The 57,671-nt window shown below is 60.0% G+C and carries 52 protein-coding genes and 1 pseudogene (1 of these 53 running past the window's edge); 26 read left to right on the forward strand and 27 right to left on the reverse strand.

Annotation, left to right across the window (positions count from 1 at the left end; all coding sequences use genetic code 11):
• Positions 1–627: 627 nt before the first annotated feature.
• The 11 genes from O9X62_RS15035 (at position 628) to lpxM (ending at position 8,252) form a co-directional block, all read left to right on the forward strand.
• Positions 628–891, forward strand: coding sequence for a hypothetical protein (locus tag O9X62_RS15035; protein ID WP_269533755.1), 264 nt, complete (start codon positions 628–630; stop codon positions 889–891).
• 772 nt (positions 892–1,663) lie between these two features.
• Positions 1,664–2,149 (forward strand): YegJ family protein, encoded by a 486-nt coding sequence (locus O9X62_RS15040; RefSeq protein ID WP_269533756.1) that lies wholly within the window; start codon positions 1,664–1,666, stop codon positions 2,147–2,149.
• A gap of 95 nt (positions 2,150–2,244) precedes the next feature.
• Positions 2,245–2,619 (forward strand): hypothetical protein, encoded by a 375-nt coding sequence (locus O9X62_RS15045; protein ID WP_269533757.1) that lies wholly within the window; start codon positions 2,245–2,247, stop codon positions 2,617–2,619.
• 101 nt (positions 2,620–2,720) lie between these two features.
• Positions 2,721–3,158 (forward strand): hypothetical protein, encoded by a 438-nt coding sequence (locus tag O9X62_RS15050; RefSeq protein ID WP_269533758.1) that lies wholly within the window; start codon positions 2,721–2,723, stop codon positions 3,156–3,158.
• Positions 3,159–3,293: 135 nt separating this feature from the next.
• On the forward strand, positions 3,294–3,827 hold the full coding sequence (locus O9X62_RS15055) for a hypothetical protein (protein WP_269533759.1): 534 nt from the start codon (positions 3,294–3,296) through the stop codon (positions 3,825–3,827).
• A gap of 108 nt (positions 3,828–3,935) precedes the next feature.
• Positions 3,936–4,406 (forward strand): hypothetical protein, encoded by a 471-nt coding sequence (locus tag O9X62_RS15060; protein ID WP_269533760.1) that lies wholly within the window; start codon positions 3,936–3,938, stop codon positions 4,404–4,406.
• Between the two features lie 130 nt (positions 4,407–4,536).
• Positions 4,537–4,845 carry a hypothetical protein gene (locus tag O9X62_RS15065; RefSeq protein ID WP_269533762.1) on the forward strand — a complete coding sequence of 103 codons (309 nt, stop codon included), beginning with the start codon at positions 4,537–4,539 and terminating at the stop codon, positions 4,843–4,845.
• A 641-nt stretch (positions 4,846–5,486) separates the two neighbouring features.
• Positions 5,487–6,011, forward strand: coding sequence for a demethoxyubiquinone hydroxylase family protein (locus O9X62_RS15070; protein WP_269533763.1), 525 nt, complete (start codon positions 5,487–5,489; stop codon positions 6,009–6,011).
• Between the two features lie 99 nt (positions 6,012–6,110).
• Entirely contained in the window at positions 6,111–6,602 is a 492-nt protein-coding gene (locus O9X62_RS15075) for a GNAT family N-acetyltransferase (protein ID WP_269533764.1), read from the forward strand.
• Between the two features lie 85 nt (positions 6,603–6,687).
• The gene (locus O9X62_RS15080) at positions 6,688–7,137 is read left to right on the forward strand and encodes a hypothetical protein (protein ID WP_269533765.1); all 450 of its coding nucleotides are present in this window, start codon (positions 6,688–6,690) and stop codon (positions 7,135–7,137) included.
• A gap of 131 nt (positions 7,138–7,268) precedes the next feature.
• Positions 7,269–8,252, forward strand: coding sequence for a lauroyl-Kdo(2)-lipid IV(A) myristoyltransferase (gene lpxM / locus O9X62_RS15085; RefSeq protein ID WP_269533767.1), 984 nt, complete (start codon positions 7,269–7,271; stop codon positions 8,250–8,252).
• 401 nt (positions 8,253–8,653) lie between these two features.
• Here the strand turns inward: lpxM and O9X62_RS15090 are convergent, their stop codons facing one another.
• From O9X62_RS15090 to O9X62_RS15100, 3 genes are all read right to left on the reverse strand, one after another.
• Positions 8,654–9,316 (reverse strand): 3-oxoacid CoA-transferase subunit B, encoded by a 663-nt coding sequence (locus tag O9X62_RS15090; protein WP_269533769.1) that lies wholly within the window; start codon positions 9,314–9,316, stop codon positions 8,654–8,656.
• 107 nt (positions 9,317–9,423) lie between these two features.
• On the reverse strand, positions 9,424–10,131 hold the full coding sequence (locus tag O9X62_RS15095; protein ID WP_269533771.1) for a CoA transferase subunit A: 708 nt from the start codon (positions 10,129–10,131) through the stop codon (positions 9,424–9,426).
• Positions 10,132–10,272: 141 nt separating this feature from the next.
• The gene (locus O9X62_RS15100; protein WP_269533773.1) at positions 10,273–11,049 is read right to left on the reverse strand and encodes a 3-hydroxybutyrate dehydrogenase; all 777 of its coding nucleotides are present in this window, start codon (positions 11,047–11,049) and stop codon (positions 10,273–10,275) included.
• A 203-nt stretch (positions 11,050–11,252) separates the two neighbouring features.
• Between O9X62_RS15100 and O9X62_RS15105 the strand changes: the two genes are divergently transcribed.
• The 4 genes from O9X62_RS15105 (at position 11,253) to O9X62_RS15120 (ending at position 17,109) form a co-directional block, all read left to right on the forward strand.
• Positions 11,253–12,320 (forward strand): MBL fold metallo-hydrolase, encoded by a 1,068-nt coding sequence (locus tag O9X62_RS15105; RefSeq protein ID WP_269533774.1) that lies wholly within the window; start codon positions 11,253–11,255, stop codon positions 12,318–12,320.
• 112 nt (positions 12,321–12,432) lie between these two features.
• The gene (locus O9X62_RS15110) at positions 12,433–14,481 is read left to right on the forward strand and encodes a S9 family peptidase (RefSeq protein WP_269533775.1); all 2,049 of its coding nucleotides are present in this window, start codon (positions 12,433–12,435) and stop codon (positions 14,479–14,481) included.
• Between the two features lie 106 nt (positions 14,482–14,587).
• Positions 14,588–15,661 (forward strand): type II secretion system protein, encoded by a 1,074-nt coding sequence (locus O9X62_RS15115; protein WP_269533776.1) that lies wholly within the window; start codon positions 14,588–14,590, stop codon positions 15,659–15,661.
• A gap of 2 nt (positions 15,662–15,663) precedes the next feature.
• Positions 15,664–17,109, forward strand: a complete 1,446-nt coding sequence (locus O9X62_RS15120) for a hypothetical protein (protein ID WP_269533778.1) — start codon at positions 15,664–15,666, stop codon at positions 17,107–17,109.
• A gap of 96 nt (positions 17,110–17,205) precedes the next feature.
• Here O9X62_RS15120 and O9X62_RS15125 read toward each other — a convergent pair whose 3' ends face one another.
• From O9X62_RS15125 to O9X62_RS15135, 3 genes are all read right to left on the reverse strand, one after another.
• Positions 17,206–17,841 (reverse strand): redoxin domain-containing protein, encoded by a 636-nt coding sequence (locus O9X62_RS15125; protein WP_269533779.1) that lies wholly within the window; start codon positions 17,839–17,841, stop codon positions 17,206–17,208.
• An 83-nt stretch (positions 17,842–17,924) separates the two neighbouring features.
• Positions 17,925–20,090, reverse strand: a complete 2,166-nt coding sequence (locus tag O9X62_RS15130) for a protein-disulfide reductase DsbD (protein WP_269533781.1) — start codon at positions 20,088–20,090, stop codon at positions 17,925–17,927.
• Positions 20,091–20,216: 126 nt separating this feature from the next.
• Positions 20,217–21,029, reverse strand: coding sequence for an ABC transporter substrate-binding protein (locus O9X62_RS15135; RefSeq protein WP_269533782.1), 813 nt, complete (start codon positions 21,027–21,029; stop codon positions 20,217–20,219).
• Positions 21,030–21,191: 162 nt separating this feature from the next.
• On the opposite strand from O9X62_RS15135, the gene O9X62_RS15140 reads away from it, so the two are divergent.
• Positions 21,192–22,397 carry an MFS transporter gene (locus tag O9X62_RS15140; protein WP_269533783.1) on the forward strand — a complete coding sequence of 402 codons (1,206 nt, stop codon included), beginning with the start codon at positions 21,192–21,194 and terminating at the stop codon, positions 22,395–22,397.
• Between the two features lie 49 nt (positions 22,398–22,446).
• On the opposite strand, the gene O9X62_RS15145 is transcribed toward O9X62_RS15140, so the two are convergent.
• From O9X62_RS15145 to bioB, 3 genes are all read right to left on the reverse strand, one after another.
• Positions 22,447–22,656: a hypothetical protein gene (locus O9X62_RS15145; protein WP_269533785.1), complete on the reverse strand. Its 210-nt coding sequence runs from the start codon at positions 22,654–22,656 to the stop codon at positions 22,447–22,449.
• Positions 22,657–22,782: 126 nt separating this feature from the next.
• Entirely contained in the window at positions 22,783–26,376 is a 3,594-nt protein-coding gene (locus O9X62_RS15150) for an alpha-1,6-glucosidase domain-containing protein (protein WP_269533787.1), read from the reverse strand.
• A gap of 331 nt (positions 26,377–26,707) precedes the next feature.
• Positions 26,708–27,703, reverse strand: a complete 996-nt coding sequence (gene bioB, locus O9X62_RS15155) for a biotin synthase BioB (RefSeq protein ID WP_269533789.1) — start codon at positions 27,701–27,703, stop codon at positions 26,708–26,710.
• A 386-nt stretch (positions 27,704–28,089) separates the two neighbouring features.
• Between bioB and O9X62_RS15160 the strand changes: the two genes are divergently transcribed.
• The 6 genes and pseudogenes from O9X62_RS15160 to O9X62_RS15180 all read left to right on the forward strand — a co-directional run bounded on the left by O9X62_RS15160 (position 28,090) and on the right by O9X62_RS15180 (position 33,723).
• Positions 28,090–29,190, forward strand: coding sequence for an AraC family transcriptional regulator (locus O9X62_RS15160; protein ID WP_269533790.1), 1,101 nt, complete (start codon positions 28,090–28,092; stop codon positions 29,188–29,190).
• Positions 29,191–29,357: 167 nt separating this feature from the next.
• Positions 29,358–30,530, forward strand: coding sequence for a nuclear transport factor 2 family protein (locus O9X62_RS15165; protein ID WP_269533791.1), 1,173 nt, complete (start codon positions 29,358–29,360; stop codon positions 30,528–30,530).
• 12 nt (positions 30,531–30,542) lie between these two features.
• Positions 30,543–32,252, forward strand: coding sequence for a serine hydrolase (locus O9X62_RS15170; RefSeq protein WP_269533792.1), 1,710 nt, complete (start codon positions 30,543–30,545; stop codon positions 32,250–32,252).
• Between the two features lie 135 nt (positions 32,253–32,387).
• A pseudogene (locus O9X62_RS16050) lies at positions 32,388–32,693 on the forward strand (double zinc ribbon domain-containing protein); the annotation flags it as partial.
• A 66-nt stretch (positions 32,694–32,759) separates the two neighbouring features.
• Positions 32,760–33,209, forward strand: a complete 450-nt coding sequence (locus tag O9X62_RS15175) for a ComF family protein (RefSeq protein ID WP_269533793.1) — start codon at positions 32,760–32,762, stop codon at positions 33,207–33,209.
• A gap of 43 nt (positions 33,210–33,252) precedes the next feature.
• A complete protein-coding gene (locus O9X62_RS15180) occupies positions 33,253–33,723 on the forward strand; it encodes a tRNA (cytidine(34)-2'-O)-methyltransferase (protein WP_269533794.1) in 471 nt (156 codons plus the stop codon).
• 12 nt (positions 33,724–33,735) lie between these two features.
• On the opposite strand, the gene O9X62_RS15185 is transcribed toward O9X62_RS15180, so the two are convergent.
• The 13 genes from O9X62_RS15185 to tmk all read right to left on the reverse strand — a co-directional run bounded on the left by O9X62_RS15185 (position 33,736) and on the right by tmk (position 46,041).
• Entirely contained in the window at positions 33,736–35,562 is a 1,827-nt protein-coding gene (locus O9X62_RS15185; protein ID WP_269533795.1) for a GGDEF domain-containing protein, read from the reverse strand.
• 143 nt (positions 35,563–35,705) lie between these two features.
• Positions 35,706–36,152: a 50S ribosomal protein L9 gene (gene rplI, locus O9X62_RS15190; RefSeq protein WP_269533796.1), complete on the reverse strand. Its 447-nt coding sequence runs from the start codon at positions 36,150–36,152 to the stop codon at positions 35,706–35,708.
• Between the two features lie 15 nt (positions 36,153–36,167).
• Positions 36,168–36,395: a 30S ribosomal protein S18 gene (gene rpsR, locus O9X62_RS15195; RefSeq protein ID WP_028447959.1), complete on the reverse strand. Its 228-nt coding sequence runs from the start codon at positions 36,393–36,395 to the stop codon at positions 36,168–36,170.
• Positions 36,396–36,439: 44 nt separating this feature from the next.
• A complete protein-coding gene (priB, locus tag O9X62_RS15200; protein ID WP_269533799.1) occupies positions 36,440–36,736 on the reverse strand; it encodes a primosomal replication protein N in 297 nt (98 codons plus the stop codon).
• Between the two features lie 16 nt (positions 36,737–36,752).
• Positions 36,753–37,124: a 30S ribosomal protein S6 gene (rpsF, locus tag O9X62_RS15205; protein ID WP_269533800.1), complete on the reverse strand. Its 372-nt coding sequence runs from the start codon at positions 37,122–37,124 to the stop codon at positions 36,753–36,755.
• 471 nt (positions 37,125–37,595) lie between these two features.
• Positions 37,596–38,915, reverse strand: coding sequence for an NAD(P)/FAD-dependent oxidoreductase (locus O9X62_RS15210; RefSeq protein ID WP_269533801.1), 1,320 nt, complete (start codon positions 38,913–38,915; stop codon positions 37,596–37,598).
• A 106-nt stretch (positions 38,916–39,021) separates the two neighbouring features.
• Entirely contained in the window at positions 39,022–39,897 is an 876-nt protein-coding gene (locus O9X62_RS15215; RefSeq protein WP_269533802.1) for an ABC transporter substrate-binding protein, read from the reverse strand.
• A 49-nt stretch (positions 39,898–39,946) separates the two neighbouring features.
• The gene (locus O9X62_RS15220) at positions 39,947–40,717 is read right to left on the reverse strand and encodes an MBL fold metallo-hydrolase (protein ID WP_269533803.1); all 771 of its coding nucleotides are present in this window, start codon (positions 40,715–40,717) and stop codon (positions 39,947–39,949) included.
• Positions 40,714–41,490, reverse strand: a complete 777-nt coding sequence (locus O9X62_RS15225; RefSeq protein WP_269533804.1) for a TatD family hydrolase — start codon at positions 41,488–41,490, stop codon at positions 40,714–40,716. The genes O9X62_RS15220 and O9X62_RS15225 overlap by 4 nt, the downstream gene beginning before the upstream one ends.
• A 58-nt stretch (positions 41,491–41,548) precedes the next feature.
• Positions 41,549–43,930, reverse strand: a complete 2,382-nt coding sequence (locus O9X62_RS15230) for a penicillin acylase family protein (RefSeq protein ID WP_269533805.1) — start codon at positions 43,928–43,930, stop codon at positions 41,549–41,551.
• Between the two features lie 88 nt (positions 43,931–44,018).
• A complete protein-coding gene (locus tag O9X62_RS15235) occupies positions 44,019–44,390 on the reverse strand; it encodes a PilZ domain-containing protein (RefSeq protein ID WP_269533806.1) in 372 nt (123 codons plus the stop codon).
• A gap of 8 nt (positions 44,391–44,398) precedes the next feature.
• Positions 44,399–45,403, reverse strand: coding sequence for a DNA polymerase III subunit delta' (locus O9X62_RS15240; RefSeq protein ID WP_269533807.1), 1,005 nt, complete (start codon positions 45,401–45,403; stop codon positions 44,399–44,401).
• Positions 45,403–46,041: a dTMP kinase gene (tmk, locus tag O9X62_RS15245; RefSeq protein ID WP_269533808.1), complete on the reverse strand. Its 639-nt coding sequence runs from the start codon at positions 46,039–46,041 to the stop codon at positions 45,403–45,405. Before tmk ends, O9X62_RS15240 begins: the two co-directional genes overlap by 1 nt.
• Positions 46,042–46,178: 137 nt before the next feature.
• Here tmk and O9X62_RS15250 point away from each other — a divergent pair, with 137 nt between their 5' ends.
• Positions 46,179–48,311: a C1 family peptidase gene (locus tag O9X62_RS15250; RefSeq protein ID WP_269533809.1), complete on the forward strand. Its 2,133-nt coding sequence runs from the start codon at positions 46,179–46,181 to the stop codon at positions 48,309–48,311.
• 10 nt (positions 48,312–48,321) lie between these two features.
• On the opposite strand, the gene O9X62_RS15255 is transcribed toward O9X62_RS15250, so the two are convergent.
• The 5 genes from O9X62_RS15255 to O9X62_RS15275 form a co-directional block, all read right to left on the reverse strand.
• Positions 48,322–48,723 (reverse strand): hypothetical protein, encoded by a 402-nt coding sequence (locus O9X62_RS15255; RefSeq protein ID WP_269533810.1) that lies wholly within the window; start codon positions 48,721–48,723, stop codon positions 48,322–48,324.
• Between the two features lie 11 nt (positions 48,724–48,734).
• Positions 48,735–49,784: an endolytic transglycosylase MltG gene (mltG, locus tag O9X62_RS15260; RefSeq protein ID WP_308446495.1), complete on the reverse strand. Its 1,050-nt coding sequence runs from the start codon at positions 49,782–49,784 to the stop codon at positions 48,735–48,737.
• Positions 49,785–49,786: 2 nt separating this feature from the next.
• Positions 49,787–51,847 carry an ATP-dependent DNA helicase gene (locus O9X62_RS15265; RefSeq protein ID WP_269533812.1) on the reverse strand — a complete coding sequence of 687 codons (2,061 nt, stop codon included), beginning with the start codon at positions 51,845–51,847 and terminating at the stop codon, positions 49,787–49,789.
• 119 nt (positions 51,848–51,966) lie between these two features.
• Complete coding sequence (locus tag O9X62_RS15270; RefSeq protein WP_269533813.1) at positions 51,967–52,158, reverse strand: YjfB family protein; 192 nt, start codon at positions 52,156–52,158, stop codon at positions 51,967–51,969.
• Between the two features lie 60 nt (positions 52,159–52,218).
• On the reverse strand, positions 52,219–52,569 hold the full coding sequence (locus tag O9X62_RS15275; protein WP_269533814.1) for a hypothetical protein: 351 nt from the start codon (positions 52,567–52,569) through the stop codon (positions 52,219–52,221).
• Positions 52,570–52,761: 192 nt separating this feature from the next.
• Between O9X62_RS15275 and dapC the strand changes: the two genes are divergently transcribed.
• The 3 genes from dapC to O9X62_RS15290 all read left to right on the forward strand — a co-directional run.
• The gene (dapC, locus tag O9X62_RS15280) at positions 52,762–53,961 is read left to right on the forward strand and encodes a succinyldiaminopimelate transaminase (protein ID WP_269533815.1); all 1,200 of its coding nucleotides are present in this window, start codon (positions 52,762–52,764) and stop codon (positions 53,959–53,961) included.
• A gap of 60 nt (positions 53,962–54,021) precedes the next feature.
• Positions 54,022–54,846, forward strand: a complete 825-nt coding sequence (dapD, locus tag O9X62_RS15285; protein ID WP_269533817.1) for a 2,3,4,5-tetrahydropyridine-2,6-dicarboxylate N-succinyltransferase — start codon at positions 54,022–54,024, stop codon at positions 54,844–54,846.
• Between the two features lie 321 nt (positions 54,847–55,167).
• Positions 55,168–57,671: the 5' portion of a TonB-dependent siderophore receptor gene (locus O9X62_RS15290; RefSeq protein WP_269533818.1), read on the forward strand. 82 nt of this gene lie beyond the right edge of the window; the window shows 2,504 of its 2,586 coding nt (coding positions 1–2,504); its start codon is at positions 55,168–55,170; its stop codon lies off the right edge, out of view.

Genomic DNA, 57,671 nt, shown 5'->3' on the forward strand with positions numbered 1-57,671 from the left:
GCGAACTTATTAAGTCAGGGGAAAAAATTTCTAACCTTTCAGTCAACCTGACCGCCCAAAGCTGCGCTTTGGGTTCCCTCCATGCCTCCGGCATTCCGGCGGCAGGTTACTTCTAACGTTAGGTTCCGCCACATGCCAGAGGCATCAATTCTGTTAGAGGTTGATCGTGACAGTGTTTGTGCAGGTGATGACTGCCAGTCACACACTGCAAATCTGCCCGTTTCATTAGAAGCACCCCTACTTGAGGTCGTTAATCAGGCTCAGAGGGCTTGTGCTCTCGCTGGAATTGCCGGTGGGAACGCAACATGGCTAGTGGACACACAAGGCTATGGTAAGGGTTGCATTGGCGTCGTCGCGCAACAGTGGAAGGAGCCGAAGGTCGTTCTTGACCTCAACACGCCCGCACAGCAACTGTGGCCTAACGGTATTGGCTCAATCTACTTCCGCTACTGGTGTCAGTCAGATCCCGAGGCGGTTTTCACCGCAATCAAATCTGGCGGCGAGCTTCCTGCGAGGCACTCGTGAAACCTAACCTTTCGGTCAACGTGACAGCCCAAAGCTGCGCTTTGGGTTCCCTCCGCTGCTTCGCAGCTCCGGCTGCACGTTACCTCCAACGTTAGGTGCTCTATGGGTCTGGACACAGTTGAGCTCGTGCTATTTGCAGAAAAGGAATTCTCAATTGCACTTCCAGATGACAAAGTGGCCGAGATTCGTACAGTTCGGGAATTCTGCGATCTGATTGAACAACAAATTAAATTAGACGGGCGTGAGGTTGACGGTGCTGCAGTGCTAGATTTCGTCACCACAACGCTCACTTCGAAATTTAAGGTTCCAAGATCACAGATTACGGAATCAGCGGAAATAGTTAAGGAATTAGGGCTCGACCAATGAGCGCACCTAACCTTTCGGTCAACGTGACGGCCCAAAGCTGCGCTTTGGGTTCCCTCCATGCCTGCGGCATTCCGGCCGCACGTTACCTCCAACGTTAGGTGTGTTGTCCTGCCGCTTAGCGCTTTGCTAGACTGCGAGAACCTTAAGATTCAACCATGCGCCGTTACTCTCAAAACGCACTGATGGCACTGTTCTTGATCGTTCTTGCCGTTTTCTCGGCAAGCGGCGTTGCTCGTGCATCGGATGAACAGTGCGAATGTTGTGTTGTTGAGGTTGCTTTCATGTGCAGCTCTTGTAGCGTTTGCACCCTCAGCGCTGCTGTACCGGCTTCGGCAACGTCCTTCTCTGTCCCTCGCACACCGTTAGTCAGCGCACTGAGAGTACTAACGTCATCCGAGCACATCGAAACCATCTGGCACCCACCAAAGACCGTGGCCTGACGTTAATTCATCTCTCTATCTAACGTAAGGATCAGCCATGAAAACCAAGTTCGTTGTTCTTGTCAGCGCTGCTGCGCTTTCTGTCACCGTTTATGCTGGTGAAATCTGCTGCGCTGTTGCTGAGCTTTGCTGCGCAGGCTCGCCCCCGTGCTGCTAAGCACTAGCATCTCTCACTTGTAAGGCCAGCCCCTGCCGCTTCGGTGGTTGGGGCTGTTTTCTATGCACACACCTAACCTTTCGGTCAACGTGACGGCCCAAAGCTGCGCTTTGGGTTCCCTCCACGCCTGCGGCGTTCCGGCCGCACGTTACCTCCAACGTTAGGTTTCTTAAATATGCGTACACTCTTACTAACCGCCGCCTTTGTGCTTTCTATATCCGGAGTGGCTGCGGACAAAAAAATCGACGACCAAGTTGTTCTGGTGAGCGATCAAGATAAAGACATGAATGCCGCCATTGCTCACGCACAATCAACTTTGGACAGCTTTCTAGAGCTGTCTGAGAAACCCCCTTTCGGAGCTTCCAATTTTAAGGTCAAGGTTATGTTCTCGGACAAAAATGGTGCCGAACATTTCTGGGTTACCCCGTTTAAGAAATCCGGCAATGAATTCGTTGGCGTTGTAGCCAATGAGGCTCAATATGTAACCTCAATAGAAATTGGTAAAACCTACCGTTTTTCCCGAGAGCAAATAACTGACTGGGGCTACCAGCAAGGCAACAAGCAAGTTGGTAGCTTTACTGTCTGCGTACTCTTCAAAACAATGCCTAAAGATATTGTTGCTCGTTACAAGCAAGATCATGGCTTCGATTGCGAAACCTAACCTTGCGGTCAACGTGACGGCCCAAAGCTGCGCTTTGGGTTCCCTCCATGCCTGCGGCATTCCGGCCGCACGTTACCTCCAACGTTAGGTACTTTGTGATTCAGCAGACCGCATCGCCTGATATTGCCTATGCAAAGTACATGATTGCATGGCTTCATAGAATTACGATCCCAGGCGTTACTGAGATACAGGAGCAGTTTTTAGAGCTTGAGCAACATTGGAACGGCACTAAGAATGCAGACCTAGAGAAGATTCGAGTAAAAATCTGGACTTGGGTTGATTCCAATCAGAACTCATCTGATCGCATAGATAAAGTCATGTTGGTCGCACGAATGGTTTTGTGTCTCGCATATCCGGACAATCGTGAGCTTGAAGATATGGGTTTCTTTGATGACTTACTAAGTAACTACGGCATATCAAGAAATGAAATTAACCTTTATGACGCAGACCATCTTCCATCACGTACCTAACCTTTCGGTCAACGTGACGGCCCAAAGCTGCGCTTTGGGTTCCCTCCACGCCTGCGGCGTTCCGGCCGCACGTTACCTCCAACGTTAGGCACTTTGCAGCGATGGCCATAGCCCGCCTTTCCTCTAATGCAGTAGCTCTATACAAATACTTGCTGCCAGCTTTCTGGTTCATCTTTTCGGCATACGCAGCGTATAGCTCTTTCTCATCAGGCGAGGTTTCCCTTTTAACTGCCATCCCACTACTATTCATTTTCGGTGGCTATTTTCTTTTCAAGAAATACGCCTTTGACCTAGCAGATGAAGTCATCGACGAAGGCGATCAGTTAAAAATTATCTACCTTAATAGTGAACGTATCGTCAAACTGCACGAAATATCCAAAGTAACGGACGAAAAGAAAATGCAGCCGCGCCGTATCAATATCCACCTAGACAATTCGAACGAAGTAATTGCATTCATACCCAAAGGTGAGGCGGGCCTAGGCTTGCTGTCCGAGAGTACAATCTTTCGCGATTTATCTACGAAACTACGGATGAAATAAGTGCCTAACCTTTCAGTCAACCTGACCGCCCAAAGCTGCGCTTTGGGTTCCCTCCATGCCTCCGGCATTCCGGCGGCAGGTTACTTCCAACGTTAGGTGGCTGCGCGTATGCATACACTTTGCTTTCTTTCGAATATGTCTAGCACCGAATGGGCTGCTTGGATTCAGGCCATAGGTTCAGTAGCTGCAATAATTGCAGCTGCCTGGATCGCAATACATCAATCAAAAATTCAGCATCGTAATGCACTTGAAGTACATAAGACTGAGCAGCTCACAGCTCAAATTAGCATTGCGAAAACACTATATGTTCTTTCTGCAAATTCTTCGAAGGCAATGAAGCACATTGCGAGTCAACTTCACGACCGAGAAGCCATTAGCCATGCCGCCGAAGGTCATATCCATTGCGATATAGGCGAATTAATCCGCATCGATACATATCTAGGCTCCATCCCCCTTCACTCAATTCCCTATTCGTTGGTGACACCAACCATGGTGTTGGAAGCCACCGTACGACAGTTCAAAGATAAAATCGAAATGGCGCTACGGCTCCACAGGAATATGGACGCCAGCATGTTTGATGATTTCTTTAAGACAGTCACAACCATGAGTTCTAGTCTTGAGGCCACATGCCAAGATTTCGAGGCCGAAGTGAAGAGGCTAGAGGGATAAATGACAAACCACCTAACACTGCGGTCAACAGGGACGGCCCAAAGCTGCGCTTTGGGTTCCCTCCGCCGCAACGCGGCTCCGGCCGCCCGTTACCTCCAACGTTAGGCTATGCATCTACAACAACTCGCATTCTCCAAAATTCGGGGGTTGAACTATTCAACTGGCACCGCCCTTGTAGGGTTTCGCACGTTCACAAATTTCGGCTTCGACGCGGCGGGTGAAAAAGTTATTTTTGCAAGAGTCATTGGCAAAGTCACCCCTGTCGAAGGAGTGGATTTAATTATCGCCTTGCCACACAAGGGGGATTGGGAACGAATATACGGCTGGGTTATTGCAGAAAATGGCCGCATAGTTATTGACAAGGACGCAGTAGTTTCCGATGTTTCATTAGCTATCTTTTCCCTAGTCGCATCTGTCTTTCTCATATTTTATGTCAGTAGCGCTATTGCAATAATTGGCGCCACGATATTAATTGTACAAGGCGCAATTCGTGCGGAAGCGGCGTTCCAATGGCACGATGCGAACACCGAACTGAAAAAGACTTCTACTCGTATAAAGAATGAAATCTCAAACCATTAAACTCTCCGGCCAATCGTCGCCTAACCTTTCAGTCAACCGGACCGCCCAAAGCTGCGCTTTGGGTTCCCTACGCGGCTTCGCCGCTTCGGCGGCCCGTTACTTCCAACGTTAGGTTTTCTCGGAACCGACAATGCTCGAATATGAAAAGGTGTTTGAATTCACAAGGCCCGAATTTGTCGCCGAGTTACACGCCTTCCTTTCGCAGGAACAAGGACAACTTAATGTTAGTTTGGTCGTCGAAAAAGCCGATGGAAGGGCCACCATCGAACTCTCTGGGTTCGATGGCTTGGCAAATGCCGTAAGCATTCTAATTGAATCCGAGAAAGTCCTAATTTCTAAGGAAACCAACTCTGGTAAAGAATTTGGCTCAATAAGAATTGAGTGCTGGGTTGATGAATGCTATTCGGAGCACTGGTGTGATTCCGCAGCCAAAACCTAACCTTTCAGTCAACCTGACTGCCCAAAGCTCCGCTTTGGGTTCCCTCCGTTGCTGCGCAACTCCGGCAGCAGGTTACTTCCAACGTTAGGTTGCAGAGTATGCCGTTACCTCGCGTCTACGCCGATTTCAATGCCATCGAGTACGCCGATGAAGCAAAGACCGCCGCAAAGATGGCACTCACGGGCTATGGCACTTTGATTAGCCTCTCTCGGCAGAAATTGAGATTGGTCGAAGGAATGGCGCTGCTCTTGTGCGAGCCGGGAGACATCGAATGCGAGGCAGTGGTTCATTTCGAACGTGACCGCATAGACCCAGCAGGTCGGCTTGGCGAATGGGTGGCTAGCCTTGACCCACGAAGAATCCGAGACTGCACTTATCCTTCAGAGGCAATCACCGCACATCCGTGCATCGAATGCGGGAAAGACTTCATGGACCAAGCTGGAGCGCTGCATCGAAACTACGCAGAAGTCTGCGCAGGTTGCGGCACAAGCGTCATGGAGCCAATGGCGCCCCCAAAAAATGCAACCTAACCTTTCGGTCAACGTGACAGCCCAAAGCTGCGCTTTGGGTTCCCTCCACGCCTGCGGCGTTCCGGCCGCACGTTACCTCCAACGTTATGTTTCACAAATCAGCTGCATCTGATGCTCAATAAATCAGCGCTAGGCAATCGTTATCTGAAAGTGAATCACGCTGGTGAAAATGGCGCGGTTTCGATTTATTCTGCACAAATCTTAATCGGAAAGTTTACTGCACCGCATTTGGTTCCACAGCTTCGTGAATTTAAAGTTCATGAAGAAATGCACCGAGCTGTATTTGCCACAGAACTACGGAGCCGGAATCATCCACGATGCAAGAGCTACTATCTTTGCGCCGTGGGCGGCTTTGCATTAGGCACTGTAACTGCCTTGCTAGGCCCATCTGCCATTGCCGCCACTACGGTCGCTGTTGAGAGCGTCGTGCTTGAGCATCTGCATCACCAGGTCACTGCGGTTGGGCACTCGGATTCCGCTGCGGCGGTTGTCATCGCTAGCATCATCGCCGACGAACAGAAGCATCACGATCAACTCGGGCTGCACCTAAACACTGGTAACTTCTGGCCTCGTGTCATCCATCCAGTTGTCGCCGCGTCCACTAAGGCGGTCATTTGGCTAGGTATGCGGCTGTGAAACATAACCTTTCGGTCAACGTGACAGCCCAAAGCTGCGCTTTGGGTTCCCTCCGCTGCTTCGCAGCTCCGGCTGCACGTTACCTCCAACGTTAGCCATATGATGGAGCAGAACATGAAAGTTGAGTTAGCTGATCCGGAGTCTGCAGAAGCCCAGCAGCTTCTTGCCGGCCTCTCGCAAACACTCCAGCAAATCACTGGCAGCAGCGGTACGGCCTCGTTCGACGTCAACGACGTCAAGGTTGAAGGTGCGTGCTTCGCTGTCGGTCGCTTGGTAAGCGGCGCGCCAGTTGCGTGTGGCGCGCTTCGTCCGCTCCAGCCTGGCGTCGCTGAACTCAAGCGCATGTTCGCATTGCCGGGTACCAAGGGTGCCGGCTCTGCCGTTCTCGCCTTTCTTGAGCAAAAGGCGAGCGAGTTTGGCTACGACCAAGTCTGGCTCGAAACGCGCAAGGTCAATCAGCGAGCAGTAGCTTTCTATGAACGCCACGGCTACCGCCCAATCCCCAACTTCGGTCGCTACGTCGGCAAGGACGAGGCCATCTGCCTTGGCAAGCCGCTTCCTTCGGCTCTACCAATAGCGGCAGAGCCGTAACAGCCGGCTAGCACCTCTGTCATGGGGAGTAGCAAGCGAACAGTCCCTTAAGTCGAACGTTTGCCAACAGGAATAACGCGCTACAGTGTTCAACGTACTTGGTCGCTTTTCTTTTCTGGTCGGTGCCGGCATAGCATTCTTCGGTGCGCTCATTCACTCGATTGCCCCCGTTATCGGGCCTGATTGGTATGCATTTCTCCACGCCCCCAAGTGGGTCGTTACGTCAGCTCAAAATGGTACTTGGCACGCTCCTATTGGAACCGCAGTTGTTGGTACCCTTATGTTTGCTTGCGGAATTTATGCACTTTCCGGTCTCGGCGTCATAAAACGCATCCCGCTAACAACGCCCGCACTCTGGACAATTTCAAGTATCTGCCTGCTGCGTGGAGGCATCATCTTTCCCCTTCTCATCAAAGTGCCGGAGAAGCTAAGCGGATTTGATATTGTGGCTTCATTGGTGTGGTTTGCAGCAGGGTTGTCATTCTTCTTGGGCATTCTTGGTCATGCACCCAAAGCCTCGAAACAAGTAGGCTAACCTTTCGGTCACTGCGGCAATCCAAAGCCGCGCCTTGGGTCCCCTCCGCTGCTCTGATGGCGTGAAGTGATCTTGGCGCGGCTTTTCTTTATGATCACCCACCCAGATAGCTACTGAATATCCAGTTTGATATGTCCATACCTAAGGATCCTGTCTTTGATCTGTCATTCAAGGCACAGTTTCTTCATCCCCGTTATTGGTTGACCTGGTTCAGCATTGCGCTGCATGTCCTGCTAGCGTGGACACCCGTATTTTTACGTGACCAGCTGGCAGCAGCTATCGCGGCGCTCTTGGTGCGTTTTGCCAAGAAGCAGTGCTATATCGCCAGCACCAACCTTGAGCTCTGCTTTCCCGATCTGGACGCAGCGGGGCGGAAGGCACTGCTGCGTGATTCACTCCGCATTGGTGCCCAAACCTTCCTGGCCTTTGCGGAGGCCTCTTTTTTGCCTCGGCAGAAATTTCTGGCGCGTTTCGACATTGAAGGATGGGAGCATGTCGCCCCCTTGCTGGAAGGGGACAGACCCATCATCTTCATGATCCCCCACAGTTGGTCCATCGATATGGCCGGGCTGTACATGACGGGGCGGGGATTGTCGATGTGCACCATGATGCATAGCGCCAAGAATCCGGTCTACGACTGGTTCATCAATCGGCAACGCGCCTGTTTCGGTGGCAAGGTTTACGAGCGCAGTGTCGGTATCAAGCCCGCTATCAGGGCACTCAAGGAAGGCCGGCATTTCTTCTATTTGCCGGATCAGGATCACGGGGCCGACGCCAGCGTGTTTGTGCCCTTCTTTGGCGAACCGAAAGCCACCCTGCCTACCCTGCCCAAGCTGGCCAAACTGACCAATGCCTGGGTCGTGCCCATGTTTGCCTCATACAATCCCGGGTCCGGTCGCTACCATCTGCTCTACCGGCCTGCGCTGGAGGCGTATCCCGGCGGTGATTTGCTGACTGATACCCGCAGGATGAATGAGGAGATCGAGATCATGCTCAATCCTCGCCGCGAGCAATATATGTGGTTTCTCAAGTACTTCCAGACTCGCCCTGATGGAGGCCCTGATGGTTTTTACGAGCCGGGGATTCGTCGTATCCGCCAAGGTCTAGCGCCCTGACATTCGGTTAATGCCGCTGCTCGGTCGATCTGGCGATACCTTCGTCGGGCGTTACTCTAGGCGCTTGGCAGGATGCGACTGACGCAATGGTCATGACCATCACATGACACGCCGGCCAAACCTTTCGGCCTCTACCATATCCACAGTTGCCAAGCGCCCCCGGAAAATAAGGCCCAAGCAAGCTGCCTCATCGATATCGCAGCAGCCTTGAACTCGCTATCTCACCTTGATCGCCCAGTTGCGGCGCGTTCCATTCAGATCTGCAACTAAAGAGCAGCTCCATACAGCACAAGATACGAAAACGCCCGGCGCAGTGCGTCGGGCGTTATTGGCTTCGTAGAACTGATTGCGGTTTCTGCCTGAGCTCAGCTTGATACGGGATGGATCAAGGTTATCGCCATTCAGGCTGCGGGCTTGAGTGCCGTAAAGTCCAGCTTTACAGCCGTCTTGGCGCTGATTTCTTCGGCACTCACGCCGGGTGCGAGTTCGGTGACCTTGAGGCCGTCTGGCGTCACCTCCATCACGCCCAGGTCGGTGATGATCATGCCGACCACGCCCACGCCGGTCAGGGGCAGGTTGCAGGCGGGCAGGATCTTGAAATCCTCGCTGCCGTCCTTCTTCTTGGCGACGTGTTCCATCAGCACGATTACGCGGCCCACACCGGCGACCAGGTCCATGGCGCCGCCCATGCCTTTGACCATCTTGCCGGGAATCATCCAGTTGGCCAGATCACCCTTCTCGCTGACCTGCATGGCGCCGAGGATGGCCAGGTTGATCTTGCCGCCGCGGATCATGCCGAAGCTGTCGGCTGAGCTGAAAATGGCCGACCCAGGCAGGGTGGTGATGGTCTGCTTGCCGGCGTTGATCACGTCGGCATCCACGTCTGCTTCGCTGGGGAAGGGGCCGATGCCGAGCAGGCCGTTTTCGGATTGCAACCAGACTTCCATGCCTTCGGGTACATGGTTAGCCACCAGAGTGGGCAGACCGATGCCCAGATTCACGTAAAAGCCGTCGCGCAGTTCCTTGGCCGCGCGGGCGGCCATTTCGTCTCGATTCCATGCCATTGCTTTGACTCCTTGATCTTCATGCCCTTGAACCGGGTAGAGGCCGCCCACGGCGTTCCCTCGTCCGGCCCTACGGGCCACCTTCTCCCGGCGGAAGAAGGCTGGGATTAACCGTTCGGGTTCTCGCGCGTGGTGCGCTTTTCGATCCGCTTTTCGGGCGCGGTGTTCAGCACGATGCGGTGGACGAAAATACCCGGGGTGTGGATGGCATCGGGATCAAAGGTGCCGGTCTCGACAATCTCTTCGACTTCTACCACGGTGACCCTGCCGGCCATGGCGACGTTCGGATTGAAGTTGCGCGCGGTGCGGCGGTAGATCAGGTTGCCGGCCTTGTCGGCCTTCCAGGCTTTGACCAGAGAGATGTCGGCGGTGAGTGCGTGCTCCAGCACATACATGCGGCCGTTGATCTCGCGGGTTTCCTTGCCCTCGGCCACGATGGTGCCGTAGCCCGTGGCGGTGAAGAAGGCGGGGATGCCGCTGCCACCGGCGCGCAGTTTTTCAGCCAAGGTGCCTTGCGGGGTGAACTCGAGTTCGAGTTCACCGGCCAGGTACTGGCGTTCGAACTCTTTGTTCTCGCCCACATAGGACGAGATCATTTTCTTGATCTGGCGGGTTTCGAGCAGCTGGCCAAGGCCAAAGCCATCGACACCGGCGTTGTTGGAGATGGCCGTGAGATTGGTGGCACCGGTATCACGCAGGGCCGCAATCAGGGCCTCGGGGATGCCGCACAGGCCAAAGCCGCCCACGGCAATGGTCTGGCCATCCTTGACCAGATCAGCGAGGGCTGCGCTGGCGCTGGGGTATAGCTTGTTCATGTCTCTTCCTGCTTCGGTGAAGTGAAACGGTGACTGTTGGTATCCGATGAATTCAACCGCAGTGTCGCCGCTTGTGGCGGGCAACGGCGCGATTGTGCCTCAAGCGGGGCGGCTGGTGTGTCCGGCAGACGCTTGTGAGGCTTACTGCGCCACCCAGCCGCCATCCATATTCCAGGCAGCGCCACGAATCTGGTCCGCTGCGGGGCTACAGAGGAAAACGGCCAGCTGACCAAGCTGTTCGGGGGTGACGAACTGCTGCGAAGGTTGTTTTTCCGATAGCAGATCGATTTGCGCCTGAGCCAGACTCTGGCCCGATGCCTGTGCCCTGGCTGCAATCTGCTTTTCCACGAGCGGGGTGCGGACCCAGCCGGGGCAGATGGCGTTGCAGGTCACCCCTGTCTGTGCGAGCTCCAGCGCCGCCACCTTGGTCAACCCTACCAGGCCGTGCTTGGCTGCCACATAGGCAGACTTGTTGGCCGACCCGACCAGGCCATGCACCGAGGCGAGATTGATGATCCGGCCCCAGTTACGTGCCTTCATGGCGGGAATGGCATGGTGCATGGTGTGGAAGGAGGATGAGAGATTGATGGCCAGAATGGCATCCCAACGCTCGGCGGGGAAGTCCTCAATGGGGGCCACGTGCTGGATGCCGGCATTGTTGACGAGCACATCCACTCCGCCGGCCTCCCGTGCGGCATAGGCCATCAGTTCGGCGATATCGTCAGGCTTGCTCATGTCGGCCGGGTGATACCAGACCTGGACTCCTAGCGCAGCAATCTGCTGGCGTGCCGGTTCGGCATCCCCAAAGCCGTTGAGCACGATATGGGCGCCGGCACGCGCCAGTTCGGTTGCGATGCCCAGACCGATACCACTGGTTGAGCCGGTGACCAAGGCGGTCTTGCCTGCCAGTAACTGCATGAAGCGTGCTCCCTTTGCGGCGCCGGATGCCGCTTGTGCTTGAATGGGACCCCTAGTGGGTTTGGTGCGCCGCACCATGCTTGAAATCATAGCCAAGTCTGCCGCTTTGCGAACCCGGATTTTGCCGCGCAGTCTATTTGCGCTTGGCCTAAACCGCCACGACGCGCTAGGCTCACAGCAAGTCCCACCGCAAAGCCCACACCATGTTGCGCCCGCTGTTTGCCCTGCTTGTCCTTTCCCTTTGCCACGCTGCCGACTACCCACTGAGCGTGACGCAGCTGGCCCCCGGCGTGTATGCCACCGTCCGCACCGAGCCTCCGGGCTTTGCGGTGGAATCCAATTCGGTCTTCATCATTGGTGATGATGATGTGATCGTAGTCGATGCGCAGTCCAACCTGCCTGCCACGCGCAGGACGCTGGAAGCCTTGCGGCAGATCACCGACAAGCCCGTGCGTTATGTCATCAACACCCATTGGCATGACGACCATATCGTCGGTAATGCGGTGTACCGGGATGCATTCCCTGGCGTGAGTTTCATCGGCCATGCCAATGCGCGGCGCTATCTGGAAGGGCCGGGCATCAAGGCTCGGGAAGCTTTCCACAAGGAAGGCATGCCCGGTTTTCGCGCCGTGCTGCAGCAAGCGCTGGACAAGGGCCGCAATCTGGCCGGACAGGCCATCACCGAAGAGGAACGCATCAGTTACCTGAGCGACCTGCAACTGGCGGACGGCTACGACACCGTACCCGCCAACTTCCTGCCCGAACTGCCGAATCTCACCGTGACGGATACGCTAACGCTCCACCACGGCGCGCGGGAAATCGTGGTCCGACATCTGGGTCGCGGCCATACCTCGGGCGATCTCGTGGTGTGGTTGCCCGATGAGGGCATCCTGTGTGCCGGTGATCTGGTGGTCTGGCCGGTACCGCTGATCGGGGCAGATCAATCCCATGTGGCAGACTGGAGCCGGACGATCAGCCGCCTGATCGCACTCAAGCCCAAGGCCATCGTGCCGGGACATGGCCCGGTATTGCGCGATACTGGCTACTTGCTGCAATTGCGGGCCCTGATGACGGCCGCCACCGAGCGGACCCGCGCCGCCATGGCTTATGGCCGACCGCTCACCGAGGTGCACCGGCGCGTGAATCTGGATGACTTCCGTCGCCGCTTTGCGGGCGAGAGTCCGGTCAGGCAAGCGCTGTTCAGGATGTATGTGGAGTCGCCCGCCGTCACCAGCGCCTACAACAATCTGAACCTGCGCGAGGGCGACTAGCACGCTCCCATGGGGAGGTTCGGCCCTGTTGGGTGGCGGGACGCATCAAGCCGCTTCCGGCAAGCGGCGGGCGGCGCTATGCTGCGGCCCTTGTTTTGTCTGCTCGCCCGCCATGTCGCTGATCCCGCCTGTTGCTCCCCGTCGCCCCGTCGTGCTCAAGCAGCATGGCGATACCCGGATTGATGATTACCTCTGGCTGCGCGAACGCGACAACCCCGAGGTGCTGGCGTATCTGCAGGCCGAGAACGCCTATGCCGACGCGGTGCTGGCGCCCCTGAAGCCACTGCAGGATCAGCTCTACGACGAGATCAAGGCACGCATCAAGGAAGACGACAGCTCGGTGCCCTACCGGCTCGGGCACTACCGCTACTACTCCCGCTTTCATACTGGTCAGCAGTATCCGGTGCTGTGCCGTCAGGCGCTAAGTGATGACGCGCCGGAGGAGGTATTGCTGGATGTGAATGCGCTGGCGCGCGGGCGCGAGTTCATGGCGGTGGGCGAATTCGAAATCAGCCCCGATGGCCACCTGCTTGCCTACACGACAGACAGCACCGGCTACCGCCAGTATCAGTTGCGGGTCAAGGATTTGCGCACGGGCAAGTTGCTGGTTTTCAAGCGGGATCGCGTCACCTCGGTGGCCTGGGCGCTGGATAACGACACCCTGTTCTTCACTACCGAAGACAAGCAGACCAAGCGTTCCAACCAGCTCTGGCGGCACACCCTGAGCAAGGGGGAAACCCGCCTGATCCATGAAGAAAAGGACGAGCGCTTCGGCGTAGACGTTTACCAGACGCGCAGCGAAGGCTGGCTGGTGTACCAGATCGGCAGCCACACCACGAGCGAGATCCGCCTGCTGCCGGCCAACCGCCCCACCGCACGCTGGAAGACCTTGCTGCGTCGCAAGGCCAAGGTGCAGTACACGGTAGATCACCGTGGTGAGCACTTCTGGCTGCGGATCAACGATCAAGGCAGAAACTATCGGCTCGTCACCGTGCCCGTGAGTGACCCGGCACCCGCCAACTGGACGGAAATCCTGCCAGAACGCGCGGATGTGATGCTGGAGGGCATTGATCTCTTCAAGGATTTTCTTGTCTGCCACGAGCGCATCAATGCGCTGAACCAGCTGGTGATCACCGATCTGCGCACCCAGACCAGCCACACCGTTGCCTTCGATGAACCGGCTTACAGCCTGGGTACCGAGGCCAATGCAGAATGGGATACCACGGTCTATCGCTTCAGCTACGAGTCGATGACCCTGCCTGAAACCGTGTACGACTACGACATGGCCACGCGGGTACGCATCGAACGCAAGCGCCGCCCGGTGCTGGGCGATTTCGATCCCGCGCGCTACACCAGCGAGCGTATCTGGGCCAACGCCACCGACGGCACACGTATTCCCATCTCGCTGGTTTATCGCAAGGATCAGCGCCATCAGCAGGCGCAGCCGATGTGGCTGGAGGGCTATGGCGCCTACGGCATCCCCAACGATGTCTACTTCTCGTCTGCCCGGCTTTCGCTGCTGGATCGCGGGGTGATCTACGCCGTTGCCCATGTCCGCGGCGGCGGCGATCTGGGCGAGACCTGGCATGACGCCGGCAAGATGCAGCACAAGATGAACAGCTATACCGATTTCATCGCCTGCGCCGAGCATCTGTTTGCTCAGGGTTACACCGCGCCGGACCGGCTCATCATTGAAGGCGGCAGCGCCGGTGGCCTGCTCATGGGTGCCGTCATCAACCTGCGCCCGGACCTTTGCCGTCTGGCGATTCTGGATGTCCCCTTCCTGGACGCACTGACCACCATGCAAGACGCCAGCTTGCCGTTAACGGTGGGCGAGTACGAAGAATGGGGCAATCCCAACAAGAAAACCGAGTACGGCTGGATCAGGGCGTGGTCACCCTATGACATGCTGCGTCCGGGCAACTACCCGGCCCTGCTGGTCAAGACGGCCTTCAACGACAGCCAGGTCATGTACTGGGAACCGGCCAAATACGTGGCCAAACTGCGCACCCTGAAAACCGACCCAAACCCGCTGCTGTTCATGACCAATATGGGGGCTGGGCATGGTGGGGCGAGTGGGCGGTTTGACCGTTTGCGGGAGATTGCCGTGGATTACTCGGTCGCGCTGACTCACCACCTCGGGGCGTTGACAGCCGAATGAACACGAGCAGGTACCACAATCAAACCCCGACAGCATCGTGGCAGTGGAGCACAAGCGCCAGTTGAGGTATATGGTGGGATCATATCCTTACGAGGTTGTCATCCCCATGAAGGGCAACACCCGCAGACCTGCCGGATTCACGCTGATCGAAATGGCCGTCACCATGGTCATCATCGGCCTGTTGATGGGCGGTGCGATGCAGCTTTACAGGCTGTTTCAGGAGCGCGCTGTCCAGAGCGAAACCCAGGGCAACATCGCGGCTGCCAGAGAAGCCCTTATCGGCTTTGCCGCGGCCAATGGGCGCCTGCCGCGGCATGACCCGGCAACAGATGAGTTCACGCCGCTGCTCCAGGCCCGTGCTGACGCCTGGGGCGGCAACCTCGTTTATGTGTATGACCCTGCCTTGGCTACGCCGACCACCCCGCCGACCAATCTGGTCTGCGGCCGGCGCACAACGGCCATTTCAGTGCGAACCGGCTGCGATGATGCAGCCTGCGCCGGTCCAACGACCATCAGCAATGTCGCCTTCATGATCGTTAGCCGTGGCAACAATACGATCAACCAGACCGTGGCCAGCCAAAGCCCCGTTGTTGCCTCTCCCTTTGGCGGCCCGGCTCCGCTGACACCAGTCAATCCGGTGAACATCTATAACCGGGATGTGCAGATCGGGGCCTTCTCCGCGCCTGCGACAACACCCACGGGCTACGACGATGTGGTCAGTTACATCACGCTGGAGGAGTTGCGGCAACGGGCAGGGTGTACGGGGCAGAGTCTTTCAATCCAGAACAATGAATTGCCGTTTGGCATAGAGGGAACAGGGTATACCGCAAACCTTTTTGCCAATGGCGGCATTGCGTACGCCACGGGTGGCAGTTACCGCTGGTGCATTCAGACCCAGACGGGCACATTGCCATCAGGCCTGTCCGCCACCACTGTGCCTGTCACTACTGCAGTGCCGGTCTCAAGCAACTGCGACACCCCTGCCCCTCCGACAGCACCAGAGCCCGAGGCAAACTGGGCACGCGGCAACCAGCTCACATTGACCGGAACGCCCTCTACAACGCCCTCTTCCAGAGGTTCCTACGCCCTCACGATTTTCGTGCGTGACGATAATGACGCCACGGGCACGCAGGACAATGTCGCCAATCGCAACTATGTGCTGACCATCAATCCAAACTGACCATGCAAAGCCTTCGCCGCCACCGTGGATTCAGCTTCATTGCCATGATCGTGCTGGCCACGGTAGTGATCGTGGTCGGCCTGTCCATGCACATGCTCGCCAAGGCCAAGGGTGATGCGAGGCTGGCGATGCAGTCGCAAGCGGATGCCGGCTACCGTGCGGTGATCGGGTACGCCACACAATATCGGCGTTTACCCACGGACACCGAGTTTCAACAGCTGACCGGCGACCTCCGGGACGCTTATGGCAATCCCCTTGTGTATGTCTACGACGCCAGACTCGTCGCCGCGTCACCCGATATCTGCGCCTACCCGACTGCCCTCTTGAGCGTGGCTGACTGTGCTGCCGATGCCAATTGCGCAACGCCAGCCACCACCGCAGATGTGCCGTTTGTGGTGCTCGCCGCCGGCGAAACCCGTGATGGCTCGGCCAACACCGTATCGCAAAGTGCGTCAGCAGTTGGCGCTCTGCCGGCAGCTTCAGGATTGCGCCGATACCAGCTGGGCACCTCAGTGGGCGCGCTCGCCACACCTACCACCAACCCCTTTGCTTACGACGATCACTTGGCATTCAAGGATTTGCGCCAGGTTCAAAATGAGGTGCAATGCACAGGCAAGGGTTTGCGGGTCGTCAACGTTGAACTGCCGCGGTTCAAATGCAGTGAGGCGTATGTCGGTACCGTGTTCGGTACCAGTGGCGTCACCTTTCCCGGGAACACTTACGAATGGCAGGTCACTACCGGGCCAGCATGGCTAACGGCAAGTGCAGACGGGAATAATGCCCGCAGCGGGGCTTGGGCGCGTGGCGCCTCGCTGGTGTTGGGAGGCACCCCAGATAACACAACAGCCGGTACGGTAACCGTATTACTTCGCGATAGCGAAGGGAGTGCGCAGACTCGCCAGTTTCCCCTACGCCCGGTGACCGGCTCTAGCTGCTCGCCTCCTCCGCCACCAAGCTCACCCGGCGGCATTATTCTGGTACCGGACATTCCGACCGGCAGCGGCACGGGCACTACGCCCGATGGCACACAAGTCAGCACCCAGGGCAGTGGCGTCATCACCGCAGGCCCGATAGGCGGTGGTGTACTCGGCATCGGGGGAGACAACGCCATTTCGGGTGCCGAGCGGCTGCAGTTCATCTTCCCGCAGGATGTGCACTACTTAGGCTTGAGAGTGCGGGATTTCCGCAGCAATTCTAGCGATCACATCAGCATCGCGTTCTACAACGCTGCGGGGGGTGCCGTAGGGCAATACAACTGGCTGGCCTGCAGCCCCGCAAACGCCAGCAAACAGCTCGGCAGCATTACGCCCGGCGCGGGTATCACGTTTCGCTCGATCGTGATCCAGGGTGTGGGGCTGACCCAGTTCTATTTCCAGGGCCTGCGCTACTGTGATGCCAGCAACGCGGTCTGTCTGGTTGATCCTTCTGCCAGCGAGCCAAGCTGCTGACAGACAGTGTCTGGCAAGCAAACAGCCCCCGGCCTAGTGGACCGGGGGCTGTTTGTTTTGGGACGCGGCGCGCGGGATCTGGCTGATCGACGCCAATCAATACTTCACGGAGCAACCATAGGGTGTACTGGCCGGGGTGCTGACCGGCTTGCCGGCCAAGGCCTCGCTCATGGCCACCTTGAGGTAGTTCTTGGCATTTGCCACGTCAGCCGGATTGGTCGAGCGTTTGTCGTCAATTGCGCCGTTGTAGACCACGGTCCCTTCGGGGCTGATCAGGTACATATGCGGCGTTGTCTTGGCACCATAGGCCTTGCCCACGGCACCGCTATCGTCCAGCGCGACGTGAGCCGGGCTGGCCTTCATGCTGGCGAGCCAATCCTTCATCTGCTGTGCCGACTTGTAATCCTGATGCTTGCTGGCGGTGGAGTTGACCTGCACCCACACCACCTTGTTGGCGGCGGCATCGCGCTGCGTGGATTGCATATTGCCGCTGTCGTAATGCTTCTTCACAAAGGGGCACTCGGGGTTGGTCCACTCCAGCGCCACCCACTTACCCTTGAGATCCGCGAGCGATACCGGCTTGCCCGCAATGTCGGTCAGCGTGAACGCGGGCGCGGCGCTGCCGGGCGCAGCACTGGCCAAGGCCTGGCCGCTGGCGAACAGACTCAGCGATGCCCCAGCGGCAATAGCAAGGCGGGTGAAAGCGGGTTGGCGAGATACAGAAAACAACATGGCACACACTCCTCTGGACGGGTCAGTCATTGAACGCGTTGCTGCGATTACCTCCGGTAGCGACAAACGCACCGGCCGGGAAACTAGGGCGATTTCTCCGGCGCAGGCAGGGCGGCCAGCGCCGTCTTGATGGCATCGTGAGAGAGGACCTCCGGCAACAACACGGGTTCCCCGTGGCCGGCGTACAAGGCGTAAACCGGCACCCCGTTGCGCCCGAGACGCTGTAATTCCTGAGTGATGGCAGGGTCCTTGAGCGTCCAGTCCGCGCGCATCAGGTGTACACCTGCCGCATCAAAGTCAGCCAGCACGGCATCACGCGCCAGCACCAGCCGTTTGTTGACCTGACAGGTCACACACCAGGCCGCGGTAAAGTCCACGAAGACGGCGCGATGCTGTTGACGCGCCATCTGCAATGCCTCTGGCGTGTAGGGCTGCCATCGTTCGGCCGGCATCGTGGCGAGCTTGCCGGTGGCTTGCGGGCCCGATAGGGCCATGACGGCATAGGCCACCACGGCCAGCGCCAGCAGCGCCCCGCCCAGTCGCCAGGTTCTGGCCTGAAGACGAATCAGCCAGGCAAACAGCGCCACACCCAGCAAGGCAACACCAAGGTAGAGCGCCCCGTCTGCGCCGGCCTGTGTGGTTAGCACCCAAGCCAGCCACACCACCGTGGCATAGAGTGGGAACGCCAGAAACTCCTTGAGACGTTCCATCCATGCGCCAGGTCTGGGCAAGCGGCGCAATGCACCTGGCAGTATGGCCAGCAGGGCATAGGGGGCCGCCATGCCCAGACCCAGCGCCGCAAACACGGCCAGCGTCTTTACCGCCGGCATGGTGAACGCCGCGCCCAACGCGACACCCATCAAAGGCGCCGTGCAGGGCGACGCGACCAGCACCGCCAGCGCACCCGAAGCAAAGGCATCCAGATGGGGGTGTCGTAGACGCCAGGCACCGGGCACATCCTGCGCCAGCGTGGCAATGGGTAAGGCTCCCGATAAAGACAGGCCAAGGCCGAAAAACAGCACGGCAAGCGCGGCCACAAACACCGGGGACTGAAGCTGGAAGCCCCAGCCCAGCGAGGCACCACCCGCCTTGAGTACCAGCAGCAAACCCGCCAATGCCACAAACGAGAGCACAACCCCCGCCGTGTAGAAAGCCGCATGGCTGGCCCGTGCACGCCGCGCGTCGGCACCCTCACCGGCATGCCGCGCGAGGCTGAGCAACTTGATAGACAACACCGGGAACACACACGGCATCAGATTCAGTAACGCGCCGCCCAGAAAGGCCAGCAAAGCGGCATAGAACACCCCTACCTGCGCCGGCTGGCGGGCTGGATCAGCCTGCGCTGCCAATGCGGGCACTGACTTCGTGACCGAGACATTGGCAGGGCGGATAGCGCCAAGGGCTGCACCCTGGATCGGCGCGCGCACCTCAAAGGCCAGGGGCACGGCAGCACCCGTATCGGCAACCATGACGCCATGCAGCGTATCCCAAAGACCGGTAGGGATTTCGGCGCCACTCAGACGCAGACCATAGCCTGGTGCCTGAGCACTGAACCCCTGTGGCGCAGCAGGCTGCATGCGTCCCTCGTCAAACGGGAAAAACACCAGCGACTTGATGGCTGGCGTATCCGCCGGCGTTTGGAGCGATACGGCAACCTGCCCCGCATCAACGGCGGCGCTGATCTGCCAGCCGGCAGGTGGCGATGCGGCGGGCCAGCGTGTCCGCGTAGCGGCAAACACCGGCGCCTGGACAGGATCTGGCTGACTCACCGAGCCGACAGGCAGGGTGAGATCAAACTCACCCGACTCCGGAATGCAGACCTCTTCGCAGACCAACCACTCTGCCGCCAGTTTGAGTGGCAATTGCGACGCGCGAAAATCCACCGGTACGCTCAGCGGCACCGCCAGCAGCACCTCCTGCTCGTAGCCAAAATTGGTCAGCGGCCCGGCAGGAATACGACTGGGTGCAGGCCAGCGAATGTCTCCAGCCTCCACCCCCGGTGGCAAGGTCCAGCTGAAACTGGGCGGATAGCCCGAATCACCCGGGTTCCGCCAGTAAATATGCCAATGAGGCTGGAGCCGGAAACGAACACCGACCCAGTGCGTCTGGCCGGGTGCCAGCACACGCTGTTCGCTGACGAGTGTTGCGCTGAGGTGCTCGGTATCGACCTGGCTGGCGGCGTGGGTGAACAGCGGCAGACTGGCAAGCAGGCCGACAACCAGCCGGACAAAGGAAGGCGTGAGGCGCATGGTCTCGGGCTTTGTGGGGGTAGGTAACGGCCAGGACAGCCGTAGTCGACGTGGCTAAGAGCCTGCCAGTTGCGCCAAGTTCCGAAATCCTTGCAGATTGCGGATCAGCCTGGGCAATCCCCCTGTTCAGGGCTGGTGCCAGTCGGCAATTCCGTACTTGGCGAGTATTTTCGCGAGCTCACCGGACTGGCGCAGTTCCACCACGCCCCGGTCCAGCATCTCGACCATGGCCTTGGCCTTGGGATGCCGGGGCGACGCGGACACAAAGACCAAACCACTGTTGATGCAGCCAGCAAAACGGTATTCCGATTCCTTGCCGTTGCGCTTGAACCAGTCGCGCACCACATATTCGTCTTCAAGCGTTACATCGACCTGAGCCCGACCCACGGCCTGCATCTGTGCATTCAGGTAATCGCTGCCGCTACCCAGAAACACATAGCTGCGACGGCGCGGGTCCCTGAGATAGCTGTCTACCGGGTCCCCGAAGGTCTGATCCTTGTTGACGGCGATCCGCTGGTTCTTGAGATCCCCCACACGGGTGTATTGCCAGTTCGAATCGGCACGGGTCACAAAGCAGCTGCGGCTCAGGCCGAAAGCCTGCTTGCCGAACACAAAATCCGGCGCGTCGGTCTTGAGCGTACCCGCGAGGAGATCCTGATCCAGGGCGCGCGTGGCGATCAACGCGCGGCGCCAGGGGTACTCGGTGTAGTTGAACTGATAGCCCTGGCGGCTGACGATGGCTTCCACCATATCGATCATGAAACCCTTGCGTTCGGGATCCTTCTCGACCGCGCAGTTGTAGGGACACCAGAGCGCGCCAGCGACCTTGATCTCGTTCGCCGACACGATGCCCGCCGTCGCCATGAGCAAAGCCCCGGCCAGAACAGAACACCAGCGTAGCGAGCGTGGAGGTTGATGGTCGGGCTTGGCGTGATCCATGTCTTCCAACATAGCAAAGCGTTTTGCGCTTCGCTCTGCCTTGTTGATCCGGTGCAATCTGTTGAACCTGCGAGGTCAGGTTTCCCTCGATGCCGAACCGGTCACGCTGGCAAAGTGGTATCAAACCTATATTTGATTGGACTTGCCACATAGAATGTCGCTATGTCCGCGTCCAGCCTCTTACGTCACCGCCCTTTCCTTTTGCTCTGGCTTGGCAGCATGGCCGCCAGCCTGGGATTGGCGGTCGCCTTGCTCGCCGAAACCTGGTATGCCGTGCAAGTACTCAAACTCGAAGCCCAACTGGGTTATGTGCTGCTTGCCGGCACTTTGCCGAGGCTGCTGCTGATGGCCTTGGGAGGCGTGCTGGCAGACCGGCTGCCACGCGGCAAGTTGATGGCAGGCTCGTTTGTGGCGCGGGCACTGCTGCTCATGCTGATGGGCTGGCTGATTGCCCAGGGCTGGCTGGGCTTTGCCGAGCTGCTGATCATGGCGGCGCTGTATGGCGTGCTCGACGCCCTGTTCTGGCCTGCGCGCGACGCCATCTTGCCGCAGCTGCTCAGCGGCAATGCGCTCACCCAGGCCAATGCCTGGATGCTGGCCACCAACCAGCTGGGGCTCGTGCTCGGGCCCATGGTGGGCAGCGCGCTGCTGGCCTGGCACGACTTCCCCATGGTGTTTGCACTGACGGGCGTGCTCATGCTGGCCGGTGCAATCGCCTGTGCCGCCATCGTGATCAGTCCTGCTGGCCAGCGCATCCACACCGATATGTGGCAATCGCTGCGCGAAGGCTTGGCCTGCGCCTGGCACACCCCGGTACTCCGCTGGATCCTGCTGATCTACGCCTTCGCCAACCTCTTGTTCATGGGACCCATGGGGCTGGCACCGGCGCTGCTTGCAGCCAAACTTGAAGGTGGCAGTGCCACCGTGCTGGCGCAGCTGCAAAGCGCGCTCTCGGCCGGCATGCTGGTGGGCGGCATCCTGCTGGGTCTTTACCCGCCTCGGCGTAAACGCTTGCTGATGATCTGCGGGTTGATCGCCATCGAAGGCGTGCTGCTGGCGCTGCTCCCCCAATCAACAGCCTTGGGCGCAACCTTGATCCAGCTGCTGATCGGCCTGTGCATCGCCGGCAACAATGTGCCCATGCTGTCGCTGCTGCAACAGCACACGCCACCGGACAAGATCGGCCGGGTCATGAGCCTCAACAGCATGGCCTCGCTGGGGCTGACTCCCGTAGCTTACGGGCTCTGCTCTCTCTTGTTGGCCGGCGGCGTTTCGCTGGGCTGGCTGGCTGCAGGTGGTGGCCTGTTGCTGGCGGCACTGTGCATCCTGCTACCACTCTGCGTACGCACCTTGCGTCAAACCGACTGAGTGATGGGGCGGCAGGATCGACGAGTCGTGTCGGCGAGGTGGTACTCGATCAGCCGGTTGCCGAAGGCGGCGGGCGCGGCGCGAAATACAGGCACTCCTGCCCCGACGAGGCATACACCTCCAGACACGGCGGTCGCCGGCTCTTGAAGCCCAGCAACTGGCAGCCATAGGGAAAGCGCTCATCCCAGGTGATGTAATGATGTTGGCAGCGTATGCACAGCACGCGCGGCGTGCGTGGCGCGTCAGCAGGGTTGGACATGGTGGGGGCGCTGCGAGAGCGATAGCGTCATGGTGAGCCTTGGTGGGCAAAACCGCGTCAGCCTGACAGGAAAACACAAAACGGGACCCATCGGCCCCGTTTTGTGTGTGTTTTTTCCTGCAAGTTTCAGTTAAGGACGCACACCACCGCCGACCGGGCCGGAATGCGGAAGCTGCCAGTGTTACTACAGGCCGTGACCGCCGCACTGCGAACACGGGCATCCGCGGCGCTGGTTGCTGCCTGCACCGGATGCAGCGCATAGGCCTTGCCACTCAGCGACGGTATCGCCAGCGTGTGCTCGGCTTTGTCCACGTTCACCAAGTAAAGCAGCTCGGTGAAACCGGCACCCGCATACCCTGCCCCATTGAGCCGCGCTGCAATCACCGTGGGTTCCTGGCTGGAGCCGGTGTTGAGGAAGCTCAGCCGCTGCTTGACCTCGTCGGCGGTGCGCAGGCGGAACAGGGTTGAACTCTTGCGGATGGCCAGCAGATCGCGGAATACATCGCGCGTCCAGGCGATGTCGGCGGCCGTGGGCTTGATGCCCGCGTTCGCCAGCAAGGGCTTGATCACGCTGTAGTTGTCGCCGTTGTCGTCCTTGCCCGGCGCACCGGTGCCGAAGTAGTTGTCGCTATAACTCCAGTCGAGCCGGTTGAACCAGTCGCCGGCGTTGTAGCTGTTGCGGTCCAGCGATTTGGAACGCAGCGTGTCGATACCGGCATGGAAGTAATTAACCCCCTGGCTGAACATGTTCAGCGCCGCCCCCAGCATCTGCACGCGCGCACGATCTGCCGTGCTGGTGCTATCGGGCAGCTTGTAGGCATTGATGTCGAACAGTGTCTGGTTGTCGTGGTTCTCCACATAGTTCACGGCCTCCTGCGGGTCACTCACATAACCGGCCGGCTGGCCGTTGTAGTTGATGTCCGCGAGCTTGAGCGCGGCGTCCCAGTGCGTGGTCAGCGTGTAGTCGCGCAGCGAACCCGCCAAGCCCACCTTGACCACATCGGCCGCCCACATCAGGTCATTGCGCGTCTTGCCACCACCGGTGCCGTTGTCGTCGTAGTACAGGCCGTTGATGTAGCCCTGGTTGCGGCGCAGATTCATGCCGCTATCAAAGCCGCTGCCGCCACGGATCAAGTCACGCGCGCGGTCGCTGAAAGTGCCGATGCCGGAACCATTGAGCGACAGCTGCGAGGCCTGCACAAAGCGTGCACCGTTGGCCACTTCACCAAAGTTCCAGCCTTCGCCGATCAACTGGATATCGCGGCTGGTGGCGGCGTTCACTACGGTTCTGAGCTGCTCCATGGCTGCGCGGGGCTGGTGTGCCATCAAATCGAAACGGAACGAGTCGATCTTGTAGTGCACGGCCCAGAGCTTGGCCGTGTCGATCATCAGCTTGGCCATCATGGCGTTCTCGGTGGCCGTGTTGGCACAGCAGGTCGAGTTCTCGATGCCGCCGGTGTTGTTGAGCCGGTGGTAGTAACCGGGCACAACGCGATCCAGCACCGACTTCTCGTTCTGGCCCGAGGCGCTGGTGTGGTTGTAGACCACGTCCATACCCACGCGCAGACCGGCTGCGTGTAGCGCCTGCACCATCTGGCGGAACTCGATGATGCGCTTGGCACCGTCGGCCGCATCGGAGGCGTAGCTGCCCTCGGGCGCGCCGAAGTGGTAAGGGTCGTAACCCCAGTTGAAACAGTCCTGGTCCCGCACGGCGGCTACCGCCGCCTGCTGGGCTTCCGCATCGGCGGCAGCAGACGGAATGGTCGGCGACACGCAACCGGCTTCGGGCACGCTGGCGATATCGAATACCGGCAGCAGATGCACGTCCGTCATACCGGCCTGCGCCAGCGCCTTCAGGTGCTTCATGCCATTGCTGGCGACCTCGGTGAAGGCCAGATACTTGCCGCGGTTCGCCACCGATACGGTGGGATCGTTGACCGAGAAGTCGCGCACATGGAGTTCATAGATGTTCATGTCCTCCTGCGCAGCAATCGCGGGCATGGCGTGGCTATCCCAGCCCGCGGGCTTTAGGCTGGCCGCATTCAGATCAGCGATATAGCTGCGCTTCGAATCGGTGGTCAGGCTGATGGCATACGGGTCGGTGACACGGTTGCGCACCACGCCCACGCCACGCACGAAGACATCGACCAGATAGCTGTAATACTTGCCGCTGAGGTCGCCCGCCTTGCTGGCGCGCCACACCCCGGTAGCGGCATCGCGGCTCAGCGCTTCGATGCTGGCGGCCTTGGCGCTGCCGCTGTCGAACACGCAAGCCTGCACCTTCTGCGCCGTGGGTGCCCACAGCTTGAACACGGTATTGCCGCCGGCAATGCTCACGCCCAGATCGCTCACGCTGCTGGCAGCCGCAAACTGCTCATCGAGCGCACCGGCCAGTTGCGCCGTGGTGGCGTTCTGCACCTTGCCGTCGGCCGTTTCCTGCACCAGCAGCAGCTGGCTCTGGAACAGTTCGCCCAGTTTCGGCAGGTCGGCATCGGCCACCTTGAGCGCCACGCCCGCACTCACGTACTTGAACCGCTCGGCCGCTGCCGCCGGTACGCTGCTGGCGACAGTCAGTGTCAGCGCGCCATCCGCGCCGCTGACGGCAGCATCCTTGGTGGCAACGATCTTGCCGTTGCGCGCGTGGTAGAGCTTGAACACATGGCCCGTATCCACCTTGGGCCATTGCAGGTACTGGCGCGACAGCCAATAGGCGCGCGCGTCCAGCGTGGACACTTGGCGCGTATCGGGCTGCGCCGCGAACACCTGCGGAACTTCCTGCACCAGCCAGACCTGGCCGATGCCATTGGCGATAGTGAGCGTGCTGTAGGCAATCTGGATATCGCTGCTCCAGCCATCCTTGTTGCCCACATCCGGCTGACCTGCGCCGCCCAGGCCGTGGATCACGAAACTCAGGCTGGTACGGCTGGCATCATCCTTGGGGTTGAGTACCGGGATATCAAAGCTGGCCGTGCCATTGCTAACGGTGTAGCCGGGCATGGCGCTCAGCGGCACCGGCTTGGCCCAATCGCCTATGGCCGGCGACGCGGGCATGCGCGCGGTGTCGATACCGTTACTGCTCCACAGGTGCAGACCCCAGCCACTGTAGTTGCCGTCGTAACGACGGTAATGCACGCGCACCGTGCTCAGATTCGGTCCGGTGGCGAGCAGCGGGTTGCTGGCGTACTGGGTCTTGTCGCCGGCCAGCTTCCAGATTTCCTTGCCGTCGGCGACCTTCCAGAACTGCTGCTGGTCGCCCGTTGCCTGGCTCCAGGCCGAGGGTTCGCGCGTCGTGCCATCGTGCAGAATGAAGTTGAATTCGGGGCTGCTGACCGGAATATCCCAGTAAGCACCGAAATCGTCATTCCCCGTGGGCGCAATGCCGGGCCAGCCACCCAAGGCTTCGCCGGGGGCGTTCCAGGCATAGGTTTTCCAGTTGCCATACTGGCCATCGCCACGTCGATAGTGGAGCCGCACCATGCCATCGGGCACGGCCACCGCGGCGGCTGTGGCGACGGGCACGGCAAACAGCACGCGCTGGAAGTCGCTGGCATCGCAATCGGCGATGTCGGTGGCGACAGGGGGATTGGTGGTCACGGGGGGTTGGGTGCTGGCGTTATCGCCGCCACCTCCACCGCAGGCGTTCAGCAAAACGCCTAATGTCACGATGCCCAGCCAGCGGCGTGCAGCCGCCACCGGGCCCCAAAGGTGCCTGGTTTGCATGATGAAGCTCACTCCGAACTTGGTGCCCTTGCAGTCACCAAGGCGGCGCTGTGGGCTGGTTATTTGGCGCAGTGCATCATGTTCATCCGTAACAAAACTACGCCAGTTACGGCGAAATGCGGCCTGCACCTTCCATCAAGCGCGTCACCCAGTCAGGGGTCAAGCAACTTCATGCGCAAACCCCGGAGAGCCTATCCGTACAAGGCTTTCACGTTGGCAGAGACTGTTCCAGGCGACATTGCCTCACCCGGGCATCGGTACAAAAAAACGTAGCCCCGCAAGCGGGGCTACGTTCCTGATGCTGTGGCGCAATATCGCGCTTGGCGATCCATCAGAGTGGTTGCAAGTCCAGCTTGGCGAACAGCGCGCGGTCACCATCGGCCTCGGGATTGCCTGTCGTGAGCAGCTTTTCGCCGTAGAAAATCGAATTGGCCCCTGCGAGGAAGCACAGCGCCTGCATGGCCTCGGGCATTTGCTGGCGACCGGCGGACAAACGCACAAAGCTCTGCGGCAACACGATGCGCGCCACTGCGATGGTGCGAACGAACTCGCTCCAGTCGATACCTTCCTGGTCTGCCAGTGGCGTGCCTTCGACCTTGACCAGATTGTTGATGGGTACCGATTCAGGCTGCGGATCAAGATTGGCCAGCTGCGCCAGCAGGCCAGCGCGCTCCTCGCGGCTTTCACCCATGCCCACGATGCCGCCGCAGCACACATTCATGCCGGCTTCGCGCACCTGACGCAGCGTATCGAGCCGGTCGTCGTAGCCACGAGTACCGATGATGTCGTCGTACTTTTCGGGCGCGGTGTCGAGGTTGTGGTTGTAGTAATCGAGACCCGCATCCTTGAGTTCACCGGCCATGCCTTCCTTGAGCATGCCCAGCGTGGCGCAGGTCTGCAGACCCAGCGACTTCACCCCGGCGATCATCTGCTTCACTTCTTCAATATCGCGCTGCTTGGGGCCGCGCCAGGCGGCGCCCATGCAGAAGCGCGATGCACCCGCCGCCTTGGCGGCCTTGGCGGCATCGAGCACTTCTTCCAGCGGCATCAGATCCTGGCTGGTCACACCCGTGTCGTAACGCACGCTCTGCGGGCAGTAGCCGCAATCCTCGGGGCAGCCACCGGTCTTGATCGACAACAGGGTCGACAGCTGAACCTTGTGTGGATCGAAGTATTCGCGGTGTACGGTCTGGGCACGGAACAGCAGGTCGTTGAACGGCAGCGCAAACAACTCGGCCACGGCTTCTACAGTCCAGCGCTGCTCGCTGGCATGCGGGACAAGCTTCTTGTGAAACTGCAGGGTTTGCGGCGTGGCGGCTTGGTTCATGGGCTGGGTAGGGAGTTTGCTCTAAGCCGTGGATTGTCCTTGCTGGCTCGTCACACTGTCAAATCCAGCGCCCGAAATTTTCAACAACTGTTCAAAATTTACTCAATACTCTGGTCAAGCATGGGGAGTGCCCGCCAACCAAGGTGCTAGCGGTTCGTCCTACGCCAGCGCACCCGATTCACCACAGATGTCTTGTCCAGACTGAACTGGCCACCGAGGCATCATGGAAACCTCTCTGCAAGCCGCGTGATGTTGCTATGCTCACACGGGAACTGGGCCGGACCAGACACCGCGACACCTCGCGGCCAAACCGGCGGTTTGCACGCCTGAGGCTTAATGTGATCCGTTATGCCTATTGTTGAAAACCCTATATTTGTTATTGACCTGTGATATCGAGCCAACTTCTTTTCCTCTTCAGTGCCCTGGGCTCAATCAACGGGATTTTCCTGGCGCTTTACCTGTTCACCCGCCGCTCGCAGCGCCTGACGAATAGCCTGCTAGGCGGCCTGTTGCTGGCAATCGGTGTGCGTACTGGCAAATCCACGTTCTATTATTTCTATCCGGATATTGCGGTCGAATTCCTCCAGATCGGCATGTCTGCCTGCTTGCTGATCGGCCCACTGACCTATCTGTATGTGCAATGCCATCTGGCAGACATTGGGCAAAAAGCCCTGGGTACTGCTTGGCGCTGGCATTTACTCGTGTCCTTGCTGGTGATCGGCATCGGCATTACTTTCCCTTATTCCCGATATCCGCATATCTGGCACCACGTGCTGTCTGGCATTCATGTTTACTGGGCTTTTTATCTATTACTAGCCGGAAAACAATTATGGCAGGCACGCCCTGTATGGATTGGCAATGAACATGGCAGCTCACGCCAAGTCATACTTTTGCTGAGTGTCTACTTCAGCAGCTGCCTGATTCTGATTGCCTATGCCACTACCCAATTGACCTCCTATATCGTTGGCGCACTCTCATTTACGTTTTCCATACACCTGACCATATTGACCTTCCTGTTTCAAAAGGAGGTTCAGATCGAGGCCACACGCAAGGAGAAATATCAGAATCGCAAACTGGCCGATGCAGATGTCCAATCCTTGCTGGAATCCCTGAATCAAACCATGCGTGACCAGCAGCTCTATCTGAATCCGAATCTGACCCTGGCCTTGCTGGCCAAAAAGGTCGGCGCCTTGCAAACGACGGTTTCCCAAGTCATCAATGAAAACCTGGGCAAGAGCTTCAATCTCTATATCAACGAGTTCCGCATTCAATACGCGCAAAAGCTATTGGCTCACGAATCCCATTTGACCATGGAGCTGGTCGCCGAGCGCAGTGGTTTCAATTCCAATTCCACATTCTTTGCGGCATTCAAGAAAATTACCGGGCAAACACCGGCCAGCTACCGCGCTGCATTTGCCTCGGCGCCCACGGGCGCCGCCGAGATCGCTACCGCTCTGCCCGACCATCAGGTTTCCAGTCACTCCTGAGGCTGCGCCTTAGCGCGCTGACCGAGCCACCCTTGCTGTGAAATCATGTATCCGGAGTCCTGAATCATGGTTCGGGACTTCAGGCACCCGCATTCCCCCTAACTTGGCAACCGGCAAAGCGATATGACTCGCTGCCGATTAACCGTAGCTCAAGTTGAGGTGAATGAATGAACCCCTATTTTTCCCTGATCGCCGCCCTGAGCGCTTGCTTGCTATTTGGCATGCCTGGGCATGCCGGTGCGGCCTCTACCACATCGACCGCCCCAGCGGACATCCAGACTCCGACCGGGGCCGGCAAAACCGATACCGAGCAAATCACCCAAGTGCTCACGGACTATATGGAAGGCACCGCCAATGGTGAGCCCGAAAAGCTGAAACGCGCTTTCCATCCCGACTTCAAACTATATACGGTCAACGAAACCAATAATCTGCTTGTCCGTTCCGGCGAGCAATACATCGCCAATATCAAACCGGGCGAGAAGAACAATCGTATCGGTCGAATCCTGTCCATCGATATCGAAAACAATGTCGCCACCGCCAAAGCGGAAATCCTGATACCCAATTACCGGCTGTATACGGATTATTTCCTGCTACTGAAATACCATGGCAACTGGAAGATCGTGCAAAAGAGCTACACCTGGAAATCCTTACCCCAGCGCACCAACAAGATTCTGTTCATCACATCAAGCCAGCACACGTATGGTAATACCAAGCTCAATGCGGCCAATCATTTTGCAGAGATTGTCATTGCCTATGACATTTTCAAGAAAAATGGTTATGTCGTGGATTTTGTCAGTCCCAAGGGCGGCGCCATTCCCCTGGGCTACATTCAGACATCCGACAATACCCAGAAGGAATATCTGTACAACGGCGAATTCATGCGCCTGTTGCAGAACACCGCCACGCCAGAGCAAATCAATCCCAATGACTATCAGGCCGTTTATTACAGCGGTGGTGGATCAGCGATGTTTGGCGTTGCAGATAATCAAGGCATTCAACATATCGCCAATACAATCTACAAGCGCGGTGGAATTATCTCGGCCATCTGTCATGGCACGGCCGGCATCGTCAATCTGAAAAACAGCGACGGCACGGCGATTTTCTCTAACCGGAAAATAACCGGCTTCCCCGACATGTTCGAAGACACCCAGGCCGAATATTACAAAACCTTCCCGTTTTCCATCGACAAGGAAATCACCAAGCACGGCGGCAACTTTGTCTACTCCAAGAAATTCGGGGACAACCATGTCATCGCGGACGGCAACATCGTCACCGGGCAGGACCCTTCCGCCACGGCCTCAGTGGCACTGAACGTCATCAAAGCCATCCAGAAGAACTAAGCGGAGATACCCATGAACACGCCATTGTCTTACCTGATGCTTACCTGCCTTGCCGCCCTGCCCCTTACCACCTTTGCCGGCAAAGCACTTGAATCTGTCTCACCAGAGGCCATCGACAAGGTCTTCAGCGAATCCCGGTCTCCCGACAAACCCGCCATTGCGGTCGCGGTGATCCATGCAGGAAAAGTGGTCTACCAGAATGCCTACGGCAGCGCGAACCTGGAGTACAAGGTGCCGGCTACCGTCGATACCCGATTCCAGGTCGAAGGGCTGGCCTTGGAGGTCATCGCCTACGCGACGCTCATGCTGGAGGAGCAAGGAAAAATCAAACTGGATGATGACATCCGGCAATACCTGCCCAAGGTGGCCGACTTCGGCGAGAAGGTCACCATCCGGCATCTGCTCAGTTCAACCGATGGCCTGCCTGGCTACCGCACCCTCAAATCCTTGGCGGGTTGGGAAACCGGCGGGCCTGAGCAGCACAAGGCCATATTGCGCCTGATCCAGAGCCAGAAAGCCTTGAACTTCCGGCCGGGCCAGGTATTTTCGCCAAATGGGTCCACGCGCCTGATCCTGTTGGCCCATATGGTCGAGACTGTCACCGGTCAGCCGTTCGACGTGTACTGCAAGGCAGAGATCTTTGCCCCGCTGGGCATGGCCAATACCGTCCTCCAGTACGACAGCAATCTCCCCTTGGCGAACACGGCCGTGCCCTACCGGAGTGGTGCGGACGGGCTGTACAAGTACGACTATGGCAATGGCAGTGCGGCCGGCCCGACGAACCTCTACACGTCCATCAAGGATCTGGGCATCTGGCGGGCCCATCTTTCGGCGCTTACCATCGCCCGCAAGCCACTGGCCAAGCAGTTGAATTCGCCCATCCGGCTCGATGGCGGTGCGCCCATTAAGGACGTTGCCAGCATCTCGATCTATGGGCAGCTGCATCTAGGCCAGGAGCGCGGCATCCCGAAAATCTATCAACGAGGCAGCGCCGGTGGATATTCCAGCCTGCTGTTCCGCTTTCCGGAACAGGACTTTGCCGTCGCCGTACTCAGTTCTGATGGGGCATACCACGGCTCCTATGGCATGCGGGTTGCCAACCTGTTCATGAAGAACCAGTTCCCCGAGCCGGAAAACATCGATTACACCAAGATCAAGGCCGTGAAGCTGAGTCCACAGCAGCTCCAATCGTATCAAGGCAGCTACTGGAACCCGGCACGCGCCATCTCCGCCAAGGTCTATCTCAAGAACGACGCGCTGTACTACACCCGGGTCGAGGGCACGGAAGGCTACGAGCTGATTCCTTTGGGTAATGCGGTCTTCCAGATCAAGATGGAGGGCGATGACACTCTGTTGCTCAAGTTTGCCGAGACCGGTACGGGTAAAACGATGAGCTACACCGTGGGAGAGAGCGATCCGGTCGTGTACAAATCCTATGAGTCTGCGGCCTATACCCAGCAGGAACTGACGCAGTTTGCCGGCACCTTCTACAGCAAGGAACTGGACGCTTCCTTTGTCGTCGACGCCAGCAATGGCGTGCTGACTGCCAGCAATATCCGTTCAGGCGTGGTGAGCTTCAGGCCGCTGAATATCGACAGGTTTGCGGGCGACAAGCGCTTCATGGGTGGCATCCGGTTCATTCGCGATGGCAGAAATGCGGTGTCCGGATTCCAGGTCGTGGTGGATGAAGTCCGGAATCTGGTCTTCAAGAAGGTGTCCTGATCTGGCAGCCAAGGCTTACCCGGTGCATGGCGATTGCGAATGCCATCCGGGTGTTGATCGGCTACAGCCAGGCTGATGCGCCGGGCGCGGGGTCCGCCGAGAAAGTCGGGCTTCGCGCTGCAGGTGCATTCCGGCATGAAACGGTTGGCGGCATACTCTTTCCAAGGTCCCGCACCATGCGATGCGCGGTATGGCAGGTTGGCTTATTGTCCCGCGCTATTGGCCGGGTTGTCCGGCACGCATGCCGGAGCCCCCTTGCCCCACCGTTGCGCACTGTTTCTTCACCACGTAGGTGCCTGGCTACTACCGCAACAATGTTGCCTGTGCGGTGTACGGAGCGGCCAGCAAGGCTTGTGTCGCGACTGCCACGCGGATTTGCCGTGGATCGGGCCATTACGCTGTCTGGTTTGTGCCGTTCCCTTGGTCCACGGCGGCATCTGTGGGCAATGTTTGCAGCATCCGCCAGCGTTCGATACCACATGTGCAGCATGGTGTTACGGCTGGCCCATGAACCGCTTGATCCCGGCTTACAAATATCAGGCTCGGCTGAGCCTGCTGCCTGTACTGGCGCAAGGTCTGCTGACGGAGCTGCGCGGCGTCCGCGTTCCAGACTGCGTCATCGCCATGCCGCTGCACTCCTCTCGGCTGCGTGAGCGAGGCTTTAACCAGTCGGCAGAGCTGGCACGCCATCTTGCCCGGGCTCTGGACCTGACACTGGCACTCGACCGGGTGGCACGGATACACCCGGCACCACCGCAGGCCAAGCAAAACCGCAAGGAGCGCCAGCGGCAGGTTCGTGGTGCATTTGCCGTGACCGGCGAGGTGGCGGGGTTGCATGTGGCCGTGGTGGATGACGTCATGACCACGGGTGCCAGCCTTAATGAACTTGCGCGCACATTGAAACAAGCAGGCGCACGACGGGTAGACTGCTGGGTGCTGGCTCGCACGCCAGATTGATACCCCGCCCTGCCAATCCCCTGCCCTGTCGACTCTTCAAGCCATGTTTGCCGTCATCCTGTTTCAGCCCGAAATCCCGCCGAATACCGGCAATGTGATCCGTCTTTGTGCCAATACGGGGTGCGAGCTGCACCTGGTCAAGCCCTTGGGCTTCCCGCTCGATGATGCGAAGCTGCGCCGCGCGGGGCTCGATTATCACGAGTATGCGCAGATGCAGGTGCATGAAGACTGGGATGCCTGCGCCAAGCACTTTGCCGGCAGGCGGATATTCGCGATGACGACGCGAGGCTCAACCCGGCATGATCGCATCGCTTACGAAGCCGGCGATGTGTTCCTGTTTGGTCAGGAGTCCGCGGGGCTGCCCGCTGCGCTACGCGACAGCTTTGCACCGGATCGCCGCATCAAACTGCCGATGCGGCCTGATAACCGTAGCCTCAACCTGTCGAACGCGGTCGCGGTGACGGTGTTCGAAGCCTGGCGTCAGCACGGCTTTGCCGGTGCAGCAGAAGGCTGATCCAATCAGTACTCAGGTCGCGGGCTTGGGCTGAACTGCCACGCACACCTGGTTTTTGCCTGACTTCTTGGCCTCGTACATGGCCTGATCCGCACGCTCGATGGCGGCCTCCTGATGCTCACCCTGCATGTAGCGGGTGATGCCTGCGGAAAAAGTCACCAGCACGCGCTCATTGTTGTGCAGGAAAAAATTCTTGGTAAGTTCGCGCTGTACGCGGCGCATGGTATTGGCCGCCTCGCTGGTGACGGTTTCGGGCATCAGCACCACAAACTCCTCACCGCCATACCGGGCGATCACATCGGTAGGCCGCAAGGTGTCCTTGACTACCTTGACCAGGTGGCGCAGTGCTTCGTCGCCCGCCTGATGGCCGCGTTGATCGTTGAGCTTCTTGAAGTTGTCCAGATCCATCATGGCCAGACACAGCGGCTTGCCCGTGCGTTCCATGCGGGCGATCTCGGTGACGAAAGCTTCATCAAAGCCGCGGCGGTTCAAGGCACCGGTGAGCTGGTCTTCGCGGACCTTTTCGCTCACGGCACGCAGCTCCGCCTCCAGTTCCTGAATGCGCTTTTCGGCGGCTTCCGCCTCATTGCGGGCCGCCATCAGCTCCTCGCGTGAGCGAGCCATATCCAGCTGGATCACCCGCGTGTCCTGCATCAGCTCATCCACCACATGCTTGAGATCGAGCACATCCCGGCTGGTTTCAATACGCCCGGCGTAAACACCGATCTTCTCGTGGTAATCACTGGTGGTATCTGCCATACCGCCAAGGCGATCAATGAACAGCGAGATCATCCGCTTGAGCGCGACCTGGGTCTCGGTAAGGCTATGGTGCAACTGCCCTTGTTGATACACGACCTCCTTGAAGCCCGCCTCTGCCTCGTAAAGGCGGGTCATGCTCATGGGCTTGGCAAGTATGTCCCGCACCACGGCAACCTGGCCTTCCAGCCAGCGGCCATCACCCGACACGGCGATCAGGTTATCGGTCACCAGCATCAGCAGATTCACCAAGCCTGCAGATACGCGGTCATCCCGCTGATTCTTGAGTTCAAGCTGCGACCAGAACTTGCGCAGGCGCTCGGCGAGAAACTGCAGACCCTGCTCGCTGGATACCGACTCGGCAGCCAGCGCCAGGCTCTCGGCCTCCTCCGCTAGATCCGGTTCTCCGCGCAGGCGGGCGGCAATACCCAGACGCAATGCCCGAGACAGCAATTCACGCCACAGCGACCAGTCCACATTACCCTGCGCCACCGGCTGTATCTCACTGCCGGGCACTGGCGCCGATGCTGCCTCGGCAGCAGCCGGGGCGACCTCGCCGGCGACCTCGATACCGCCCTCAACGCCGGCACCCTCGGCCCAGCTGACAATCAGGGCAGCAAGCTTTTCGTTCAGCAACGAAGGGTAATTGCCGAAATTGAGCAAGACTTTGGCCAGCGACTCCTGCTTACGGGCCATTGTGAAATGCGGGCTGCGCATGTCCCATTGGACCAGCAGGTCGCGAATCAGCTCAGACCATGGCCGCGTCAGGGTGGCCTGGCCGCCCTGAGATTCAATCGCTGCCACCAGCGGTGCGGTCACGCCCGACCAGTCGCGGTGATCCGCTGCCGCGCTGATCAATTTGATATTTCGCTGGAGATCCGGCGATTGCTTGGGCATTGCCTTGAGCATGGCCAGAATCGCGTCCAGCAAGGGATTCGCCCCCCCGGCTTTGCGTGCCTTGCCACCCTCGATCTCGTGATAGAGGTCTTCGTAGTGCTCCGGCGTCGGCGGAATACGGCGCGTGGCGAGCTGGCGCAGGGCCTCGCGCGCGATATCGGTCGGGTTGCTTAGCTTGTTGCTCATTGAATGCAGACAATGCCGTTGGAATAGTGCACTCAGTCATTGTAGAAACTGGGTTACACCAAGCAAGACTTAAGTGAATACAAGATCAAACAAAAAGGGCCCGGTTACCCGAGCCCTCTTTTCCACAGACGTGGTTCGCAGGCTTAAGCGCCGACGACGGTTACCTTGATGTTGGTAACCACATCGTGGTGCAGTGCCAGAGCGATGTCGTACTCGCCGATCGCCTTGAGCGGGCCTTCGGGCAGGCGCACTTCGCGCTTCTCGATGGCAACGCCAGCGGCGGTCACGGCTTCAGCGATGTCTTGCGTGGTGATCGAACCGAACAGACGGCCGTCAACACCGGCCTTCTGAGCGATGGTCACAGCAAACTCGACCAGCTTTTCAGCACGGGCTTGAGCGCCGGCCAGGATTTCAGCCTGTTGCTTTTCGAGTTCGGCGCGGCGAACTTCGAACTGCTTCAGGTTGGCGTCGGTCGCGCGCTTGGCCTTGCCTTGCGGGATCAGGAAGTTACGGGCGTAGCCGTCCTTGACCTTGACGATATCGCCCAGGGTGCCCAGGTTGGCCACTTTTTCCAGAAGAATGATTTGCATGTTGGCAGCTCCGGCTTAGTGCTTGTCGGTGTAAGGCATCAGGGCCAGGAAGCGGGCGCGCTTGATGGCGTCCGACAGTTGGCGCTGGTAGCGAGCCTTGGTGCCGGTGATGCGTGCGGGGATGATCTTGCCGTTCTCGCTGATGAAATCCTTCAGCAGGTTGACATCTTTGTAATCAACTTCCTTGATGCCTTCGGCGGTGAAGCGGCAAAACTTGCGACGCTTGAACAGGTTACGGGACATGATGACCTCTCGAATTCAGAAAACTCTGGAATCGCAGCGATAAATTACGCGCGCTTCCAATCGTTGATATGCAGCACCAGACTGTGCTTGTAGCGCTGGCTCCGGCCGGCGAGAAATCCTTTTACAAGGACTTCCGTTCCTTCGGGCAGGCTCGCCAGACTTCTTGCCGATTCACCGAGGCAGACGCAGGGCATTTCGCACTGGACTTGCCGGTCACTGCCGCCTTCCTGCTGGGTGGATTCATGCATGAGCCTGAATTCAACCACCGGGATGCCGGCAGGGGTGTAACGCAAGGGCTGGAGTTCGAGCAACTGACCGTGGGCGACGACCTGGTTGCGCACTACGTACTACGCCCGATCAGGCCGCAGCCGCTTCCTTGGCCTCAGGGGCCGGGGTCAGCGACTTGGACTTCTCTTCCTTCATCATCGGCGATGCTTCGGTGATGGCGCGCTCAGTCTTGAGAGTGAGGTGGCGCAGCACGGCATCGTTGAACTTGAAGGCGTGTTCGAGCTCGTCCAGGGTGCCTTGGCCGATTTCCACGTTCATCAGAACGTAGTGAGCCTTGTGCATCTTCTGGATCGGGTAAGCCATCTGGCGACGGCCCCAGTCTTCGAGGCGATGGATCTTGCCGCCGTCGTTAGTAATCATCGTCTTGTAGCGCTCGATCATGGCGGGCACTTGCTCGCTCTGATCGGGATGCACGATGAACACGATTTCGTAGTGTCGCATGTGATCTCCTTGCGGATTAATCAGCCTGCCGTCATGCGAATAACGGTCAGGCAAGGGTGGAAAGCCGGGCATTGTAGCCGTGGGACTCTTGAACACGCAAGGAAATCAGGCATTTAGATTGCGAACAGGGGCATGCACGGTATGCGTCGCATCTCAACTTCGAGACTGACGTAAGGGACACCACCTATCGCCCCCTGCCAGGCAAGGCACGGTTACTGACGAGCGCCAGTGGGGCTCCCTCCAAGGCGATGCAACTTGGGCTCCGTCGCTGCGGCGATGCCCAGCGTTCTTGGCGCTATGCGCCCAGAACCTGGTTCATGCACAGCTGGCGGGGGCGGCGGGGGCCATGGGGGCTCGGGTTCAATCAGGGTTGAGCGCCGGCTTGAGCCTGAACAAAAGCAAAGCGCCCGGGTTCCCCGGGCGCTGCAACTGCACGTGACGCTACAAAGCCCGCATTCCAAGCCATGGCACTCAATGCAGCTTGATCCTCGGCCTGTGTACCTTGTCCAGCCATTCAGCCAGCGTGATGAGCACGGTACGCCAGAAGCCCGACAGTGCCATCTGGTGTTGCTTGTGCAAGCCCCAGTACATGAACTTGGCAAACGTTCCTTCAATGAACAGGCTGCCGCGCGCGAGGCTACCCATCAGCGAACCTACAGAACCATAACTGGCAAGCGACACCAGCGAACCATGATCGGTGAAGCGGAAGGCGCGCATGGGTTTGCCCGCCATGGTTCGCTGCAGGTTATCCGCCAGCCGCGTCGCCTGCTGGTGTGCCGCCTGTGCCCGCGCCGGCACCCATCCGCCCTTACCGTCAGGGCATCCCGCACAGTCACCCAGTGCAAAGATGCGCTCGTCGCGGGTGCTTTGCAGCGTCGGCTCCACCACCAACTGGTTGAGCCGGTTGGTTTCCAGGCCGTCGATCCCGCGCAGGAAGTCGGGCGCCTTGATGCCGGCAGCCCACACGGTCAGCGCAGATGGAATCATTGCACCACTGGCCAGGTGCACCCCATCGGCCGTGACCTCGACCACCCGCTCATTGCTGTGGATCTCGACAGCCAGCTGTCGCAGTTCCCTGGCGGCAGCCTCCGAGAGGCGCTCTGGCAGTACCGACAGGATGCGGGTATTGGCATCCACCAGCACGATCTTCAGATCGCGCTCCGGGTTGATGTGTTCCAGACCGAAGCTGCCCAGCACCAGTGCCGCATCGTGAAGCTCGGCCGCCAGCTCCACACCGGTTGCACCAGCACCGATGATGGCGACAGTAAAGCGCCCTTGTCCGGCCTCTGGCGGCTGGCTATTGGCACGCAGGCATACATTGATCAGGCGTTCGTGGAATTCTCGTGCCGCGTCTGGGCTATCGAGGCGGATCGCATATTCGGCCACGCCGGGCGTGTTGAAGTCGTTGGTCTGGCTGCCCAGTGCGATGACCAAGTAGTCATAAGCCAGTCGCTGCGCGGCGATGATTTCGCGTCCGGCGCTGTCGACCAAAGGTGCAATCAGGATTTCGCGCTTTGCCCGATCCAGCCCTTCGAAACGTCCTTGGCGGAAACGGAAGTGATGCCACCGTGCCTGCGCGAGATATTCGATTTCCTCGGCATGGCTGTCGTAACTGCCGGCGGCCAGTTGGTGCAGCAAGGGCTTCCAGATATGGGTGCGCTGGCTATCCACCAGCACAATCTCGGCTTTGCCGGATTTGCCCAGCTTGTCACCAAGATGGGTCGCCAACTCCAGCCCACCCGCACCGCCCCCCACGATCACTACGCGGGGACATCGTCTGCTTTCGCTCATGCATCACCTCGCCGCTTTCATTTGTCTGACCCCATTCTAGCGGGCCAGTCTCCTGATCCTGCGAACGCATAGCGATTTGCTTAGCCCCGAATGCAGGGAGCAACGCCTACTTGCCGAAGCGATACCAGTAAGCCGGGATGTGCAGCGGCGTTCCCTCGGGCAGATCGGGATTCTCCAGTACGATCAAGCGACGTTTGGCTGCCTGGACCTGCTTGATGACTTGGCCGTAGCGGGCCTTGAACAGTGCGTCGAATGAACCATCCGCAATGGCGGCTTCCAGCCCCCGCTGGATCACGCTCGCCAATGCCGGGTTCTTTTTGCTGACAAAATAATAAGACGCCGTGGGGTAGTAGATCAGCACATACGGCTCTACGACGATGCCCGCGCTTTTGTGTCGTTCGGCCTCGCCCCAGATCTCGATGACCGAGCGGGGGAAATAATCGTAACGCTTCGCCGCCAGCATCTGGAACAAGCTACCGTAACTGACTGCCGCCTGAACCTTGAGGCTATTGGCGCGCAGTATGTCGGTATCCGGCCAGTCATGCCCCTGCCCCGCCACAAAGCGCCGAAGATCTGCGGCTGCGTGAACATTCGCAAACAGCTCGGTTTCCGCCTTGCGGACCAGCGCAATCCGGTAACCCATCAAGCCCTTGTAGATGGGAATGCAGATAGGCATCAGCTCGGCTTCGCGCTCACGCGAAGTCATTGTCCACATCACATCGATGCCCTGCCCGTTTGCCAGCAAGCGCAGTGCGCGCCCTTGCGGCGTAACCAAGCCAGACGGACGGATATCCGCACGCACGCCCGCTTTGCTCAACGCCAGCTTGAGCAGCGCAACGGGGTACTCCAGCTGCGGATCCTCAGGCGCTTCGGGCCTGGGATAGATCAGCGGAGCAGCCAGCGCCGGCATGGTGCAGATCAGCGCGGAAAGCGCGAGGATCAGCCACGCACGGGCCAATGAGAAGCGAAAACGCAATGCCATCATGGGCTCAGATTAGTGTGACTCACGACAAAAAGGCATGAGCGATTGATCAAGCCGCACTACAAATCCGCATGCCGTCGTAGCCCATCACCACGCCGGCCGGCAGCCGCGCGCTCAGTTCGGTGTATTCGAACTCATGGGTCATATGGATCAGCACGGTCTGCCTTGCACCGATACGCGCGGCAGCAGTCAGCGACTGTTCCAGCCCGAAGTGGGTATGGTGCGGCTGGGTGCGCAGGCAGTCGAGCAGCAACACATCCAGACCATCGAGCAGGGCGAAGCTCGATTCGGGAATCTCCGATACATCAGTCAGGTAAGCCACCTTGCCAATGCGATAGCCCAGTACAGGCCAGCGGCCATGCATGACAGGCACGGGGATGATTTCCACGCCACGATGACAGAACGGCCCGTCCACCGCAGTTGTCTGCAAGGATGGTAGCTCCCACCACTGCCCGGGCGGCAAGGTGGTGTAGTGAAAGCGTGTGTTGATATCGTGCATCGTGTAGGGGCTGCCAAACACCGGCATGGCGGCCTTGTTCACGTAACAGAACGCACGCAGGTCATCGATGCCGTTGAGGTGGTCGGCATGCTGATGGGTGTACAGCACGGCATCCACGCGGGTCAGCCCCTCGCGCAGTGCCTGGGTGCGCAGATCGGGGCCGGTGTCGATCAGGAAGCTCAGGCCCTGTGTGGTGATCACACTGGATGAGCGGGTGCGCTTGTTGCGCGGATCGGGCGACGTACAGGTCGCGCACTGGCAACCGATGGCAGGTGTGCCGGCACTGGAACCACAACCCAGGATCAGTATCTCGGTGCTCATGCGAGCCGGCCTTCCAGTTTGAACAAGCGCGCAAAGTTGGCCGTGGTGGCCGCGGCGACTTCATCCACGCTGATACCGCGCAAGTCGGCGATATGCTCAGCCACATGGCGCACATAAGCCGGCTGGTTCTGCTTGCCGCGGAATGGCACCGGCGCCAGATACGGCGAATCGGTTTCGATCAGCATGCGTTCCAGCGGGATCGTGCGCGCTACTTCCTTGAGTTCCTCGGCCTTCTTGAAGGTGACGATGCCCGAGAACGAGATATAGAAATTTTGTGTAATCGCCGCATCGGCCACCGCCTGCGATTCGGTAAAGCAATGCATCACGCCGCTGGCCTCGTGGGCGGACTCCTCGGCCATGATGCGCAGCGTGTCGTCCGATGCGCTGCGGGTGTGGATGATCAGCGGCTTGGCGCAGGCACGCGCAGCCCGGATGTGCACGCGGAAGCGTTCACGCTGCCATTCAAGGTCGCCCTGCAGGCGGTAGTAATCGAGCCCCGTCTCGCCGATGGCGATCACCTTGGGATGCCGCGCCAGCTCGATCAGCTGTTCCACCGTGGGTTCGGTTTCATCCTCGTAATCGGGATGCACGCCAACCGAGGCATAGATATGCGGATACCGATCCGCCATCGCCAGCACATTGGGCAAGGCTGGCAGGTTCACCGACACGCACAGCGCATGGCTGACCCGGTTATCGCGCATGGCCGCCATCATGGCATCGGCGTTCTGGGCGAGTTCAGGGAAGTCGATATGGCAGTGGGAATCGATGAACATGGGCTATCCAAATGAAAACGGGCGCTATGCAGCGCCCGTTGATTTTACCGCCCTGCGCCTACTTCGGCACAAAGCTGAGTGTGTGCACCGCCTCTCCCGGCAACAAGTGCTGCGCCTTGCCTTGCACCCATTCGGCATGGCCGGTCAGGAAGTAAGGCGACAGCGGGTGACCACTCTGGCCGCCAGGCATGTTGAACAAACCCTGCTCCTCCCTGCCCGGCGATACCGACAAACGTTGCGACTGACCAAATGCCGGCCCCGCCACGCGCGGCATGTTCTCATCGCCCGGCATCATGTCAGCCGGGGCGGACAGCCAAGGCTTGAGTGCCGGCAGGAAGCGCGTGAACGGATGGGCAATCATGGCCGTGTTGCGCTTGCCCCAGGTGGCTTGGGCCAGTGGCGTGCCATCCTTGGTGACTTCGCGGATCGCGCGGTCTACCGCCGCCAGCTCCACGCTGCGCCAATCCTTGCCTGCCGGCAGCCAGCCAGCCGGGCGCTCATCGAGCAAGCGCGCCACCACGGCCGGCCAGCGCGGGTTGGCGCGGTCGAAGTCCGAGTCCTTGTTGAGCTTGGCCATATCGGCATTTGCCCGGCCGAACAGCTCGGCATACAAGGCATACATCCAGGCGCGGGCCAGGGTGTAGCCCACCGAATCCACGCTCGCGTGGCCCGTCCAGCTCTCTTTGAGCAGACGGCGGAACTCGGCGCGCTGGGGCATCGCTGCCACGGCGCTGTCGGTCAACGCTGCCAGCGCACGGTCGCGCCATAGGCCGATGAACAAAGCGCGGTCATCCAGGCCCACACCGAACACGCCTTGCTCGTCGGTCTTGCCCAGCGCAGTCAGCCCGTCACGAATCTGGCTGGCGCGCGCACCGAGATCGGCACCACCGTCGCCAAGTTTGGCGTAGTCCGCACCGCCAAGCTGACGGCTGTTGGCCGTCCACAGCTGGCCGGCATCCGGGTTGATGACGCGCGGGTAATCGTCGGGCGCACGCAGGCTGGTCCATGCCGCATCGGCACTGGCCGGATACGGGAAGGTCTGTGCGCTCGATGCGGCACGGCCCGGCAGCGGACCGGCAATCGTCCAGCCGATATTGCCCGCGGCATCGCCGGCCACCATGTTCTGCGCCGGTACGCCTGCGCGGTTAGCCACGGCTTGCGCCTCGGCCAGCGTGTTCACCTGCTCCAGATTGCCCAGATTGAAGTTGACCGCACCTTTGTCATGCGCCACCCAGCGCACGGCGTAAGCCTTGTCGCCGACCATGCGTACGGGGCCCAGCGAGGTTTCGATCACCTTGAACGCGACAGCGGGCTTGCCTTTCACTTCGAGCTGTTCGACATGCTCGGTGGCGGTTTCCCAGCTCTCGCCAATCTTGAAGCGCTGCGGATTCTGTGGATCACGGCCGAGTTCGAGCAGATCCAGATAATCGCCGTAGCTATTGGTAAAGCCCCAGGCCACCGCACCATTGCTGCCCACCACCACCAGCGGCGCACCTGGCAGGGTGACGCCCACCACGCGGCGCTTGCCGCCCTTGCTGTCGGGCACATTGAGCACGGCGCGATACCAGATGTGGGGCAGGCGAATTCCCAGATGCATATCGTCGGCCACAATAGCGCCGCCGTGTGCTGTACGGCTGCCGGCAATCGCCCAGTTATTGCTGCCGACCGAACTGCGAAAAGCAATCGAAGCGCGCTTGTCTTCACCGGGCTGGCCAAACCAGTCGGGTGCCTTCTCAGGCAGCGGCGCAAGCACAGGCTCGGCCTTGGCCACATCCATCGGCGCATCGTTGGCCGTCAGCTCAGGCATCAGCACCGCCAGTTGCTCGGGCGTGCTGTGATCGCGCAGCCAGCCACGCGCCAGCTCACGGCTCTCCAGATTGTCCTGCAGATCGAAATACATGGCCCAGACGACCAGCAGCGTGTCGGCCGGTACCCAGGCGCGCGGTTGCTGCTGTAGCAAGCCGTACTCGAACGGGCGGCTGCTGAGCGCGGCCAAGCCATCGTTCACACCCGCAACGTAGCGGTCCAGCATGGCGCGCTGCTCAGGCGTGAGTGCAGCCAGTGCCACTTCGGCGCGCGCACGCATGCGGTGGAAGCGGTTGCCCTCGTCCACCGGCAGCGCGGCCTCACCAATCAGACCAGCCAGCTCGCCCGCGGCCACACGGCGCAGTAGGTCCATCTGGAAAAAGCGATCCTGGGCGTGCACGTAACCGGTGGCGTAAGCCACATCGTTGCGGCTATCGCCGCTAATGGTCGGCACCCCGTGGTCATCACGTGTCACGGTGACTTTGGCCCCCAGGCCATCGACGCTCACGTCGCCATCGAGCCGCGCCAGGCTACCGCGCAAGAACAGCCACACAGCCACGGCCACAAGCACAGTCAAAGCCAGCGCCAGCAAACCCAATCGCACCAGCCAGCGGCTTGTCACGCCCTTAGTCATGGTTCGTTGTCTCCCTTGTTTTTGGATATCACAGGCAAGAAAAAGGCCCGGCAGCGCCGAGCCTTTTTTGCACGCTTGTGCAACATTATCACATAGTGTGGGTTGTGCGACTTGATTGCAGCGCACCACCGAGCAGGCCCTCGATCTTTGCACGCGCCTGCTGGCCCGCCTCGTTCTCCGAGAACTGCACACCCACGCCCTGGGTGCGGTTGCCGTGCGAGCCCGGCGGGGTAATCCACACCACTTTGCCGGATACGGCGATCTTGGCCGGGTCTTCCATCAATTGCAGGAGCATGAAGACTTCGTCGCCAATGCTATAGGGCTTGGCAGTAGGAATGAAAATGCCGCCCCCCTTCACAAAGGGCATGTAGGCAGCAAACAAACCGGCTTTTTCCTTGATGCTCAGCGAGAGTACGCCGCCGGTGCGTGGCGGGACGGCGACTTTGGGCGCTTCGGACATAAAGCTCTCTATCCTTTAATCATCGGCCGAACGGCCTGCTGGTAAGCGTATAGCAATTGCTCGAACACGAGCTTGGCATTGAGCGGGTGGTTGGCCAGTCGCTTCGCCTCGATCACCGTGTCGTGATACCGCATCAGGCGCACCGGGTCGAGCTTGCTGGCCAGTGCATCAAGACGCGTGATCTCGTCAGGATAATAGCGAACGGACTGCGCCAGCCCCAAGCGCGCCAGATCATGAACCCAGCGGCTCAACCAGTCGGCCACCCGGGCGACCTCGGTTTTCTGCTTGTCGAGCCGCTCGGCCAAGGCCAAGGGATCAAGCTGGCGCGGGTCGGCCAACTCGGCCAGAAACGCACGGCGCTGGGCGAGCATGCCGGCGTCGGCACGTTCTATCGCCGCCAGCGGCGCACCGCCGGCCTCGGCCAGATAACTGCCTGCGTCATCCAGGCCCTGCTCCGCTAACCAAGCCAAAGCCGGTTCGCGCTCGGGCAGCGGCAGGGGCAGGCGGCGGCAGCGGCTCAGTATGGTGGGCAACAAGCGTCGCCATTGGTGGCTAACGAGTATGAACACGGCCCCGGCGGGCGGCTCTTCCAAAGTTTTAAGCAGCGCATTGGCGGCAGCGGCATTGAGTGCTTCGGCGGGCTGGATCAGCGTGACGCGGCGTCCAGCACGGTGGGCGCTCAGGTACACAAAGCTATTGAGATCGCGCACCTGATCGATGCTGATCCAGGCAGCGGCCTTTTTCTTGACCTTACCCTCGTCATCTTCTTCTTCGGGCGCGGGGGTCAGTTCGCGGTAATCGGGGTGGTTGCCGGCGAGGAACCAGCGGCAACCGTCGCATACGCCGCAGGGCTTGTTGTCAGCGTGCGATTCGCACAACAGCCACTGCGCCAGATGGCGGGCGAATGCGAGCTTGCCGATGCCGGGTTCGCCAGTCAGCAACAAAGCGTGGGGCAGGCGCGCATGCTGATCGAGCAGCGTTTGCCATACCGTTTCCTGCCACGGGTAGAGCATCAGCCCACACCCCGCTCGGTGAAGATGGCCGCCAGCTCGTGCTGGATAACCTCGATATCGCGGCTGGCATCGACAATGCGGATACGACCCTGCGCCTCGGCGGCGCGGTCGTGGTAAGCGTTGCGCACGCGCTCGAAGAAAGCATCAGCCTCGCGCTCGAAGCGATCAGGGCTGCGTGCATCGGCCAGCCGCGCGCGGCTCACGGCCAGCGGCACATCGAACAGCAGTGTCAGGTCGGGCTCGATCAGCGTCTCGCCGCGCCCCTGTACCCATTGTTCGAGTGAGCGGAATTTGTCCACCGGCAGACCACGACCACCCACCTGATAGGCATAGGTGGCATCGGTGAAGCGGTCGCACACCACCCAGCGGCCAGCGGCCAGCGCGGGTTCGATCACCTGCACCAAGTGTTCGCGGCGTGCGGCAAACATCAGCAGTGCCTCTGTTTCCAGATCCATCGCATCGTGCAGCAGCAACTCGCGCAGCTTTTCGCCCAGCGGCGTGCCGCCGGGTTCGCGGGTGACAAGATGGTCTATGCCCTGCGCCGTGAGATGGCGCGTCAGCCAGTGCAGATGGGTGCTTTTGCCGGCCCCATCGAGTCCTTCCAGACTGATGAAGCGGCCGCGCGGCGTGGATGACATCAGGTCGGGCTCGGCGTACGGGGTAATCGAAGGTGTCGATTGTAAAGGCTGATGGCAGCCACCGGGCAAATTGCCTTGCCGGCCATGGCCTCGCCGCCTAGCCTGATGGCAAATCGAGACAGCCCCACAGGAACACCATGCCTACCAGCCAGCGCACCGTGGCCAAAACCGTCCGCAGCTTTGCCGTCCGGCCTGACCGGATCGATTTGCGCGATTTAGCGTATCAGCCACGCGTCAGCAATCTGCCCGCCAGTTTTCCGGGGCAGGACTTCCTGCAACAGCAGCTACTTGCCTATGGCCAGGCCGGCATGGTGCTCGATCAGGCACAAAGCTCGGCCTGCACCGGCTATGCACTGGCCGCCGTCGTCGCGTTTCAGCGCTGGCGCGCCAGTGGCTACACGACACTGGAGCGCGTGAGCCCGGCCATGCTGTACCAGCTGGCACAGATGTACGACGAATGGGATGGCGAGGATTACGACGGCTCCAGCTGTCGCGGCGCGATGAAGGGCTGGCACAAGCATGGCGTCTGTGCCGAAGCACTGTGGCCGCACGATCCGAAAAAGCGCGCGACGCGGCCCAAGGACGGCTGGGACAGCGATGCCGGCCAGCGCACGCTGGGCGTGTATTACCGTATCAGCAAGGACAATATCACTGACTTGCAGGCAGCCATCGTGGAAGCCGGCGCGATCTATGTTTCCGCCGAGGTTCACGATGGCTGGGAGATCGGTGCAAATACCAAAACGATCGCCCAACTGGGAGAGCTGCCCGAAATCAAGGTCAAAGCCAAATCACTGGGCGGCCATGCGTTTGCCATGGTCGGCTACACGCCACGCGGCTTTGTGGTGCAGAACTCCTGGGGCGAGAGCTGGGGCTGGCGCGGCTTTGCGATCCTGCCGTATGAAGACTGGCTGGCCAATGGCTCGGACGCCTGGGTCGCCGGCTTGGGCGTGCCGCAGTTGGGTACACCAGTGCGCGGCTATATCAGTCTGCCACCAGGCAAAGCCAGCCAGACCAGCTACGCCAGCCACGGCATCAAGCGCGATCCGCTGGCCGAGCGCGGCTTTGCGCAGCTTTACAGTGAGGACGAGGCGATACGCCATAGCCTGCTAGTGGGCAATAACGGCCAGTTGCTGCATAAGTCCATCGATTGTCTCGATGCCGCCGACCAGTTCAGCCGTCAGACCATGGCCGGCCTGACGCAATGGCTGCAAAGCCAACCCAAGGGCCAGCGCCGCGTCGTCATCTACGCGCACGGCGGGCTCAACAATCTGCAGGACGGCCTCAACCGCACGCGTGTGCTGGCGCCCTGGCTGATGGCCAATGGTGTGTATCCACTGTTTGTGAACTGGTCGTCCGGCGCAGGCGAATCGCTGTACGGGCTGATTGAAGATACCGTCAAGCACCGCGAACCGGGTCTCGCCAGCGGCTGGGGCGATACCGCCGCCGACGCTTGGGACTACACACTCGAAGTCGCCCTCCGTTTGCCCGTGGGTGCACTCTGGCGCGAGATGAAGGACAACGCCGCCCGGGCTGCGCAACGTGGTGGCGCAACGTGGCAGCTGGCCAAGGCGATGCTGCCGCTGAAGCAGCAGTTCCCCGATATGGCAGTCCACGCCATCGGTCATTCCGCTGGCGCGATTGTGCTCGGCCACTGGCTCAAGGCGCTGGATACCGCCGCCGTACCGCTCAGCAGCTGCACCCTGCTGGCCCCGGCCTGCACGGTTGCCTTTGCCAACACGCATTACGGCAGCGCCCAGATTGCCCGCGACAAGCTGTTCCTGCATATGCTCAGCGACGCGCGCGAACGCGACGACAGCGTCGGACAGGTATATCGCAAATCCTTGCTGTACCTAGTGAGCCGCGCGCTCGAAAGCCACAAGACGCCGCTGCTTGGCATGGCCGGCAGCCTGGACCCGGCCTCGCTGAACGCGAGCACCAGCTGGATTCCCGCGGCGCACCGCAAAGCTGTCGCCGACTGGCAGGACTACTTCTGGGACAAGGCGGCACCGAGCGGTTTTGCCTACAACGCCCGGGGCTTCAAACCCAACCCGGCCGGGATGAGCCCCAAGGGCAAGGTGGATGACAGGCTCACACTGGTACACGCCGAGCAGATCAGCACCACGCTGCGGGCCGAGGCGCCGCACGCGCCCATCAAGCAGATTGCCAGTGCGCATGGGGCGTTTGATAACGATGTGGATACGCTGAATGCGGTGTTGACTCGGATACTGGGCAGTGCCCCTGCCGTCAGAATCGATCAGGCGGACTACTGATACAGGACGATCAGGCGAGCTGTACGGGGCTGAGCAAAGCATGGCGATTGCGCCACTCTAGCCCCGCCAGAACCGCAACAAAGATCGCCTCACCCAGCAGATGCGCCACCCCCCAAAGCGAAGCCGAACCCGCATACGTGTAGGCCAGCAACAGGCAGATGCAAACCCAGACCAGATTTGCCATCACCAGCATCACAATCAGACCCATGCGACGCCTGAGCAGCGCGGCGAGCGTGAACGAGTAGCAGGCATAGAGCAGATTGGCGCCCGCTATCCCCAACAGCAGATCGCGTGGCAAGGCATACAGCGCGGTTTGTAGCTGGATCAGCAGCAAGCTGGCCGTGCCCGCGACAAAGGCCGCGAGGCAATCGATCCACAACCAGCTGTTTGCCGCGTAGCGCTGCTTTGGCATTTCAAGCCCGCTTAACGCGCACCCAGCTGATACCGCCGCACCGCCTGATTGTGCTCGGTCAGCGAGCCCGAGAAATACGAGCTGCCATCGCCCTTGGCCACAAAGTACAGCGCCTTGCTCTGGGCGGGTTGCGTGGCTGCCAGCAGCGAGGCCATGCCCGGCATCGCGATCGGCGTGGGCGGCAGGCCGCCACGCGTGTAGGTGTTCCAGGGCGTATCGGTTTCCAGATGGACGCGCTTGAGGTTGCCATCAAACGCTTCGCCCAGGCCGTAGATCACCGTGGGGTCGGTTTGCAGGCGCATGCCGATACGCAAACGGTTGTGGAATACCGAGGAAATCATGCCTCTATCCTTGGCCGCACCAGTTTCCTTTTCGATGATGGACGCCAGCGTCAGCGCATCGGCCGGGGTGCGCAGCGGCAGATTGGGCGCACGTGCCGCCCAGGCGGCATCGAGCTGCGTCCGCATGGCCTGATGGGCGCGTTGCAGCACCTGCAGGTCCGAACTCTGCTTGGCAAAGTGATAGGTATCGGGGAAGAACTGGCCCTCGGGGCTATTGGCCTGTATGCCCAGTTGCTGCATCAGCGCGGCATCATCAAGCTGGGCCGAATCGTGGCGCAGATCGGGGTGGCGATTGAGCGCGGCGCGTACCTGCCGCCAGTTCCAGCCTTCCACGATCGTCAGCGTGGCGCTGCTGACATCACCATCCGTGAGCTTGGCCAGCAGCTGCAAGGGGGTAACAGCCTCAGTAATTTCGTAACTGCCCGCCTTGATGCGGCTGGCCGAACCGTTGATGCGCGCCACCTGCACCAGCAGCCAGGGCTGCACCACCAGGCCTTGATCGGCAAGCTGGTTGGCCGCCATGCGCATGGTGGTGCCGCGCTCCAGCGTGAACGCCTGCGGTTTGCCGTTGAACGGCAGGGGGCTGTGCGCGTACTGCCAGACATACGCGGCCAAGGCGATGGCGGCAATCAGGGCCGATACCAGCATAAGGGCAAACAGGCGGCCCAGCGTGGAAGTGCCGCGCTGTGCCGGGCGTGAATTGGAACGTTTACGGGCCATGGTCAGTCAGCCGTTTCGGGTTGGGTACGCGCGCGCATGCGCTGGAAGAAGCGTGTCGCCACCGCGGCTTCACGGGTGCGCAACATATTGGGCAGGGCTTTCCAGACCTGCTTGCCATAGGGCTTATCGATCAACCGCGGGTCGGCAATCATCAGCACGCCCTGGTCGTGCTCGTCGCGGATCAGGCGGCCGGCGCCCTGCTTGAGAGTGATGACCGCTCGCGGTAGCTGGTACTCAAAGAAGGCATTGCGGCCAGCCTGCTTGAGTTTGTCGATGCGTGCGGCAAGCACCGGGTCGTCGGGCGCGGCAAACGGCAGTTTGTCGATCACGACCAGACGCAGCTGATCGCCCTTCACATCGATGCCTTCCCAGAAGGTCTGGCTGGCCACCAGGATGGCATTGGGCTGGCTGCGGAAGCGATCCAGCAGCTCGGTACGGGTGCCCTCGCCTTGCAGCAGCAGCGGGTATTTGAGCCCCATGCCCGGCAGGCGTGCATTGAGCAGATCGTAGGCCTCGCGCATGGCGCGCAAGCTGGTGAACAGCAAGAAGGCGTGGCCTTCGGCATCGCGGATCAGCGGCAGCGCGGCTTCAACCACCGCGGCGGTGTAATCGCGGCTGTTCGGATCGGGCAAGCCTTGCGGCACATAGAGCAGCGCCTGCTGTTTGTAATCGAACGGCGACTCCCAAGCGGCCTGATCGGCTTCCCACAAACCCATCTCATGCGCGTAGTGCTTGAAATCGCCATTCACCGCCAGCGTGGCGCTGGTGAAGATCCAGGCGCGCTCGCTATGCAGCTGGCGCGAGAACAGACGGGCAATATCCAGTGGGGTGATATGCAGCTGGAAGCCGTGGCTGCTGACCTCAAGCCAGTGCACGGATTCCACCGCCACCGGCCGCGCGGGCTTGGCGTCAGCGGTCGGTGCGGCGGCCTCGTCTTCGGCACTTAGCAGGGGCGGCACCTCGGCCACGACCGGGGCGCCGGCATTACGCAGCGGCAAACCGGTTTGCCAGCGGCGCAGTACCGCCAGCTGCTCAATCGCGCGGCGGCGGCAATTTTCCAGCCCTTCGGAGCGCTCGGCCTGATCGGCCAGCAATTCCGCTAAGGCGTTCAGCGATTCGGTCAGATGATCGATTGCATCGAGCACTTCAAGCTTTTCTAGCAACTGGTGTTGCGGCGCACGCCAGCTTTCCATGCCGAAACTCAGGCGCAGATCGCGTACGGCTTTATCGAGTGCCAGTGCGGCGGCAGGCAGGTGGACAAAGTCCTTGGCCGCCGCCAGTGCCTCGGCGCGGCTGTCTCGTGCCAGTTCCAGCAGCGCGCCCGACGCCACCGTTTCACCAAAGAACAGGCTGGCCACTTCGGGCAACTGGTGAGCTTCGTCAAAGATCACCGTATTGCACTTGGGCAGCAGCTCGCCAGCACCCTCGTCCTTGAGCCACACATCGGCAAAGAACAGGTGATGGTTGACCACCACCACATCGGCCTCCAGCGCCTCGCGCCGGGCCTTCATCACAAAGCAGTCCTGATAATGCGCGCAATCCGAACCCAGGCAGTTATCACGCGTGGACACCGCATGGTTCCAAGCCGGCGAGGTCTCGGGCACATTGCTACACGAGGATTTGTCGCCGTTATGACTGGTGGCCGCAAATCGCTGGATGGCATGCAGATGGGCGATGTCTTCCTTGCGCGCAAAACGGCCATCAGCCAGCGCCTGCTCCAGATGGTAGGCGCACACATAGTTGGCGCGGCCTTTGAGCAGGGCAATCGTTACCGGCACCTTGAGCGCCTCACGCACCTTGGGCAGATCGCGATGGAACAGCTGATCCTGCAGGGTTTTGGTACCGGTGGAGATGATGACCTTGCCGCCCGATGTGAGGGCGGGCACCAGATAGGCGTAGGTCTTGCCGGTGCCAGTGCCGGCTTCGGCGATCAGCGGGGTCTTGTCGCGGATGGCCTTGGCCACGGCCTGCGCCATTTCGACCTGCTGGGTGCGCGAGCGGTAACCCGGTATGGCTTGCGCCAAAGGGCCCTGATCGGAAAACAGGTCGTCGAGCGTGGTCACGAGTGGGCGCGGCGCGGTGTAAGAAGTCGCGGCGATTCTAGCACGTTCGTTCTCTGCAGCCGGTTTGCGCGGGCAACAAAAAACGCCGCGCAAGGCGGCGTTTCAGTTAGGTGCGGGGATCAGGCGCGAACGTCGATCACGTTACCCAGATTGGGGGGATTGCTGGCGGGCTGCGGCAAAGCCTGCAACAGCGTTGCGGCATTGCTGGCCTGGATGTCGAGCGCCTTGCGCAGCATCAGCAAAGAGGCTGTCGAGGCCGCTTGTGCCGATGTGGCATTGGATGCCGCATTGGCAATGCTGGTGATATCCATGATGCTCCCTTGCTCTGAACCTCCACGGCCGGAATAGGCTGTGGATCAATCCTTTATCGGCTACTTGCGGCGCTTCTTGAGGGCCTTGGGCGACCTTTTGCCGGTGGCCTTGGCCGACGACTTGCCTTTACGTTTGCCCACTGCTGACTTGCCTTTGCCCTTCTTGCTGGCGCTGGCCTTGGGCGGCTTGCGCACTTTCACGGGCAGTGCCGCATCGGGGGTATCACCGGGCAGCGGGGCGTCTGCTTGCACCGGAGCCGGCACAACCTGCGCAGGCACATTCGGCTCGGCGGCCAGCAAGGGGGCGACCGGATCGGCCGCGTCCAGCGCCAACACCACCGGCAAAGCACTCAATAGCAGGCTCCAGCGGAGAAACCGCGAGCCTTTCCGTACAACATCATTCAGCAACATGGGGATTCCACCAGAGCAAACGCAGGCTGACAAGGGAACGGATTTTACGGTGTAAGGCCCGCTTAGGCGAATGCCGCATCGGCAACTCGCACCCATGCGCTTCCCATCAATAAGCCCGGTACCATTTGATCTAATCGACGCACCGAGGGCTGGCCTATAATCTGCCGCCTTGCCCAAGCCCCCATCGCCAACGTGAATCCCCTGCTAGACCGCCTGCAACCGTATCCGTTCCAGCGCCTCAAAGGTCTCCTTGCCGATGCGCGTCCCGATGCGGCCTTGCGCCACGTCGATCTGTCGATCGGCGAGCCCAAGCACCCTACGCCAGCACTGATCATGGATGCCCTGAGCGCCAACTTCGGCGGTCTGGCCCAGTATCCGGCCACGTTGGGCTCAGCATCCCTGCGCGAAACGATTGCCGACTGGCTGGCGCAGCGTTATTGCATTCCCCGCCCTAATCCCGATACCGAGGTTCTGCCCGTACTCGGCAGCCGCGAAGCCTTGTTCAGCTTTGTCCAGGCAGTAATCGACCCACGCGGCAGCGAAGCCCCGGTCGTCATCTCGCCCAACCCCTTCTATCAGATTTACGAAGGCGCAGCCCTGCTGGCCGGTGCCGAGCCCTACTATCTGAACTGTACCGCCGACAAGCGCTTCCAGCCTGATTGGGCCAGCGTGCCCGAGACCATCTGGCAGCGTACGCAGATCGTGTTTGTCTGCTCGCCGGGCAATCCCACCGGTGCCGTCATGTCGCTCGCTGACTGGCGTGAACTGTTCGCGCTGTCGGACCGCTATGGCTTCGTGATCGCCAGCGACGAGTGCTATTCGGAGATCTGGTTCGATACGCCGCCGCTGGGCGGTTTGCAGGCCGCGCAACAACTGGGCCGCAGCTACGAGCGGCTGGTGGTGTTCTCAAGCCTGTCCAAACGCTCGAACGCACCGGGCCTGCGCTCGGGCTTTGTGGCGGGTGATGCGGCGGTGCTGAAGGGATTCCTGCTGTATCGCACCTATCACGGCTCGGCCATGTCGGCCATGGTGCAGGCAGCCAGCGTCGCCGCCTGGCGTGATGAAGCCCATGTGGCCACCAACCGTGCCGAATACAAAGCCAAGTTCGACGCCGTGATCCCGCTTCTGGCCGGTCCATTGCAGGCCCAATGGCCCGATGCTGCTTTCTATTTGTGGGCCAAGGTGCCCGAACGCTTCGGCAATGACGACGCCGCGTTTGCCCGCGCTGTGTTTGAACACTGCCATGTCACCGTGCTGCCCGGCAGCTATCTGGCCCGCGATGCGCACGGTACCAACCCCGGCGCAGGCCGCATCCGCATTGCGCTGGTTGCGCCGCTGGCCGACTGCATCGAAGGCGCACGCCGCCTCGCCGAATTTGCTGCACAGACCTGAACCCTTGATGCACTTGTTCCGGCAAGTGCCAATCCGCCTTTCAAAAACTGGAAACCCGCCATGAGCCAGCAACTGCAAAGCATCATCGAAACCGCCTTCGAAAACCGTACCGACATCACACCGGCGAGCATCAGCGCCGAAGTCCGCGATGCCGTCGAAGCGGCCATTCTGGGCCTGGATCGCGGCGAGTACCGCGTGGCCGAGAAGAAGGACGGCAAGTGGGTCGTCAATGAATGGCTCAAGAAGGCCGTGCTGCTGAGCTTCCGCGCCAACGACAACCGCGTGATGGCCGGTGGCGAAACCAACTTCTTCGACAAGGTCGACAGCAAGTTCGCCGGCTGGACCGATGCCGATTTTCGCAGCGCGGGGTTTCGCGTCGTCCCGCCCGCCATGGCCCGCCGTGGCAGCTTCATCGCCAAGAATGCCGTGCTGATGCCGTCCTACGTGAACATCGGTGCCTACGTGGATGAAGGCACCATGGTCGACACCTGGGCCACCGTGGGTTCCTGCGCACAGATCGGCAAGAACGTGCACCTGAGCGGCGGCGTCGGCATCGGCGGCGTGCTCGAACCCCTGCAAGCCTCGCCTACCATCATCGAAGACAACTGCTTCATCGGCGCGCGTTCTGAAGTGGTGGAAGGCGTGATCGTGGAAGAAGGCTCGGTCATCTCGATGGGCGTGTACATCGGCCAAAGCACCAAGATTTACGATCGCGAGACCGGCGAAGTCAGCTATGGCCGCATCCCGGCGGGCTCGGTGGTGGTCAGCGGCAACCTGCCGAGCGCGGATGGCAAGTACAGCCTGTATTGCGCCGTGATTGTGAAGAAGGTGGATGCCAAGACCCGCGCCAAGACCAGTATTAACGAGTTGCTGCGCGGAGTTTAAGTTGATAAGGAACTGGTCGCTCCTCCTCATGAATAACCAGTTCCAGCCCCCCCCGCCGGTGCATGCCGCATCAAGCCGTGCATGCGCCGACTCGCTGTAGCCGGAAGCCAACACCCGCAGCACAAAACATACACTTTCATTTTGTGTCAGATCAGACACACGTCTACTATACGCCCGCAGCTTGGGAGCCATCCCCCGCACTCCTGTTGAACAAGTGTGCTCACTAAAAACCAAGTTGGTCACCACACCAACGACCGGCACTGAAGTACGACTGGTACCGAAGTGCGTGTAATCCCAATCCAACTCAGGGAAGAAGCAATTATGAAAATCAAGCAACTGGCCTACGCCATCGGCGTGATCGGTCTTGCATCGACTTCGGTGGCGTTTGCCTCGGAAGCGCCCAAAGCAGAACGCATCCAGATTACGGGTAGTAACATCAAGCGCGTGTCTGCCGAAGGTCCGACGCAAGTCATTACCGTGAATCGCGAGCAGATCGAGCGTAGCGGCGCCACCAGCACCGGCGACCTGCTCCGTCTGCTGCCTGCCATCAGCGCAGATGACAGCTCCAGTTACTCGCTTCGCCCGACCGATGCCGGCTACCAGCCCGCAACCGCTCGCGGTTCGTTCTCCACAACCGACGTACTCGTATTGGTTGATGGTCGCCGCATGCCGGTATACCCGGAACAAGGCCAGGTGGTTGACCTGAACAGCGTTCCGCTGGCTGCCATTGAGCGTATCGAATACCTCAACAGCGGTGCTTCCGCTGTTTACGGCTCCGACGCCGTGATGGGTGTGATCAACATCATTACCCGCCGTCGCGTCGATGGCATTCAGCTCAGCGCCCGCTATGGCGAGAGCAGCCGTGGTGATGGCGAGCGTCAGCGTGCCAGCATCTCGGGCGGTTACGGTGACCTCGCAACTGACGGCTGGAGCCTGATGCTGGCCGGTGAAGTAGAAAAAGTCGGCAACATCATGATGCGCGACCGTGAAAACACGCGCACTGCCGACCTGCGTCGCTTCGGTGGCCCTGATCGTCGTCTGTCGACCTCGCCTGAAGGCAACGTTCAGCGCGCTAACGGCAGTTATCAGCCGCTGGGCGCTTGCCAGAATGGCAACCCTGCCGGTGGTGTGCCGCTGCCTAGCGTGGGTTCCGGTTTGTTCTGCCCGTTTGACCCCAACTCCACTACTCAAGTCCAGCCAGAAGTCGATTCCTACGGCGCCATGGCCAACCTGGAAGTGAAGCTGGGCGAGTCGATGAACCTGCGCAGCAACTTCATCTACCGCAAGAAGGAATCGGGTAACTTCCTGAATCCTAACCCGCTGAACCTCGCCTTCAACGCCCTGACCAACAGCAACCCGTTCAATGAGCGCGTTACCGTCTTCATCCGTCCGCTTGGCCCGCAGCTGATGCGCAACAAGGACATTGAAGTCGATCTGTCCCGTTTCTCGGTGGGTCTGAGCGGTTCGCTGCAGAACATCGAATGGTCGCTGAATGCCGCAACCGGCAAGAGCGGCTACACCGAGTCGGGCTCGGGTTACTACAACGCTGCCAAGCTGAATGCAGCGATTGCCAACGGTTCGCTCAATCCGTTCCTTGGCACGTTCACCGCGGATAACGTGGTACGTCTGGGCCTGCTCGAAGCACCGAAGCGCAGCTCCGAAACCAAGCTGGACAGCTTGGAGTTCCTGGCTAGCGGCGAACTGTTCGACCTGCCGGCCGGTGCTGTCGGCTTTGCTGCCGGTCTGGGTTACTTCGATGAAACCTACACCGATACGCCGGATCCGCTCCAATCCGCTGGTGCGCTGTTCCAGGATCCGCAACTGGCCTTCGTTAACAAGGGTCGCGACAACACCTACTACTTCGGTGAAGTCAATGTTCCGGTGGTCCAGGGTCTCGACTTCGGCGTTGCTGTCCGTCAAGACAAGTACACCGAGTTCAAGTCGCCTGTCACCAGCACGGTATCGCTGCGTTACCAGCCGATGACCCAGCTGCTGCTGCGCGCATCGTATGGCGAAGGCTTCAAGGCCCCGACGCTGCGTCAGCTCTACGCCACACCGACTTCGGGCTTCCCCGCAGCGCGTGACTTCCAGGGTTGTGCCCTGCGTGGCATCCCGGCAGCTCAGTGTACGACGCGTCAATACCAGGCACGTTCGACCTCGAACTCGGCGCTGAATCCGGAGCAATCCGAAACCAAGACCTTTGGTTTCGTGTTTGCACCGACCAATAACGTGAACTTCAGCGTTGACTTCAGCCAGATCGACAAGAAGGATCAGATCGAGACGCTGGTACTGCAAGATGTACTGAGCAACCCGACGATCCCGGTTGCCGGCTTCGGCACTGCAGCCGACCTGGTGGTTCGTCAGCCGAACGGCCAGATCGACGAAACCGCGTTCATCACGCTGCCGCGTGCCAACGTTGCGAAGACTTCCACCAAGATGATCGACTTCGCCATGATTGGTCGCACCAAGATTGGTTCGACGCGTATCACCTTCGAGAACGCACTGAACTATCTGATCAGCGCCAAGAAGTCGCCGCTGCCTGGTGTTGCACTGGCTGAGTACGTTGGCCTGTCCGGCTTCCAGCGCTGGCGTAATGTGTCTTCCGTGAAGGTTGAGCAGGGTGCATGGACGGGCTCCACTACCGTCCGTACCCTCTCGGGCTTCGTGGATGCCATTACACCGAGCGGTCGTGCGGGTGCCAAGTCCAAGCCTTCGCTGACCACGGTCGACCTGTTGGGCGGTTACAGCGGTCTGCTGATGAAGAACAGCAAGATCGAACTGGGCGTGAAGAACGTGTTTGATCGCATGCCGATCTACGCGACTGC

The sequence above is a fragment of the Chitinimonas sp. BJYL2 genome, from assembly GCF_027257935.1.
Lineage (GTDB): Bacteria > Pseudomonadota > Gammaproteobacteria > Burkholderiales > Chitinimonadaceae > Chitinimonas.

Excerpts from the sequence above, each read along its gene's own strand:
- O9X62_RS15035 (WP_269533755.1), top strand. The coding sequence starts at position 628 with ATGGGTCTGGACACAGTTGAGCTCGTGCTATTTGCAGAAAAGGAATTC.
- O9X62_RS15040 (WP_269533756.1), top strand. The coding sequence starts at position 1,664 with ATGCGTACACTCTTACTAACCGCCGCCTTTGTGCTTTCTATATCCGGA.
- O9X62_RS15050 (WP_269533758.1), top strand. The coding sequence starts at position 2,721 with ATGGCCATAGCCCGCCTTTCCTCTAATGCAGTAGCTCTATACAAATAC.
- O9X62_RS15055 (WP_269533759.1), top strand. The coding sequence starts at position 3,294 with ATGTCTAGCACCGAATGGGCTGCTTGGATTCAGGCCATAGGTTCAGTA.
- O9X62_RS15060 (WP_269533760.1), top strand. The coding sequence starts at position 3,936 with ATGCATCTACAACAACTCGCATTCTCCAAAATTCGGGGGTTGAACTAT.
- O9X62_RS15065 (WP_269533762.1), top strand. The coding sequence starts at position 4,537 with ATGCTCGAATATGAAAAGGTGTTTGAATTCACAAGGCCCGAATTTGTC.
- O9X62_RS15070 (WP_269533763.1), top strand. The coding sequence starts at position 5,487 with ATGCTCAATAAATCAGCGCTAGGCAATCGTTATCTGAAAGTGAATCAC.
- O9X62_RS15075 (WP_269533764.1), top strand. The coding sequence starts at position 6,111 with ATGATGGAGCAGAACATGAAAGTTGAGTTAGCTGATCCGGAGTCTGCA.
- lpxM (WP_269533767.1), top strand. The coding sequence starts at position 7,269 with ATGTCCATACCTAAGGATCCTGTCTTTGATCTGTCATTCAAGGCACAG.
- O9X62_RS15090 (WP_269533769.1), bottom strand. The coding sequence starts at position 9,316 with ATGGCATGGAATCGAGACGAAATGGCCGCCCGCGCGGCCAAGGAACTG.
- O9X62_RS15095 (WP_269533771.1), bottom strand. The coding sequence starts at position 10,131 with ATGAACAAGCTATACCCCAGCGCCAGCGCAGCCCTCGCTGATCTGGTC.
- O9X62_RS15100 (WP_269533773.1), bottom strand. The coding sequence starts at position 11,049 with ATGCAGTTACTGGCAGGCAAGACCGCCTTGGTCACCGGCTCAACCAGT.
- O9X62_RS15105 (WP_269533774.1), top strand. The coding sequence starts at position 11,253 with ATGTTGCGCCCGCTGTTTGCCCTGCTTGTCCTTTCCCTTTGCCACGCT.
- O9X62_RS15110 (WP_269533775.1), top strand. The coding sequence starts at position 12,433 with ATGTCGCTGATCCCGCCTGTTGCTCCCCGTCGCCCCGTCGTGCTCAAG.
- O9X62_RS15115 (WP_269533776.1), top strand. The coding sequence starts at position 14,588 with ATGAAGGGCAACACCCGCAGACCTGCCGGATTCACGCTGATCGAAATG.
- O9X62_RS15120 (WP_269533778.1), top strand. The coding sequence starts at position 15,664 with ATGCAAAGCCTTCGCCGCCACCGTGGATTCAGCTTCATTGCCATGATC.
- O9X62_RS15125 (WP_269533779.1), bottom strand. The coding sequence starts at position 17,841 with ATGTTGTTTTCTGTATCTCGCCAACCCGCTTTCACCCGCCTTGCTATT.
- O9X62_RS15130 (WP_269533781.1), bottom strand. The coding sequence starts at position 20,090 with ATGCGCCTCACGCCTTCCTTTGTCCGGCTGGTTGTCGGCCTGCTTGCC.
- O9X62_RS15135 (WP_269533782.1), bottom strand. The coding sequence starts at position 21,029 with ATGGATCACGCCAAGCCCGACCATCAACCTCCACGCTCGCTACGCTGG.
- O9X62_RS15140 (WP_269533783.1), top strand. The coding sequence starts at position 21,192 with ATGTCCGCGTCCAGCCTCTTACGTCACCGCCCTTTCCTTTTGCTCTGG.
- O9X62_RS15145 (WP_269533785.1), bottom strand. The coding sequence starts at position 22,656 with ATGTCCAACCCTGCTGACGCGCCACGCACGCCGCGCGTGCTGTGCATA.
- O9X62_RS15150 (WP_269533787.1), bottom strand. The coding sequence starts at position 26,376 with ATGCAAACCAGGCACCTTTGGGGCCCGGTGGCGGCTGCACGCCGCTGG.
- bioB (WP_269533789.1), bottom strand. The coding sequence starts at position 27,703 with ATGAACCAAGCCGCCACGCCGCAAACCCTGCAGTTTCACAAGAAGCTT.
- O9X62_RS15165 (WP_269533791.1), top strand. The coding sequence starts at position 29,358 with ATGAACCCCTATTTTTCCCTGATCGCCGCCCTGAGCGCTTGCTTGCTA.
- O9X62_RS15170 (WP_269533792.1), top strand. The coding sequence starts at position 30,543 with ATGAACACGCCATTGTCTTACCTGATGCTTACCTGCCTTGCCGCCCTG.
- O9X62_RS15175 (WP_269533793.1), top strand. The coding sequence starts at position 32,760 with ATGAACCGCTTGATCCCGGCTTACAAATATCAGGCTCGGCTGAGCCTG.
- O9X62_RS15180 (WP_269533794.1), top strand. The coding sequence starts at position 33,253 with ATGTTTGCCGTCATCCTGTTTCAGCCCGAAATCCCGCCGAATACCGGC.
- O9X62_RS15185 (WP_269533795.1), bottom strand. The coding sequence starts at position 35,562 with ATGAGCAACAAGCTAAGCAACCCGACCGATATCGCGCGCGAGGCCCTG.
- rplI (WP_269533796.1), bottom strand. The coding sequence starts at position 36,152 with ATGCAAATCATTCTTCTGGAAAAAGTGGCCAACCTGGGCACCCTGGGC.
- rpsR (WP_028447959.1), bottom strand. The coding sequence starts at position 36,395 with ATGTCCCGTAACCTGTTCAAGCGTCGCAAGTTTTGCCGCTTCACCGCC.
- rpsF (WP_269533800.1), bottom strand. The coding sequence starts at position 37,124 with ATGCGACACTACGAAATCGTGTTCATCGTGCATCCCGATCAGAGCGAG.
- O9X62_RS15210 (WP_269533801.1), bottom strand. The coding sequence starts at position 38,915 with ATGAGCGAAAGCAGACGATGTCCCCGCGTAGTGATCGTGGGGGGCGGT.
- O9X62_RS15215 (WP_269533802.1), bottom strand. The coding sequence starts at position 39,897 with ATGGCATTGCGTTTTCGCTTCTCATTGGCCCGTGCGTGGCTGATCCTC.
- O9X62_RS15220 (WP_269533803.1), bottom strand. The coding sequence starts at position 40,717 with ATGAGCACCGAGATACTGATCCTGGGTTGTGGTTCCAGTGCCGGCACA.
- O9X62_RS15225 (WP_269533804.1), bottom strand. The coding sequence starts at position 41,490 with ATGTTCATCGATTCCCACTGCCATATCGACTTCCCTGAACTCGCCCAG.
- O9X62_RS15230 (WP_269533805.1), bottom strand. The coding sequence starts at position 43,930 with ATGACTAAGGGCGTGACAAGCCGCTGGCTGGTGCGATTGGGTTTGCTG.
- O9X62_RS15235 (WP_269533806.1), bottom strand. The coding sequence starts at position 44,390 with ATGTCCGAAGCGCCCAAAGTCGCCGTCCCGCCACGCACCGGCGGCGTA.
- O9X62_RS15240 (WP_269533807.1), bottom strand. The coding sequence starts at position 45,403 with ATGCTCTACCCGTGGCAGGAAACGGTATGGCAAACGCTGCTCGATCAG.
- tmk (WP_269533808.1), bottom strand. The coding sequence starts at position 46,041 with ATGTCATCCACGCCGCGCGGCCGCTTCATCAGTCTGGAAGGACTCGAT.
- O9X62_RS15250 (WP_269533809.1), top strand. The coding sequence starts at position 46,179 with ATGCCTACCAGCCAGCGCACCGTGGCCAAAACCGTCCGCAGCTTTGCC.
- O9X62_RS15255 (WP_269533810.1), bottom strand. The coding sequence starts at position 48,723 with ATGCCAAAGCAGCGCTACGCGGCAAACAGCTGGTTGTGGATCGATTGC.
- mltG (WP_308446495.1), bottom strand. The coding sequence starts at position 49,784 with ATGGCCCGTAAACGTTCCAATTCACGCCCGGCACAGCGCGGCACTTCC.
- O9X62_RS15270 (WP_269533813.1), bottom strand. The coding sequence starts at position 52,158 with ATGGATATCACCAGCATTGCCAATGCGGCATCCAATGCCACATCGGCA.
- O9X62_RS15275 (WP_269533814.1), bottom strand. The coding sequence starts at position 52,569 with ATGTTGCTGAATGATGTTGTACGGAAAGGCTCGCGGTTTCTCCGCTGG.
- dapD (WP_269533817.1), top strand. The coding sequence starts at position 54,022 with ATGAGCCAGCAACTGCAAAGCATCATCGAAACCGCCTTCGAAAACCGT.